This is a genomic window from Pantoea agglomerans, from assembly GCF_021397715.1.
GTDB lineage: Bacteria > Pseudomonadota > Gammaproteobacteria > Enterobacterales > Enterobacteriaceae > Pantoea > Pantoea astica.
In genome coordinates, this window is sequence record NZ_CP090207.1 from 2,750,970 (window position 1) to 2,808,640 (window position 57,671).

Annotated in this window: 42 protein-coding genes (2 of these 42 cut by a window edge); 15 read left to right on the forward strand and 27 right to left on the reverse strand. The window is 55.5% G+C overall.

What is annotated here, in order from left to right:
* Nucleotides 1–591 carry the 5' portion of a glycosyltransferase family 2 protein gene (locus LZU96_RS13080; RefSeq protein WP_233984708.1) on the reverse strand. 390 nt of this gene lie to the left of the window's left edge, so the window shows 591 of its 981 coding nt (coding positions 1–591); its start codon is at nucleotides 589–591; its stop codon lies beyond the left edge, outside the window.
* 748 nt (nucleotides 592–1,339) lie between these two features.
* Between LZU96_RS13080 and ssuE the strand changes: the two genes are divergently transcribed.
* From ssuE to ssuB, 5 genes are read left to right on the forward strand one after another with little or no spacing between them, the layout of a single operon-like run.
* Complete coding sequence (gene ssuE, locus LZU96_RS13085) at nucleotides 1,340–1,891, forward strand: NADPH-dependent FMN reductase (protein WP_233984709.1); 552 nt, start codon at nucleotides 1,340–1,342, stop codon at nucleotides 1,889–1,891.
* Nucleotides 1,892–1,903: 12 nt separating this feature from the next.
* The gene (locus LZU96_RS13090) at nucleotides 1,904–2,857 is read left to right on the forward strand and encodes a sulfonate ABC transporter substrate-binding protein (RefSeq protein ID WP_233984710.1); all 954 of its coding nucleotides are present in this window, start codon (nucleotides 1,904–1,906) and stop codon (nucleotides 2,855–2,857) included.
* A gap of 11 nt (nucleotides 2,858–2,868) precedes the next feature.
* A complete protein-coding gene (ssuD, locus tag LZU96_RS13095) occupies nucleotides 2,869–4,014 on the forward strand; it encodes an FMNH2-dependent alkanesulfonate monooxygenase (protein ID WP_233984711.1) in 1,146 nt (381 codons plus the stop codon).
* Between the two features lie 10 nt (nucleotides 4,015–4,024).
* Entirely contained in the window at nucleotides 4,025–4,816 is a 792-nt protein-coding gene (ssuC, locus tag LZU96_RS13100; RefSeq protein ID WP_094120121.1) for an aliphatic sulfonate ABC transporter permease SsuC, read from the forward strand.
* A complete protein-coding gene (ssuB, locus tag LZU96_RS13105; RefSeq protein WP_233984712.1) occupies nucleotides 4,813–5,601 on the forward strand; it encodes an aliphatic sulfonates ABC transporter ATP-binding protein in 789 nt (262 codons plus the stop codon). Before ssuC ends, ssuB begins: the two co-directional genes overlap by 4 nt.
* A 39-nt stretch (nucleotides 5,602–5,640) precedes the next feature.
* Here the strand turns inward: ssuB and pepN are convergent, their stop codons facing one another.
* Nucleotides 5,641–8,256: an aminopeptidase N gene (gene pepN / locus LZU96_RS13110; RefSeq protein ID WP_233984713.1), complete on the reverse strand. Its 2,616-nt coding sequence runs from the start codon at nucleotides 8,254–8,256 to the stop codon at nucleotides 5,641–5,643.
* Between the two features lie 244 nt (nucleotides 8,257–8,500).
* Here pepN and pncB point away from each other — a divergent pair, with 244 nt between their 5' ends.
* The 4 genes from pncB (at nucleotide 8,501) to LZU96_RS13130 (ending at nucleotide 14,095) form a co-directional block, all read left to right on the forward strand.
* The gene (gene pncB / locus LZU96_RS13115) at nucleotides 8,501–9,706 is read left to right on the forward strand and encodes a nicotinate phosphoribosyltransferase (RefSeq protein WP_233984714.1); all 1,206 of its coding nucleotides are present in this window, start codon (nucleotides 8,501–8,503) and stop codon (nucleotides 9,704–9,706) included.
* Nucleotides 9,707–9,863: 157 nt separating this feature from the next.
* Nucleotides 9,864–11,264, forward strand: a complete 1,401-nt coding sequence (asnS, locus tag LZU96_RS13120) for an asparagine--tRNA ligase (protein WP_233984715.1) — start codon at nucleotides 9,864–9,866, stop codon at nucleotides 11,262–11,264.
* Between the two features lie 301 nt (nucleotides 11,265–11,565).
* Nucleotides 11,566–12,669: a porin OmpF gene (gene ompF / locus LZU96_RS13125; protein WP_293000671.1), complete on the forward strand. Its 1,104-nt coding sequence runs from the start codon at nucleotides 11,566–11,568 to the stop codon at nucleotides 12,667–12,669.
* 235 nt (nucleotides 12,670–12,904) lie between these two features.
* Nucleotides 12,905–14,095: an amino acid aminotransferase gene (locus LZU96_RS13130; RefSeq protein ID WP_233984716.1), complete on the forward strand. Its 1,191-nt coding sequence runs from the start codon at nucleotides 12,905–12,907 to the stop codon at nucleotides 14,093–14,095.
* Nucleotides 14,096–14,703: 608 nt separating this feature from the next.
* Here LZU96_RS13130 and LZU96_RS13135 read toward each other — a convergent pair.
* The 7 genes from LZU96_RS13135 to cmoM all read right to left on the reverse strand — a co-directional run bounded on the left by LZU96_RS13135 (nucleotide 14,704) and on the right by cmoM (nucleotide 25,366).
* Nucleotides 14,704–15,333: an MBL fold metallo-hydrolase gene (locus tag LZU96_RS13135; protein WP_233984717.1), complete on the reverse strand. Its 630-nt coding sequence runs from the start codon at nucleotides 15,331–15,333 to the stop codon at nucleotides 14,704–14,706.
* A 39-nt stretch (nucleotides 15,334–15,372) separates the two neighbouring features.
* Nucleotides 15,373–15,921 carry a YcbK family protein gene (locus LZU96_RS13140; RefSeq protein ID WP_233984718.1) on the reverse strand — a complete coding sequence of 183 codons (549 nt, stop codon included), beginning with the start codon at nucleotides 15,919–15,921 and terminating at the stop codon, nucleotides 15,373–15,375.
* Between the two features lie 185 nt (nucleotides 15,922–16,106).
* Complete coding sequence (gene ldtD, locus LZU96_RS13145) at nucleotides 16,107–17,921, reverse strand: L,D-transpeptidase (RefSeq protein WP_233984719.1); 1,815 nt, start codon at nucleotides 17,919–17,921, stop codon at nucleotides 16,107–16,109.
* Between the two features lie 150 nt (nucleotides 17,922–18,071).
* The gene (gene mukB, locus LZU96_RS13150) at nucleotides 18,072–22,559 is read right to left on the reverse strand and encodes a chromosome partition protein MukB (RefSeq protein ID WP_233984720.1); all 4,488 of its coding nucleotides are present in this window, start codon (nucleotides 22,557–22,559) and stop codon (nucleotides 18,072–18,074) included.
* Nucleotides 22,556–23,281, reverse strand: a complete 726-nt coding sequence (mukE, locus tag LZU96_RS13155; RefSeq protein WP_233984721.1) for a chromosome partition protein MukE — start codon at nucleotides 23,279–23,281, stop codon at nucleotides 22,556–22,558. The genes mukB and mukE overlap by 4 nt, the downstream gene beginning before the upstream one ends.
* Nucleotides 23,262–24,584, reverse strand: a complete 1,323-nt coding sequence (gene mukF, locus LZU96_RS13160) for a chromosome partition protein MukF (protein ID WP_233984722.1) — start codon at nucleotides 24,582–24,584, stop codon at nucleotides 23,262–23,264. Before mukF ends, mukE begins: the two co-directional genes overlap by 20 nt.
* The gene (gene cmoM / locus LZU96_RS13165) at nucleotides 24,581–25,366 is read right to left on the reverse strand and encodes a tRNA uridine 5-oxyacetic acid(34) methyltransferase CmoM (protein ID WP_233984723.1); all 786 of its coding nucleotides are present in this window, start codon (nucleotides 25,364–25,366) and stop codon (nucleotides 24,581–24,583) included. The genes mukF and cmoM overlap by 4 nt, the downstream gene beginning before the upstream one ends.
* A gap of 125 nt (nucleotides 25,367–25,491) precedes the next feature.
* Between cmoM and elyC the strand changes: the two genes are divergently transcribed.
* The gene (elyC, locus tag LZU96_RS13170; RefSeq protein WP_233984724.1) at nucleotides 25,492–26,277 is read left to right on the forward strand and encodes an envelope biogenesis factor ElyC; all 786 of its coding nucleotides are present in this window, start codon (nucleotides 25,492–25,494) and stop codon (nucleotides 26,275–26,277) included.
* On the opposite strand, the gene LZU96_RS13175 is transcribed toward elyC, so the two are convergent.
* From LZU96_RS13175 to serC, 12 genes are all read right to left on the reverse strand, one after another.
* Nucleotides 26,257–27,150 carry a YcbJ family phosphotransferase gene (locus LZU96_RS13175; RefSeq protein ID WP_233984725.1) on the reverse strand — a complete coding sequence of 298 codons (894 nt, stop codon included), beginning with the start codon at nucleotides 27,148–27,150 and terminating at the stop codon, nucleotides 26,257–26,259. The genes elyC and LZU96_RS13175 overlap by 21 nt on opposite strands.
* A 110-nt stretch (nucleotides 27,151–27,260) precedes the next feature.
* Complete coding sequence (gene kdsB / locus LZU96_RS13180; RefSeq protein WP_233984726.1) at nucleotides 27,261–28,010, reverse strand: 3-deoxy-manno-octulosonate cytidylyltransferase; 750 nt, start codon at nucleotides 28,008–28,010, stop codon at nucleotides 27,261–27,263.
* Nucleotides 28,007–28,189 (reverse strand): Trm112 family protein, encoded by a 183-nt coding sequence (locus LZU96_RS13185; RefSeq protein ID WP_031376635.1) that lies wholly within the window; start codon nucleotides 28,187–28,189, stop codon nucleotides 28,007–28,009. Before LZU96_RS13185 ends, kdsB begins: the two co-directional genes overlap by 4 nt.
* Nucleotides 28,190–28,275: 86 nt before the next feature.
* Nucleotides 28,276–29,508 carry a winged helix-turn-helix domain-containing protein gene (locus LZU96_RS13190; RefSeq protein WP_233984727.1) on the reverse strand — a complete coding sequence of 411 codons (1,233 nt, stop codon included), beginning with the start codon at nucleotides 29,506–29,508 and terminating at the stop codon, nucleotides 28,276–28,278.
* A 23-nt stretch (nucleotides 29,509–29,531) separates the two neighbouring features.
* Nucleotides 29,532–30,527 (reverse strand): tetraacyldisaccharide 4'-kinase, encoded by a 996-nt coding sequence (gene lpxK, locus LZU96_RS13195; RefSeq protein WP_233984728.1) that lies wholly within the window; start codon nucleotides 30,525–30,527, stop codon nucleotides 29,532–29,534.
* Nucleotides 30,524–32,272: a lipid A ABC transporter ATP-binding protein/permease MsbA gene (gene msbA / locus LZU96_RS13200; protein ID WP_233984729.1), complete on the reverse strand. Its 1,749-nt coding sequence runs from the start codon at nucleotides 32,270–32,272 to the stop codon at nucleotides 30,524–30,526. Before msbA ends, lpxK begins: the two co-directional genes overlap by 4 nt.
* A gap of 34 nt (nucleotides 32,273–32,306) precedes the next feature.
* The gene (locus tag LZU96_RS13205; RefSeq protein ID WP_233984730.1) at nucleotides 32,307–34,562 is read right to left on the reverse strand and encodes a DNA internalization-related competence protein ComEC/Rec2; all 2,256 of its coding nucleotides are present in this window, start codon (nucleotides 34,560–34,562) and stop codon (nucleotides 32,307–32,309) included.
* Between the two features lie 202 nt (nucleotides 34,563–34,764).
* The gene (ihfB, locus tag LZU96_RS13210) at nucleotides 34,765–35,049 is read right to left on the reverse strand and encodes an integration host factor subunit beta (RefSeq protein ID WP_003849360.1); all 285 of its coding nucleotides are present in this window, start codon (nucleotides 35,047–35,049) and stop codon (nucleotides 34,765–34,767) included.
* Between the two features lie 82 nt (nucleotides 35,050–35,131).
* Nucleotides 35,132–36,805 (reverse strand): 30S ribosomal protein S1, encoded by a 1,674-nt coding sequence (rpsA, locus tag LZU96_RS13215; RefSeq protein ID WP_031376639.1) that lies wholly within the window; start codon nucleotides 36,803–36,805, stop codon nucleotides 35,132–35,134.
* Nucleotides 36,806–36,913: 108 nt separating this feature from the next.
* Nucleotides 36,914–37,600, reverse strand: coding sequence for a (d)CMP kinase (cmk, locus tag LZU96_RS13220; RefSeq protein ID WP_233984731.1), 687 nt, complete (start codon nucleotides 37,598–37,600; stop codon nucleotides 36,914–36,916).
* A 196-nt stretch (nucleotides 37,601–37,796) separates the two neighbouring features.
* Complete coding sequence (gene aroA, locus LZU96_RS13225; protein WP_233984732.1) at nucleotides 37,797–39,083, reverse strand: 3-phosphoshikimate 1-carboxyvinyltransferase; 1,287 nt, start codon at nucleotides 39,081–39,083, stop codon at nucleotides 37,797–37,799.
* Between the two features lie 82 nt (nucleotides 39,084–39,165).
* The gene (gene serC, locus LZU96_RS13230; RefSeq protein WP_233984733.1) at nucleotides 39,166–40,251 is read right to left on the reverse strand and encodes a 3-phosphoserine/phosphohydroxythreonine transaminase; all 1,086 of its coding nucleotides are present in this window, start codon (nucleotides 40,249–40,251) and stop codon (nucleotides 39,166–39,168) included.
* 313 nt (nucleotides 40,252–40,564) lie between these two features.
* On the opposite strand from serC, the gene ycaO reads away from it, so the two are divergent.
* The 4 genes from ycaO (at nucleotide 40,565) to pflA (ending at nucleotide 46,815) form a co-directional block, all read left to right on the forward strand.
* Entirely contained in the window at nucleotides 40,565–42,328 is a 1,764-nt protein-coding gene (gene ycaO / locus LZU96_RS13235) for a 30S ribosomal protein S12 methylthiotransferase accessory factor YcaO (RefSeq protein WP_233984734.1), read from the forward strand.
* Nucleotides 42,329–42,696: 368 nt separating this feature from the next.
* Nucleotides 42,697–43,557 (forward strand): formate transporter FocA, encoded by an 861-nt coding sequence (gene focA, locus LZU96_RS13240; RefSeq protein ID WP_233984735.1) that lies wholly within the window; start codon nucleotides 42,697–42,699, stop codon nucleotides 43,555–43,557.
* A 70-nt stretch (nucleotides 43,558–43,627) separates the two neighbouring features.
* Nucleotides 43,628–45,910, forward strand: coding sequence for a formate C-acetyltransferase (gene pflB, locus LZU96_RS13245; RefSeq protein ID WP_233984736.1), 2,283 nt, complete (start codon nucleotides 43,628–43,630; stop codon nucleotides 45,908–45,910).
* A gap of 164 nt (nucleotides 45,911–46,074) precedes the next feature.
* Nucleotides 46,075–46,815 (forward strand): pyruvate formate lyase 1-activating protein, encoded by a 741-nt coding sequence (gene pflA / locus LZU96_RS13250; protein ID WP_010254935.1) that lies wholly within the window; start codon nucleotides 46,075–46,077, stop codon nucleotides 46,813–46,815.
* 634 nt (nucleotides 46,816–47,449) lie between these two features.
* On the opposite strand, the gene LZU96_RS13255 is transcribed toward pflA, so the two are convergent.
* The 6 genes from LZU96_RS13255 to lrp all read right to left on the reverse strand — a co-directional run bounded on the left by LZU96_RS13255 (nucleotide 47,450) and on the right by lrp (nucleotide 56,646).
* A complete protein-coding gene (locus tag LZU96_RS13255; protein ID WP_233984737.1) occupies nucleotides 47,450–48,601 on the reverse strand; it encodes an MFS transporter in 1,152 nt (383 codons plus the stop codon).
* 317 nt (nucleotides 48,602–48,918) lie between these two features.
* Nucleotides 48,919–50,211: a serine--tRNA ligase gene (gene serS / locus LZU96_RS13260; RefSeq protein ID WP_233984738.1), complete on the reverse strand. Its 1,293-nt coding sequence runs from the start codon at nucleotides 50,209–50,211 to the stop codon at nucleotides 48,919–48,921.
* 93 nt (nucleotides 50,212–50,304) lie between these two features.
* Nucleotides 50,305–51,648, reverse strand: coding sequence for a replication-associated recombination protein A (locus LZU96_RS13265; RefSeq protein ID WP_233984739.1), 1,344 nt, complete (start codon nucleotides 51,646–51,648; stop codon nucleotides 50,305–50,307).
* 7 nt (nucleotides 51,649–51,655) lie between these two features.
* Complete coding sequence (gene lolA / locus LZU96_RS13270; protein WP_031376650.1) at nucleotides 51,656–52,267, reverse strand: outer membrane lipoprotein chaperone LolA; 612 nt, start codon at nucleotides 52,265–52,267, stop codon at nucleotides 51,656–51,658.
* 181 nt (nucleotides 52,268–52,448) lie between these two features.
* Nucleotides 52,449–56,033, reverse strand: a complete 3,585-nt coding sequence (locus LZU96_RS13275; protein WP_233984740.1) for a DNA translocase FtsK 4TM domain-containing protein — start codon at nucleotides 56,031–56,033, stop codon at nucleotides 52,449–52,451.
* Nucleotides 56,034–56,151: 118 nt separating this feature from the next.
* Nucleotides 56,152–56,646 carry a leucine-responsive transcriptional regulator Lrp gene (gene lrp, locus LZU96_RS13280; protein ID WP_006118610.1) on the reverse strand — a complete coding sequence of 165 codons (495 nt, stop codon included), beginning with the start codon at nucleotides 56,644–56,646 and terminating at the stop codon, nucleotides 56,152–56,154.
* A gap of 522 nt (nucleotides 56,647–57,168) precedes the next feature.
* On the opposite strand from lrp, the gene trxB reads away from it, so the two are divergent.
* On the forward strand, nucleotides 57,169–57,671 hold the 5' portion of the coding sequence (trxB, locus tag LZU96_RS13285; RefSeq protein ID WP_233984741.1) for a thioredoxin-disulfide reductase. 466 nt of this gene lie beyond the right edge of the window; the window shows 503 of its 969 coding nt (coding positions 1–503); it begins with the start codon at nucleotides 57,169–57,171; the stop codon falls past the right edge of the window.

A 57,671-nucleotide genomic window follows, 5' to 3' on the forward strand; every position in this document is an offset into this window, starting at 1 on the left:
TTTCATAAATACCGCCAGCGTAAAATTGTGGTCTTCATGAATCCGGCGAACGAAACGTAATTTATGCTGCTCTATAACACTTTTTTTGATCGCATAGTTCCAGACTGCCGAGGTGTAACTGCCGTTACGCAGCAGACGCATAAAGGCTTCCTGCGGGGGCTGCAAACCAAACTGATCGTGTTTTACTTTAGGCGAGGTGATCTCGATATGACCATCTTCGTAAACGCAGGAATTAAAGCAGAACAGGTCGGTCTGAGGATGTTTTTCTGCGACGGTTGCCAGTTCTGCCACCAGCCCGTCAACCACCACATCATCCGGGTCACAGAAGAAAAGGAACTCGCCCTGTGCCAGCGCGATACCGGTATCGCGGGCATTACCCAGACCGCCATTTTCAATGGTGATCACTTTGACCTGTGAAAGGTGCGAATAATTCTGTTCAATCAGGGCCAGCGTGCCATCAGTTGATCCATCATTAACAATGATTATTTCATTGGGCGCTTTTACCTGGCGTAATAAAGAATCAACGCACTCGACAATATATTTTTCAACATTGTAAGTCGGAATAATTACCGATAAAAGGATGTCAGACATAGGCATTTCTCTGCTGTTAGAAAATGACAATACGGTTCACCTGCCTGATGCAGGTCCTGACCAGAGGCGAAACGTCGAAAAGAATAGTGTGTTATTAGGGCTGCTTACATTGAGCCTGATTATCTTAAACCGGTTAAGCCGATAAAGACCAGTCGGGAAAAAACGATCGAAGTGTTCAGATCGCCGCCACTGTTAAATAAGTTGCATCTATAGCGCGGTGCGATGTTAAAACGGTTGAGGTTTGATTTAAATTGCCGGCAAAAAGTCGCGGTAACCAGAATCGGGAAAGTGTAAGCGAATACCTGAAACCGTGAATATCTTCATCATTCCATTCTTTTCGTTTCACTAACGTTTCTGCAATTAATCTGAACATTTTCCCGCGTGACACCGACAGAGGGTTTGATTTTATATCGTTTTTTTCCCTTTCTTCTTTTCCCGCCCCGTTTAATCACTGCTTAACCATAATAAGAATGTTTAAGCAATCAGTCGCTGGATGATTTAACCGCGGCGGTTCGCTAATTTTGCAATCTCGCATCATCGCTTTTAATGAGTGATTGTCCGGATTAGGGGAAATTTAAGAATTATCGGAACCGGTTCAGACGCCGCTTATCACCCTGCCCGCCTATTTGCAGTTTTCACCCTTAGTTTGCCAGATAAATCATTTAAGCCCCTCTCGCGGCTCTGACAGTATGAAGGCATAAGTTCTCAACATTAGATAATCAATAACTTTTAGTTATAAGGAGTGACGATGCGAGTTATTACGCTGGCAGGCAGCCCACGGTTTCCCTCACGCTCTACCTCATTACTGACGCTGTGTCAGCACAAACTGGAAGCACGGGGTATCGAAGTCATTCCGTGGAATATTCATAACTTCCAGCCCGACGACCTGATCAATGCGCGCTTCGATGCCCCAGCGCTGCTGGCCTTACAGGACGATCTGGCCGCCGCCGATGGCCTGATCGTGGCGACGCCAATTTATAAAGCCTCTTTTTCCGGCGCGCTGAAAACCCTGCTCGACCTGCTGCCGGAGCGCGCGCTGGAGCACAAGGTTGTGCTGCCCCTGGCCAGTGGCGGCAGTGCCGGTCATATGCTGGCGCTCGACTACGCCTTAAAGCCGGTACTCAACGCGCTGAAAGCACAGGAAATTCTGCATGGCGTTTATGCCGAAGATAACCAGATCCAGCATTACGACCGTCAGCCGCAACTGCAGGATTCGCTGGCGCAGCGCCTGGATGATGCGGTAGCCGCGTTCTGGCTGGCGCTGACTCGTCACCACCATCCCGTTGCACACGCAGTATAAAGGAGCAGATGAATGAAACTGACATTAGCAAAATGGCTGACGGCGGGATTGTTACTGGCTGGGCTACAGGCGCAGGCCGCACAGCCCGATCCGGCGCAGATTCGCATTGGATATCAAAAGGGTTCAGTCAGTATGGTGCTGGCGAAATCGCATCAGCTGTTAGAGAAGCGTTTTCCACACACCAAAATTCAGTGGATAGAGTTTCCGGCGGGTCCACAGATGCTGGAAGCGCTGAATGTGAACAGTATTGATCTCGGCAGCACCGGCGATCTTCCGCCGCTGTTCGCCCAGGCCGCCGGCGCGGACCTGCTCTATGTCGGTTCGGAACCGCCAAAGCCGCAGGCGGAAGTGATTCTGGTCCCGAAAACCAGCGCGCTGCAGCAGGTCGCGGATCTGAAAGGCAAGAAAGTCGCCTTTCAGAAAGGCTCCAGCTCGCACAATTTACTGCTGCGCGCCCTGCAACAGGCAGGCCTGAGCTTCAAAGACATCACCCCGGTTTATCTGACGCCGGCTGATGCGCGTGCCGCATTCCAGCAGGGAAATGTCGATGCCTGGGCGATCTGGGATCCCTACTACTCGTCAGTGCTGTTACAGGGCAACTCACGCGTGCTGGTGGATGGCAGCAAACTCAATCTGACCGGGTCGTTCTATTTAGCCACCCGCAGCTATGCCGAGGCACACGGTGCCTTCATTCAGCAGGTGCTGGATACCTTTAGCGCCGCCGATGCGCTGACCCGCAGCCAGCGCCCGCAGAGTATTACGCTGTTAGCGCAGGCGATAGGTTTACCCGAACCGGTGATTGCCAGCTATCTCAGCCATCGACCGCCCACCACCATTACGCCGGTTAGCGACAAAACCGCGGAGGCACAACAGCATACCGCTGACCTGTTCTATGCCAATCATCTGCTGCCAGTGAAACTATCGATTCGCGATCGTATCTGGCAATCCCCTACCGTGACGCAATAAGGAGCAAAAAAATGGTATCCATATTCTGGTTTCTGCCGACGCATGGCGACGGCCACTATCTTGGCACCGCAGAAGGTGCGCGCCCGGTGGATCACGCCTATCTGCAACAGGTTGCGCAGGCGGCTGATCGTCTCGGTTTTGGCGGCGTGCTGATCCCGACCGGCCGCTCCTGTGAGGATGCCTGGCTGGTTGCCGCCTCGCTGATTCCGGTCACCCAGCGCCTGCGTTTTCTGGTCGCGCTGCGTCCGGGCGTGATTTCACCGACCCAGGCGGCGCGACAGGCGGCGACGCTGGATCGTTTATCCAACGGTCGCGCACTGTTTAATCTGGTCACCGGCGGCGATCCGGAAGAGCTGGCAGGCGATGGCGTCTTTCTCGACCATCGGGAGCGTTACGCCGAGTCCGCTGAATTTACCCGCGTCTGGCGTCGGGTGCTGGAGGGCGAAACGGTCGATTACGAAGGCAAACACGTTAAGGTGCGCGGTGCCCGCCTGATGTTTAAGCCGGTACAGCAACCGCGTCCGCCATTGTGGTTTGGTGGCTCTTCGGAACCGGCTCAGGATCTGGCGGCTGAACAGGTCGATGTCTATCTCACCTGGGGTGAACCGCCGGCGCAGGTGAAAGAGAAAATTGATCAGGTGCGAGCCAAAGCCGCGGCTCAGGGCCGGTCGGTACGTTTCGGCATTCGTCTGCATGTGATTGTACGTGAGACAAATGAAGAGGCCTGGCAGGCGGCTGATAAACTGATTGCCAATGTCGATGATGCCACCATCGCTAAAGCGCAGGCTGCCTTTCAGCGGGCCGATTCTGTCGGTCAGCGCCGGATGGCCGCGCTGCACGGCGGCCGGCGCGACAAGCTGGAGATCAGCCCGAACCTGTGGGCCGGTGTCGGTCTGGTGCGCAGTGGTGCAGGAACCGCACTGGTCGGTGACGGACCCACGGTAGCGGCGCGCATCAAAGAGTATGAAGCGTTGGGGATTGAAACCTTTATTTTGTCGGGCTATCCGCATCTGGAAGAGGCTTATCGCGTCGGTGAACTGCTGTTCCCGCATCTCGATCTGCAGGTTCCGCTGGTGCCACAGCCGCGCGTCGTTCAGGCGCACGGTGAAGCGGTTGCCAACGATTTTACCCCTGAGAAAAAAGTCGCCCGGGGCTGAGGAGAGCATCATGGCCAGAACAGGTAAACGTCTCGCTGATACGCTGGTGCCGTGGGTGCTGCCCGCTCTGCTGGTGGTGGCATGGCAGATCGCCTCGCAAACCGGCTGGTTATCGACCCGCATTCTGCCGGCGCCGGAAAAAATCGTGACCACGTTCTGGCAGCTGGCCGCCAGCGGCGAACTGTGGCAACACCTGGCGATCAGTAGCTGGCGGGCGCTGATTGGTTTCACTATCGGCGGTTCCATCGGGCTGCTGCTCGGGCTGATTACCGGCACCTCACGTACCGGCGAACGGCTGCTGGATACTTCGGTGCAGATGCTGCGTAACGTGCCCCATCTGGCGCTGATCCCGCTGGTGATTCTGTGGTTCGGTATCGATGAGTCGGCGAAAATCTTCCTGGTGGCGCTCGGTACGCTGTTTCCGATCTATCTCAATACCTATCACGGCATTCGCAATATCGATCGCGGGCTGGTGGAGATGGCGCGCAGTTATGGCCTCTCTGGCTGGAGCCTGTTTATCCAGGTGATCCTGCCTGGCGCGCTGCCGAATATCATGGTCGGCGTCCGTTTTGCGCTCGGCCTGATGTGGCTGACGCTGATCGTGGCGGAAACCATTTCGGCTAACTCCGGCATCGGTTATCTGGCGATGAATGCGCGGGAATTTCTGCAGACCGATGTGGTGGTGGTCGCCATCATTCTGTATGCCCTGCTCGGTAAACTGGCTGATGTCGCCGCGTTGTTGCTGGAACGCGTCTGGCTGCGCTGGCATCCGGCTTATCAACTGAAGGAGGAGAACGCATGAGTCAGACACTTTCCCCGGCGCGCCTCAACACCGGCACCCCGGTCGGCGTTAACAACGTCAGCAAGCAGTATGGCAGCCGCACTATCCTGAACCATATCGATCTGCATATTCCGTCGGGCCAGTTTGTGGCGGTCGTCGGCCGTAGCGGCTGCGGTAAAAGTACCCTGCTGCGTCTGCTGGCCGGGCTGGAGCAGACCTCCAGCGGCCAGCTGCTGGCGGGTAATGCGCCGTTACACTCGGCGCGCGACGATACCCGCCTGATGTTTCAGGACGCGCGTCTGCTGCCGTGGAAAAAGGTGATTGATAATGTCGGCCTCGGCCTGAAAGGCACGGCATGGCGCAGTGCGGCGCAGGATGCGCTGGCAGCGGTCGGGCTGGCCGATCGGGCTAATGAGTGGCCCGCTACCCTCTCCGGCGGACAGAAACAGCGTGTGGCGCTGGCCCGGGCGTTGATTCACCGGCCAGGTTTGCTGCTGCTGGATGAGCCGCTGGGGGCGCTGGATGCCCTGACCCGCATCGAAATGCAGGAGCTGATTGAATCCCTGTGGCAGCAGCATCATTTTACCGTTCTGCTGGTGACCCATGATGTGAGTGAAGCGGTGGCGATGGCGGATCGGGTGCTGCTGATTGAGGAAGGCGAGATTGGTCTGGATCTGCTGGTCGATCTGCCGCGTCCCAGACGGCGTGGCTCGCCACGGCTGGCAGAGCTGGAGGCGGAGGTGCTGGATCGCGTGATGCGCCGTACGGCACCGGCACAACCGGTCCGTCTGGCCCGACAACGCTAAAAAAAATGGCGGAGCCCAGCGGCCTCCGCCATTTTGCTATCAGGCGTTCAGCGCCCGGGTGATCTTCTCATAGAGATCGCCCGACAGCTTTTCCAGCCCTTTCAGCTGTTCCAGCGCATCGCGCATCATCGCCTGACGATCCTCGTCATAGCGTTTCAGCCGAATCAATGGTTCCACCATCCGTGCCGCGACCTGCGGGTTACGGGTGTTGAGATCGATCAGCATCTCCAGCAGGAATTTATAACCGCTGCCATCTTTGGCGTGGAACGCAGACGGGTTGGCGGAGGCAAAGGCCCCGACCAGCGAACGCACGCGGTTCGGGTTACTCATGCTGAAGGAGCGGTGATTCAGTAGCTGACGCACGTTACGCAGCACGTTCGAAGCCGGACTGGTGGCCTGCAACACAAACCACTTATCCATAACCAGACCATCCTGGTGCCAGCGTTCATCGTAGGCCGCCAGCAACGCATCCCGGCACGGCAGCTGCGCCGACACCGCAGCGGAGAGCGCCGCCAGCGCATCGGTCATGTTGGTGGCCTGATGATATTGCGTCTGCACCAGCTTATCTGCCAGTTGCGCATCGCCAAACGCCAGATAGTTCAGGCAGATATTTTTCAGGCTGCGCTGACCAATCGCCGCATGCTCAACCCGGTATTCACTCTGCTGATTGGCGTTATAAATCGCAAAGAACTCGTCAGCCAGTTCACGCGCCAGCGTGCGCTGCAGTGCGTCACGTACCAGGGCAATCGCCTGTGGATCGATAACATCGAACAGTTCGGCGATCTCATTTTCAGTCGGCAAGGTCAGAATCAGCGCGGTCAGCGCCGGATCGCAGTCGGTATCCAGCAGCACCGCCCGGAACGCATCCGCCACATGCAGCGGCAGCGACAGGTGTTGTCCCTGCTGATAGCGTGCCACGTTGAGACGGATATAGGTTGCCAGCAGGCTCTGTGCCGCATCCCAGCGTGAGAAATCGTTGCGCGCATGACGCATCAGGAAGGTGAGCTGCGCATCGCTCCATTTGTAATCGAGCTTCACCGGCGCAGAAAATTCACGTAACAGCGACGGCACCGGCTGGAAGTAAACGTTATCAAAAATAAAGGTCTGAAACTCTTCGGTGACATTCAGTACGTGATGCACCGGATGACCGTTGTGCTGCAACGGGATCACCTTACCTTCATTATCATAAAGTTCGATATCAAGCGGGATGTGCAGCGGCAGCTTCTCTTTCTGATCGGCAGTCGCTGGCGTGTGCTGGGTGACGTGCAGCGTATACTGCTCCAGTTCCGGGTTATAGTCATCGCGCACCGTCAGCACCGGGGTTCCAGACTGGCTGTACCAGCGGCGGAACTGTGACAGATCGACGTTAGAGGCATCTTCCATCGCCTGCACAAAATCGTCACAGGTGGCCGCACTGCCGTCGTGGCGATCAAAGTAGAGCTGCATTCCTTTCTGGAAACTGGCTTCGCCCAGCAGAGTGTGCAGCATACGGATCACTTCCGATCCTTTCTCATACACCGTCAGGGTGTAGAAGTTATTCATTTCAATGACCTGATCCGGGCGGATCGGGTGCGCCATCGGGCTGGCATCCTCAGCAAACTGTGCACCGCGCACGATACGCACATTGTCGATGCGATTTACCGCGCGTGAGCCGAGGTCTGAACTGAACTCCTGATCGCGGAATACCGTCAGTCCCTCTTTCAGGCTGAGCTGGAACCAGTCACGGCAGGTAACGCGGTTGCCGGTCCAGTTATGGAAATATTCGTGGCCGATCACCGCTTCAATGCCGAGGTAATCTTTATCGGTGGCGGTTTCCGCTTTCGCCAGCACATATTTGGCGTTGAAGACGTTGAGGCCTTTATTCTCCATCGCACCCATATTGAAGAAATCGACCGCCACGATCATAAAGATGTCGAGGTCATATTCGAGCCCGAAACGCTCTTCATCCCACTTCATGCTGTTTTTCAGCGAGGTCATCGCCCAGTCGGCGCGATCAAGATTGCCGCGATCGACAAAAATTTCCAGCGCCACGTCGCGTCCCGAACGGGTGGTGAAACTGTCGCGCAGCACGTCGAAATCACCCGCTACCAGCGCAAACAGGTAGCACGGCTTGGGGAACGGGTCCTGCCATTTGACCCAGCTGCGGCCCTGCTCGTCACGTCCGCTGTCGATGCGGTTACCGTTCGAAAGCAGGTACGGATAACGTTCGCCATCGGCAAAAAGGGTGGTGGTGAAACGCGCCAGCACATCGGGGCGATCCAGATACCAGGTAATATGACGGAAGCCTTCAGCCTCACATTGGGTACAAAGCGCCTCGCCTGATTTGTATAACCCTTCCAGCGCCGTGTTCTGATCCGGATGGATATCATTGATGATTTTAAGAGTGAAGCTCTCTGGCAGCTGGCTCAGCACCAGCGCGCCCTCTTCTTCGCGATAGTCAGTCCAGGGCTCTCCGTTTACCTCAATCGCGATCAGGGTTAACTCTTCGCCGTCCAGACGCAATTCAGCCTGGCTGTCACCGAGGCGTTTAATCTGACTGATCGCCGTTACGCGAGTGGTCGACGCATCCAGTTCAAAGGTTAAATCGATGTCGGTGATGGTGTAATCCGGCGCACGATAGTCGTGGCGATACTTAATTTGGGGCTGTTGCGTCATATTCCGTCTCGCGTTGTTATAAGTTTACCTGGCAAAGTCTAAGCTTGTTAATACAAGCTTGCCACGCACAATGCACGTAATGGGTGAAATGGCTACAATCTGTTAACAATGGCACAGATTGGCCTCGACCCACGACAGTGAAATATGCTGTGATTGGCGTTTATGACTGAATTATACTTTCGCGTCTTTTAGACTGTGTACAACACCGGGCTCTGCGCCACCGAACAGGATGCTGAAACGCGCCATGACAGGACATGCTTCCCCGATACTGACCTCGCTGCTCGATACGGACGCTTATAAGCTCCACATGCAGCAAGCCGTGTTCCACCGCTATCACGATGTAACGGTGGCGGCGGAGTTTCGCTGCCGCGGCGACGAACTGCTGGGCCTTTACGCTGATGAGATTCGTGATGCGATTCGCGCAATGCAAACGCTGGCGCTGACCGATGATGAGTATCAGTGGTTATCCCGCCTGCCCTTCTTTCAGCAGGATTATCTGAACTGGCTGCGCGATTTTCGTTATAACCCCGATCAGGTTGAGGTGCGCAATCACCACGGCCAACTGGAACTGCGCATTCAGGGGCCGTGGCGTGAAGTGATTTTGTGGGAAGTGCCGCTGCTGGCGCTGATCAGCGAAGTGGTGCATCGCCATCGCACGCCTCAGGTCACCGCTCAGCAGGCCGTTGACCATCTGCAGCAAAAACTCGCCACCTTTAAGACGCAGGTCGCCGATCTGGATATGTCCCGCTTTCAGCTGATGGATTTTGGAACCCGCCGTCGCTATTCGCAGGAGGTACAGCAGGCGATTGTGGCGACGCTGAAACAGGATTTCCCGTGGCTAATCGGCACCAGTAATTACGATCTGGCGCGCCGTCTGTCCCTGACACCGGTCGGCACCCAGGCGCACGAGTGGTTCCAGGCGTTCCAGCAGATCAGCCCGGTCCTGGCCAACAGCCAGCGCGCCGCGCTGCAGGCGTGGCTGGATGAATATGATGGCCAGCTCGGCATCGCCCTGACCGACTGCATCGCCATGGATGCCTTCCTGCGCGACTTTGGTCCGGTGTTTGCCCGACGCTATCAGGGGCTGCGCCACGACTCGGGTGATCCGGTTGAATGGGGCGAAAAAGCGCTGGCGCACTATCAGAAGCTGGGCATCGACCCGCAAAGCAAGACGCTGGTCTTCTCTGACAATCTTAATCTCGACAAAGCGCTGGCGCTTTACCGTCATTTTGGTCAGCGCACCAGCGTCATTTTTGGTATCGGAACCCGTCTCACCTGTGATATTCCGGGCGTCACGCCGCTGAACATTGTGATTAAACTGGTGCAGTGCAACGGCAAGCCGGTAGCAAAACTCTCTGATAGCCCCGGCAAAACCATCTGCCAGGATAAGGCCTTTGTCAGAGCCCTGCGCAAAGCCTTTGATTTGCCGCTGGTGAAAAAAGCGAGTTAAATCCTTTCTCATCGGGGCGTTGATCCGCCCCGCTTCTGCTGTAATAAATCTTCCGTTCCGCCGCAATTTTGCTTGTTTCCTGAAGACTCGCAAGTAACATAGCAAAACCCCGGTCTGGGGAACTTTTTACTCACTTCTTCTATATAGAGAGATATTTATGAGCGTAGTGCCTGTAGCGGACGTACTGCACGGTCGCGTCGCGGTTGACAGTGAAGTCACCGTACGTGGTTGGGTGCGTACCCGAAGAGATTCAAAAGCCGGTCTTTCCTTCATCGCCGTTTACGACGGCTCCTGCTTTAATCCCGTTCAGGCAGTCGTCAATAATTCTCTGAATAATTATCAGGATGAAGTTCTGCGTCTGACTACCGGCTGTTCGGTGATTATCACCGGCACCGTGGTGGCCTCACCCGGTCAGGGCCAGGCTTTTGAGATTCAGGCGACCCATGTTGAAGTCGTCGGCTGGGTGGAAGATCCTGACAGCTACCCGATGGCGGCGAAGCGTCACAGCATCGAGTATCTGCGTGAGGTGGCTCACCTGCGTCCACGCACCAACCTGATCGGTGCTGTTGCCCGCGTCCGTCATACCCTGGCGCAGGCGCTGCATCGCTTTTTCCATGAAAATGGTTACTTCTGGGTTTCGACGCCGCTGATTACCGCTTCCGATACCGAAGGGGCTGGCGAGATGTTCCGCGTCTCGACGCTGGACCTTGAAAACCTGCCGCGCAACGATCAGGGCAAGGTCGATTTCAGCGAAGATTTCTTTGGTAAAGAAGCCTTCCTGACCGTTTCGGGCCAGCTGAACGGCGAAACCTATGCCAGCGCCCTGTCAAAAATCTACACCTTTGGCCCGACGTTCCGCGCAGAGAACTCCAACACCAGCCGCCATCTGGCGGAATTCTGGATGCTGGAGCCGGAAATTGCCTTTGCATCACTGGATGATGCCGCTGCGCTGGCAGAAGCGATGCTGAAATATGTCTTCAACGCGGTGCTGGAAGAGCGTGCCGATGACATGGCCTTCTTTGCCGAGCGCGTAGATAAAGAAGCGGTTGAGCGCCTGCAGCGTTTCATTACCACCGATTTCGCCCAGGTTGATTACACCGACGCGGTTGAGATTCTGATGAATTGTGGTCAGACCTTCGAAAACCCGGTCTCGTGGGGAATCGATCTCTCCTCTGAACATGAACGTTACCTGGCCGAGAAACATTTTAAAGCGCCGGTAGTGGTGAAGAACTATCCGAAAGACATTAAGGCGTTCTATATGCGCCTGAATGACGACGGCAAAACTGTTGCAGCAATGGATGTCCTGGCACCTGGCATCGGTGAAATTATCGGCGGTTCCCAGCGTGAAGAACGTCTGGATGTGCTCGACGCACGTCTCGAAGAGATGGGCCTGAATAAAGAAGATTACTGGTGGTATCGTGACCTTCGTCGCTATGGCACCGTGCCACATTCTGGCTTCGGATTAGGCTTTGAACGTTTAATCGCCTATGTGACCGGCGTACAGAATGTCAGGGATGTAATTCCGTTCCCACGCACTCCACGCAACGCAAGTTTCTAACTTTCAGCATTAATTATAAGAAATTCATATATATAAAGAGGTCGGCACTGCCGGCCTTTTTTTATTTTTGTAAATTTTGAGTTCTCTCACAAAGTTCCGTGTTTTTTACATTTTGTAATACATATTTTCCTTTTGAAACCAGATTACGAGTTTCGTAGCATTTTCGAGGTAGAATTAAGGCGGGTTGGATGGAAAGATGCGTGCAGACACAGGAAGACACCAAACTTCTCTCAGGGTTCCCGTAAAGGTTTCTTGACGGCAGTGGCAGGTGTACAAATAACTCCAACGAGGGTAATGAATAATGATGAAGCGCAATATTCTTGCAGTGGTTATCCCTGCTCTGTTAGCCGCAGGCGCAGCAAACGCAGCCGAAATTTATAATAAAGACGGCAACAAACTGGACCTGTACGGTAAAGCCGTTGGCCTGCATTACTTCTCTGATAACGACGGCAGCGATGGCGACAATACTTACGTTCGCTTCGGCTTCAAGGGTGAAACTCAGATTAACGACCAGCTGACCGGTTACGGCCAGTGGGAATACAACGTTCAGGCGAACAACTCTGAAGGTTCTGACGCGCAAGACGGTAACAGAACCCGTCTGGGCTTTGCCGGTCTGAAATTCGGTGATGCTGGCTCAATCGACTACGGCCGTAACTACGGTGTGGTTTACGATGCAATCGGCTGGACCGATATGCTGCCAGAGTTCGGTGGCGACTCAGGATACTCAGATAACTTCATGAACGGTCGTAGCACCGGCCTGCTGACTTACCGCAACACTAACTTCTTTGGTCTGGTAGATGGCTGGGATTTCGCCGTTCAGTATCAGGGCAAAAACGAGCGTGATGAAATTCGTCGTTCAAACGGCGACGGCTGGGGTCTGTCAACGTCTTACGTCTCACCAATCGGTGTAGGTGTTGTGGGTGCCTATAGCAGCAGCGACCGTACCGATGCACAGGCCGCTGGCGTTGCAGCTAACGGTACTGTTGTCGGTCAGGGTAAACGCGCTGAAAACTGGGCAACCGGTCTGAAGTATGATGCAAACAATGTCTACCTGGCGGCTTATTACGGTGAAACCCGTAACTCAACGCCGTTCACTCTGACAACTGGACCTGGCACCGATACCACTGCTTTCGCAAACAAAGCGCAGAACATTGAGTTGGTTGCACAGTATCAGTTCGACTTCGGCCTGCGTCCATCTATCGCCTACGTTCAGTCTAAAGGCAAAGATATCGAAGGCGTGGGCGATGCTGACCTGGTTAAATACATCGACGTGGGCGCAACCTACTACTTCAACAAAAACATGTCTACCTATGTGGACTACCAGATCAACCAGCTGGATGACAACAACCGTCTGGGTCTGAATACAGACGACGTAGTTGCACTGGGTCTGGTTTACCAGTTCTAATCTCGCTGTCAGAACTGTTTGAAGACGGGGCCATCGGCCCCGTTTTTTTATGTCTGTTATCCAGCCAGACGCCCTTTTTCTCCCGACGCTTACCCACGCTCCCTTTTTTTATTTCCTCTCGCTGAAGCAAGCCCGCAAAAAGTATCAATAACGCTCGCAAACGGTTGGCATTTGCCTGGCGTGACGCTAACCTGAGAGCTCATTTTGCTAACGTTCCCGCTACTGGACCTGACTCATGTTTGAATCGATCTCTGCTGCACCCGCCGATCCCATTCTTGGGCTGGCCGATCTGTTTCGCGCTGACGACCGCCCTAACAAAATTAACCTCGGTATTGGCGTCTACAAAGATGAAACCGGTAAGACACCGGTGCTGACCAGCGTTAAAAAAGCCGAACAGTATCTGCTGGAAAACGAAACCACCAAAAACTATCTCAGCATTGATGGTCTGGCGGATTTCGCCCGTTGTACCCAGGCGTTACTGTTTGGCAGTCAGAGCCCACTGATTACCGCTGGCCGCGCCCGTACGGCACAGACCCCAGGCGGTACCGGTGCGCTGCGCGTAGCGGCCGATTTCCTTGCCACCCAGACATCCGTAAAGCGGATTTGGGTCAGCAATCCCAGCTGGCCGAACCACAAAAATGTGTTTAATGCTGCTGGTCTTGAGGTGTGTGAATATCAGTATTACGACGCTGAAAATCATACGCTCGATTTTGACGGTCTGGTTGCATCACTGAAACAGGTGCAGCCAGGCGATGTGGTGCTGTTCCACGGCTGCTGTCATAACCCAACCGGCATCGATCCAACGGCTGAACAGTGGCAGCAGCTGGCGCAGCTGTCACAGGCTGGCGGTTGGTTACCCCTGTTTGACTTTGCCTATCAGGGCTTCGCCCGCGGTCTGGATGAGGATGCCGAAGGACTGCGCATTTTCGCCGCGTCCCATCAGGAACTGATTGTCGCCAGCTCCTATTCGAAGAACTTTGGCTTGTACAACGAACGTGTAGGCGCCATTACCCTGGTGGCCGCCGAGGCAAGCGTGGCGGATACCGCCTTCAGCCAGGTGAAATATACCATCCGGGCGAACTACTCCAATCCGCCAGCTCACGGTGCCGCCGTTGTTGCCACCATCCTCGGCAACGACGCTTTGCGTACCATCTGGGAGCAGGAGCTGTCAGACATGCGTCAGCGCATCCAGCGTATGCGTCAGCTGTTCGTGAATACTCTGGCGGAGAAAGGCGCGCAGCGTGACTTCAGCTTCATCATCAAACAGAACGGAATGTTCTCGTTCAGCGGCCTGACCAAAGATCAGGTGATTCGTCTGCGCGAGGAGTTTGCGGTCTATGCGGTCAACTCAGGACGAGTCAACGTTGCGGGCATGACGCCAGATAATATGTCGGCGCTGTGTGAGGCGATTGTCGCGGTACTGTAACCGCGTATCACGACTAAAAAATGGGCCGGCTGGCCCATTGCTCGTCAGTTAAGCGACCGGTGATAACGCAGTCTGGTGCCGCTCAGGGGCTGGCGGTCCTCGCGCCGCTGCGCGGTGCCTTCACTTCATTCCTCTGCCTGACGGACCGCCGGGGATGGCACATCCTGTGCCGCCCCGCCTTTCGCCCGCGTCCTGCGGGCTCTGCTGGCTAATGTTCAGCGCTGCGGATTGCCTGCCCCGGAGCCGCCCCGGCCGGCTCTGAAACTTGAGTGAGTGTTGTTAAAACGGGCACGATGGTGAAGGCCTGAGCGCCTCTGCTGCTGAAAGGGCTATCCGCAGCGCTGAGGCGTGACGTTGGGCCAGAACGCCACGCCGGGAAGCGTGGAGAGTTCGGGGCCGGCCAGGGAGGGCCGATCCCCGAACGGTTCGTCGGCACGACGTCAAAGCCGAAGGTACCGCGCAGCGGCGCGAGGACGGCCCGGCAGCAGCAGCGGTGCGCAGGCCCGCACTCCGGCATGCCTGCTCAGAAAAAAAGCTGCCACGTCTGACCGTGACAGCCTTTGCAAAGTTAACCTTCACTGACGAGCATTAGCCGACTGGCCCATTTTTTATTGCAGGAAAGGATTACTGATTCGTTCACGGCCCAGCGTGGAAATCGGGCCGTGTCCTGGCAGGAAAGTCACATCATCGCCGAGCGGCAATAATTTGCTCCGGATGGCATCGATCAGCTGCTGATGATCGCCCTGCGGGAAATCGGTGCGGCCGACGCCACCGTTGAAAATCACATCACCGGAGATCAGCAAGCGTCCCGGACGATCAAAGAACACCACATGACCCGGCGAATGGCCTGGACAGTGTAAAACTTCCAGCGTCACCAACCCGACCTGCACGCTGTCACCCTCTTCCAGCCAGCGGTCCGGCGTAAAAGGCGAGCACTCTTCCAGTCCAAACATCCGGCTCTGAGTCGGCAGGGCTTCCAGCCAGAAGGCATCGCGTTTCTGCGGTCCGACGATTGGAATCTGGTAAAACGCTGCAAGTTCCACCGCCGCGCCGACATGATCAAGGTGACCATGAGTCAGCAGGATCTGCGCAGGCTTCAGCTTGTGTTGTTCCAGCGTTTGTTTGATACGTTCAGCGTCACCGCCCGGATCGACCAGCGCCGACTCACCGGTGGTTTCACACCAGATCACCGAACAGTTCTGGGCAAAGGCGGTAACAGGAATAATGTGGTAGTTCATAACGCTCCATGACCGGCTCACGCAGCGTTGCCGGCGTCATTACCAGTGCCTGATCGGCCCGGTATCAATATGTACAAAGTTGCTGCGAGGATAATATCCTACACCACCCGCGCGCAGAGATAACGCCGCTTTGCGAACGTTGGCTAAGGTAACGCCCTCAATGTGGAAATCCATCGCCTGACCTTTGGTGTGATAGCTGTGTTTCGCTACCCCAGGCCCGCTTTCGCGCAGCATGTTATTGGTCGCCAGCGAACGGTAACCAGAAACCAGCTGCACCGGTTTACGGGTTTCCAGCAGCGCCTGCAGACGAAAAATCTGGTCAAACAGGTGGGGATCAATGCTTTTCACTTTATTGGCGCGATAGTCACGGAAAAAGTGATTTAATCGTGACAACTCATCCTTGTCGTAACGTTTACCATTAAAAAACTCAGTTTTAAGGGTTTCACCTGTGTGAAGGTTATTCAGCGTTAATACACGCGGGCGAGAAGTTGAAAGCGAGGCCCTTGCAGAAGCGGGCAATAATGCCAGCCCGGCGGCCGCACTTCCGCAAAGCAGTAGCTTGCGACGAAAAGAATCAATAGTAGACATTAACCGTATTACCTGAGAGTGAAGCCATAGAAATGTGCAAAAAGCGCACAGGCCGAACCATAACTTTCTCTCAGAGAGGCGTCAACCCATGTGGGGCGAGAATGTGCGGCGATCCCGAGCGGGATCGCCATTTGAGCGCTATTTTCGTTAACAATAGCCGACGGCTAACGATTGAAAATCAAACACTAGAGCAACAACTGCTCAGCCCTTTGTAACGCCTGGCTGCCGGAGCGTGCAGTGTCATCATAATTGTAAATATCTGTTCGGAACTGCGGTTTGCCATCATCCGCTACCCAGGCGGTTAAGTAATAGAGATTAACCGGAATGCGATGGCGAATCGGTACGTACCGGGTATCGCCCTCTTTCAGGGTGCTGGAGATGCGCGAATCATTCCAGCCGGCATCCTGCAACAGCAGCCCCGCCAGTTCAGAGGCTTTATTCACCCGCACGCAGCCTGAGCTCAGCGCCCGGATATCCCGCTGGAACAGGTTATGATTCGGCGTGTCGTGCAGATAGATGGCATCTGAACTCGGCATGTTGAATTTGTAGCGTCCCAGCGCGTTCATCTGGCCTGGGGCCTGGCGCAGGCGATAGGGGAACGATGAGGCCGACACCATGCTCCAGTCAATCATGCTCGGGTCGATCACCTCGGCATCCTCACTCCAGCCCGACAGCAGGGTATAGCCGTGCTTATAGAGATAGGCAGGGTCCTGCTTCACCTTGGGAATAATGTCTTTACGCACCAGCGTGGTCGGTACGTTCCACGGCGGATTCAGCACCACATTGTTGAGCGCGCTGCGCATCAGTGGCGTTTTGCGATCGGGACGACCAACGATCACCCGCGACGACAAAATTTTATTACCGTTGTTGTAGTAAATCAGTGAGTAGTTAGCGATGTTGACCATGATGCCGTTGTGCATATCATCCGGCAGCAGCCGCAGCCGCTGAATGTTCAGCGCCAGCAAGGAGGCGCGCATCTGGGGTGACACATTCAGCCACTGACGCGTTCTGGCACCGATCGCCCCGTCGCCATCCAGTCCCTGCCACTGTTGAAAACGCTTCACCGCTGCAACCAGCGTCGTGTCGTAAACATTCGCGCTGTTATTGGCATCCAGCGTCAGGCTCTGCACATTACCCGGTGACTGCGGCGTGGCAACAGGCAGATCGGAAACCGGCGTCGCAGACGGGCTGACCACCACCGGCTGGTCGCTGTGGCTGACCGGTACAGAAGTCACCGGCACGGCGTCCTCATCCGGCGCGGGCGCATCAGCCTGTGCGGTGAGCATCCCGCTGCGCTGCAGGATTTCACGTAGCGCCGGCACATCATCACTCACCTGTCCCGGACGCAGGGTTTCGCTATTCTTCAGCTGCGGCCATGGCCGTTTATCGCTGAGCAGATTTTTTAGCGCAGCGTGCATTGGGCGATATTGCGGATGCTGCGGTTCCAGTGAAGTGATAAAAATGCTGTCAGAACCAGCATTGACCGCATTCTGCCACTGATTAACCACCGCCACTGACGGCTGGGCCAGTTTGTAGGGCACGTTACTGTAAAGCCAGGTTTCACCCTGCGTCGGCACGCTGGAGACAAACTGCAGATAGCCGAGCATCGCGTCAGAGAGCGCCACATCGCGGGCAAAGCCGGTAATGGCCGGGTCAGTCAGACGTTCGACCCAGCGGGTAAACTGGGGTTGCACGCCGGATAGCGCGACCTCAGCCAGCTGTTGCTGAAATTTTTGCACCGCCTGGCGATCCTGCCACAGCGGCTGCATATGACGGGACGCATACAGCGTCGCCAGTGGCCCCAGATAAAAAGGCTGATCGGCACTGGAAAACGCCTGCCGGATACGTTGCTGACTTTCGGTGACTGACATCGCACTTTGTGTGGTGCCCGGCATAGCGGCGATCACAGCGGCCTGCGGCAGCGTAAATGGAACCATGGTTAGCGCCAGCGCTAACCATGAAACAACACGATGATGTTTAAACCTATTTGCCAGCAACATCCCTGCCCCCTTCTCTGTTCAACTGCGCAGCGTTCCCTGAAACTACTGCGACCGGGCTGCTTACTCATAATGTTGAGTATACAAACAAAAACGGCATTTGCCTCACGCGACAAATGCCGTTACCAGATTAACCAATGGATCAGTTTTTGACTATGTTTCCGCCTGCGATTTTTCACCGGCTAAATCGGGCAGAGAATCGTTCTCATCCTGCCGTCGGGTCGGTGAAGGATCGGCCGCAAAACCACGCAGGCCAACCACATGCACATGCTCGGTATTGTTGAATACTTTACGCACCAGCTTATAGGTTGTGCCTTTCTCCGGACTGATATTTTCCGGGGCGGCGATCACCAGCTGCATTTCCAGCCGTTCACACAGTTCAAATAGCGTGGCGATCGAACGCGCATCAAGACGGGCGGCTTCATCAAGGAACAGCAACCGGCATGGCGAGATGTCTTTACCGCGCAGACGGCGAGACTCCTCTTCCCAGCTCTGCACCACCATCACCAGAATCGACATCCCGGTACCGATCGCTTCACCGGTCGACAGCGCCCCACTTTCCGCACGCAGCCAGCCGTCAGAACCCCGGTTAACTTCAACTTCCATCTCAAGATAGTTGCGGTAGTCCAGCAGCTCTTCACCGATGGTCTGCGGCGTCCGCTGCCCCATGTCGATATGCGGATTAAGACGCTGATAAAGTTTCGCCAGCGCCTCTGAGAAGGTCAGACGGTTGCTGTTAAACAGATCCTGATGCTGTTCATGCTCTTCCGACAGCGTATCCAGCAGCATTGCATGGGTTTCACGCACGTTAACGTTGAGCCGGACACTGCGCACCTGACCAAAGCTCACGGTCTGCAGACCCTGGTTCAGCTGGCGGATACGGTTCTGCTCACGCTGAATGGTTTTGCGGATGATGTTGGCGGCGCTGCGTGAGCTGATAGCCAGCGTCTGTTCACGCGCCGTCAGCTCTTCCGTCAGGCGATTCAGCTCAATTTCCATCTGCTCAATCGCTTCAACCGGATCGTCAGTGCGAATAATATCCTGACGAATACGCTCGCGCAGATGCTGGTAAACCGCGATAAAGAACTGGATCTTGCGTTCCGGCCGTTTCGGATCTTCCGACAGACGCAGCACGTCACGCAGGTGTTCGTTATCCGCCACCGCCAGACGCAGCGCACCCAGCGCTTTATCCGACATAGAACGCAGCTCGTCACCGCTCAGATAGGCCAGTTCGCGACGATGCAGGCGACGTTCGACACCATTCTCTTTCACCAGCCGCAGCACCGTACACCAGCCCGCTTTGGCGCTGACCACCTGTTCACGCACCTGATGATAGTTGCGTTCCAGCTGGCGCAGTCGCTTCTGCAGGTTATCCATCTCCGCTTCACAGAAGGTCAGCTGTTTTTCCAGCTGATTACGCCGTGCACGGTTATGGCTCAGCGCCGTATAGAGCTCATCACGACGGACGCGCGCCCGCGCTTCGGCGCTGGCATCGGCGTGAACGCCGATATCCTGCATCTCCTGCTGCAACTCTTTCAGCATGTCGCGCTTGGCGTCATAGGCACTTTTCAGCGAGGCCAGCACCTGAGCATACTGCGTCAGCTGCGCCTGATGCTCGCGCAGACGCTCACGGCTGCGGCTACGTTCCGCCTCAGCCTGCTCCAGACGCTGACGCAGCTTGTCACTGAGATCGCTGTTGCCGTTAAGCATGCTGGACGAATCATCATAGCCAAAGTGCGCACGACGCTGCACTACTTCCGTCAGGGCAAAAGCCTGCTGGCGGGCGTTGCGCTGTTGCTGCTGCGCCTGCTGGTAATCGGCCTGCAGCTGCTCATGCTGTTCAGGATCGCTTTGTAATACGGCAATAATCGGTTCGAGTTTCGCCAGTTTCGCGCCGTGTTGATGCAGGAAGCGCGCCGCCTCCTGCGCCTCCTCAACCTGTTCACGGATCTCTTCACAGCGATCGGCCAGCGTCTCATCCAGCAGCAGGTTAACGCGCGGCAGCAGGCGGTTTAGCTGCGCTACGCCCTCTTTTGCCAGCTCAAACTGCTGACGCTGCTGCTGATTGTTGCTTTCGTGCTGGTTAAGTGCCCGCTCCAGCTCACCGCGACGTGCGCCCAGCTGGCGAATCTGTGCTTCCGGATCGGCATCAAACGCCACGGCGAGGTGACTGCCGATAAAGCGGCTGAATGACTGATGCAGACGCTGGGTTTTCTGAACGTCGAACGACAGCGTGGCATAGCGCTCGGCCAGACGATCGCGTTCGCTGTGCAGCAGCTCAAGCTGATTTTCTCGCGCAGCACGGCCAAACAGCGGGATTTTCGGGAAGCGGGAATAGCGCCACTGCCGCTCTGCAACCTTCACCACCACCGCATTCTGCAGTTCATCAACGCTGAATACGCTGTCATCAAACGACTGGGGATCGCCCTCGATCAGATAGAGATCTTCCGGACACTCTTCTAGCCCGTCGAGCTGCTCACGTACCAGCGACAGATCCGGCACCACAATCGCGTGACGTGACGGACCGTACAACGCCGAGAAGTAAGGTGCATCATCCAGCGTGACGTCATCATAAATTTCTGACAGCAGTACGCCGCCAAAACGTTCCGCCAGCTGGTTAAGGCGCGCATCTTCGGCACCGCCAGGCTGACTGAGACGTTCAATCTGCTGCTCGATATCACGTTTACGCGCCGCCACTTCGTCACGTTCAACGGTGGTTTCACGTTCCCGCTCCAGCAGCTGCTGCATATATTCGGTCACGTCCTGACTGCTGGCGAGCGCCTGGCCGGTCTGCTCACTCAGCTGCGTCAGAATTTCCTGCGCAGCCAGCCAGTGCGGCGCGCGGGCGGTCAGCGTGGCGATACGCTCGCGCAGCTGTTCCAGCTCCTGACGCATCATCATGCGCTGCTCACCGGCATCCGCCACGCTGCTGTTCAGCTGCTCAATCTGCGCTTCCAGCTCACGCTGCAAACCGTCCAGCGCATCAGCTTCATAATGCTGCCCCTGGCGTTTACAGAACTCCGCCAGCAAACGCTCAGCCTCATGCTGCTCGCGTAAACGCTGCTCCAGCTCACTGAGGCGCAGACGCAGCGAAGAGAGCTGTTCAGCGTGATGGCGCTGATTGCTGGCGTCGCGCAGCAGCGTCCGGCCGGTCTGCCATGCGTCCTGACGGGTCACGTCGCCGGCAATGCTGGTCACCAGCGCCAGCGCCTGTTCAAACTGACTGTGCGCCGCTTCCGCCACGCTCAGCTTCTGCTCAAGATTGAGTAACCGTTCGGTCGCCTCTTCCTCTTTGGCCTGGAAACTGGCCTGCCATTCCGCCGCGTTGTCGATGGTTAAGTCGGGCAACTGACAGAGTGAACGGGCGCGTTCCAGCGCCTGCAAGGCCTGCTGATACTGAATGGCGCGGGTTTGCTGCACGTCAAGCGCCTGCTGGAAGTCCGCCAGCTGGCTTTTCAGCTCATCGACTTCCAGTTCAGCCGCTTCGGCGCGCGCTTCATTCTCTTCCTGAATCTCACGCGCTTCCGCCACCACTTCGCTCTGCTCTTCCAGCCGCAGCGTCAGGTCTTCAATATCGGCGTCATAGCGCTCAATCTTTTCCTGCTGGCGCATCGCGGTCTGTACCAGATTCAGGTGATCGCTGGCCGCCTGATAATCCACTTCCAGGTCGTTTTCCGCTCCGCTGTGCTCAGCCAGTTCGCGCGCCATTTCAACGTGGCGATACTGTTCAGACGCCAGCTGTTTGCGGCTGCTGAACAGCTCATTACGCAGCTGTAAGGCGTTGTCGAGATGGACCCGTCGCTCGTTAGCGTGCCGCATGTAGTCGGCGGAGACGTAGCTTGTCGCTTCCGAAATCAGATGCTTAAACAGATCGCGATCTGACTGGGTGACGCGAATCGCTTCCAGCGTCATGCGGTTTTCGCGCAGCGCGGCTTCCATATCCTGGAAGGCTTTACGCACGCCGCTGTTTTCCGGCAGCAGATAGTCACGCAGCGAGCGGGTAATGGCGCTGGAGATACCGCCATACAGCGAGGCTTCAATCAGACGATAAAACTTGCTGCGATCGCTGGCGGAGCGCAGACGACGCGGCACCACACCGAGATCAAACAGCATGGCGTGATAATCGGTGACCGAGCTGTAGGCGCGGAACTGCACCCCTTCCTGTGCTTCAACCCGCTCTTTGACCTCGTTCAGCGGCAGCACGCGCGCCTGCCGGCTGTTGAGGACTTCGGTCAGCATGTCGGTGGGATTGGTGTCGGTCGGCAGGCCATGAATACTGAACGGCTTGATGTCGACTTTTTTATCCCGTCCGGCCACCTGTTGCAGCCGCACGCCAACCACCACACGCTGATGGCGCGAGTTAACCACGTCGAGCATGGAATAGCAGACGCCAGCCCGCAGCTTACCGTGCAGGCCTTTATCGCGTGAGCCCGAGGTCGCGCCGGCTTCGGTGGTGTTACGGAAGTGCAGCAGCGTCAAATCGGGGATCAGCGCGGTGACAAACGCTGCCATGGTGGTAGATTTACCCGCACCGTTGCCGCCTGACAGAGTGGTGACCAGTTCATCAAGATCAAAGGTGCGGGCAAAGAAGCCGTTCCAGTTGATCAGCGTAAGCGAACGAAATTTTCCGCGTTCAATCATGCCTGTTGTTCCTCTGCGTTCTCACTCGCATCGCTTTCCTGTTCGTCGCCTTCATCGGCGTCTGCCGTTGCGGTGGCGTTCTCCAGCAGCATCGCTTCGCCATCGCGGATCAGGCGCAGCTGCGCTTCACGGGCATCGTCACCGCTACGCACGTCAGCGCCGAAGCGGAATACCGATTCGGTGATACGGAATTTGCTGCTGTCGTTACCGAAGAACCACACCATCCCCAGGCGGCGCAGACGGCTCAGCGAGGCGCGCACTTTCTCCTGCAGTTTGGTGCGATCCAGATCTGAGCCGGTCGAACGCTGGTTAACCAGCTTCAGCAGCTTGCTTTCATCAGCCAGTGACAGCAGTTCGTCATACAACTCCTGCTGAGTGAAGATCCCTTCATTGGCCAGGCGTTCCGGGCTGAGGTAGAGATAGCAGAGGATTTTTCCCACCATCATGTCTAACTCAGAGAGCACCGAACGCGGGATCAGCGTGGTAGAGCGCGGACGCAGATAGAAAAAGCCCTCCGGCGCACGAATCAGCTCAACGTTATAGCGGCTGTAAAACTCTTCGAGAAACGCCTGGTAATCCATCAGAAAAGCGTGATTATCCAGCTCTTCAATACCGATGTGTCGTCCGGCGCGCAACTGGCTGTCGAGCGCGGGAAAGATCGGGTTTGCCAGTGCCTGTGCCAGCTTAACCGGCATCACTTGTTCAATATTTGTCGATGACATGTGCCTGCACCTTGGCTCCGTAATCATTGATGGCTTGCCATTCCACAGGCAAGCCGGCTAAATCAGCTTCCGCAACGCCAAGACGCACCGCCTGGTCGACCACAATCCGCGCCAGATCGAAATGACGGGCGCGAGGATACTGGGCCAGGTAGTCACGCATCACTGACGCGAGGTTGAGCGGTTTTTGTTGCGTTTTGTAGATCTGCAGCGCCTCTTCGATCATCGCTGCCAGCTGCTCGCGAATTTCGTTGAACTCTTCGTACTCCATCTCGGCCGGCAGTTCACCCATCACCTCGTCATTACGCAGCGTCAGCTCTTCATCGCGCATGTCATACAGGCGATCGGCGTTGGCGTAGGTCAGCGCCCAGGGCGCATCGAAGTAATTTTGCACCGAGACCCGCAGACGCTGAGCGAAAACGCGGTTTTTATCCATGTCGATGGCGGTACGGATAAACTTATGGACGTGGCGGTCGTAACCGATCCACAGGTCGATCGCCTGCTGGCCCCAGCTGGTGATACGGTCGAGTTTACTTTGCAGATCAAACACCAGCTTATCGACGAAGCCCAGATCCGGACTGTCGAGCGTCGCATCCTGAATCCGCAGCAGGTTCTCCTGCAGCTTGTCGCCCGCCGCCTCCAGCGTATCCTGCAGTTCACGCAGCGTACCGGAGGTTTCCGACAGCAGCATTTCACAGCTGGAGATCGCCGCGCGCCAGTCTTTATTCAGCAGCTCGGCGATATCATTTTTCACCGCCTGCTGCTGTTCATCCATCAGACGCTGCGTCATGTCGATGCTGTCGAATATCTCAGCCACCGAATATTTCAGCGGCGCAAAGACGTTGCGGTGCCAGTGAAATTCATCGCCGTTTTCCTGAGCCGCATCGGCAGCGCGCTTGAGCTCATTGGCAACGATAGAGAGCTGCATCGACAGGCGTAAGGTCGAAAATTCGCGCTGGCGGATGTAGTAGTCGGTAATGCCGATCGCCAGCGGGGTCAGACGATAGATGGCATTGCCTTCGGTCAGCTCGCTGGTAAAGCGGTTGAGCAGGCGCTGTCGCACCATATCGTTGATGGCGTTGTTGGCGCGAACCAACACGGTTTCGTGGGTTTGTTCGAAAGCCTTACTGACGTGACGGAAAGCATCAATCAGATCGCCTTCACTCATTTCGCCATCCATCCGCTCACCGTTAAGGGTGGCGATAGCCAGCAAAAAGGCCAGACGTTCTACTGGCAGCGCAAGAGAGAAGTCATTCTTGCGCGCCCAGGATACCAGTTCAGGTACCGTCTGGGAAAATTCACTCATAATTCGTCCTTCTGCCCGGGTTTGCGCGCAGTCACATGGATGTAGCGCCCTAAGCTCAAAAAGGGTTCCTGACGGCAGTAACGCCGCTCCATCTCAATAATTTCGTCGTCGCTTTTGGGCTCGCCTTTCGGCGGCTTCATGTAGTCGCTGAATACCCGGATGCCGGCGCGTTGTTCAATGACGAAGCCGCACGCTTCCAGCCAGCGGTAGACCTGATCGGGATCGCGCGGATAGTCAGGTGATAGCGTGCGCTTTTTACGCTTGGTCAGATTGGTGCGCAGATAGCCAAAATTGCCCAGCGTTAAGGTGCGTAGCGTCAGGCCGTGCAGGTTATAAAACATCAGCGACATGACGCCGCCCGGACGCAACAGATCAAATAGCGCCTGCAGCACCTTTTCCGGTTCAGCAACCCACTCAAGCACAGCGTGAAACAATACCAGATCCACCGGCTTATCCAAATGTTCACCCACCTGCTGGGCGCTAATTTGTTTGAATTGCATGTTGTGGCTCACACCCTGCGCTGCCGCATTTTCCTCTGCCCGGCGCAGCATTTCGCCTGAAAGATCACACAGCAGAACCTGATGGCCGCGCGCGGCCAGCCCGCTGGAGACCTGCCCCACGCCGCCGCCCGCATCCAGCACCGACAGCGGATGCGGTGACAGTCCGGGCAGGATAGTTTCCAGCTCATCCCACAGGATCGCCTGGCGCACTCGCCCTTTGGTGGTGCCGTATATATTTTGCGAAAATTTATCCGCGAGATCGTCAAAGTTACGATCCTGCATGGCATGTGCTCCGGTATGCTGCGGTGAGACTTGTGCTATTTTGTCACAGGCACCAGAAGAATGAACCTTTCATCCCCATCTTCCCTTCCGGCTGCTGTTTTTTCGGACAACAGGAGTCTTTTTAGATGCTTTTTACCCTGAAAAAAGTGATCGGCGGGCTGTTGCTGCCCCTGCCGTTTCTGCTTTTGCTGATGGCGCTCGGCATTTTATTGCTTTGGTTCACTGACTGGCAGAAAAGCGGCAAAATTTTGATCTCCGCCAGCTGGTTATTTCTGCTGCTGCTAAGCCTGCAGCCGCTGGCCGATCGGCTGCTGCTGCCGCTCGATAGCCGTTATCCGACCTGGAACGGCACGCAGCCGGTCGATAACATCGTGGTACTCGGCGGCGGCTACACCTTTAATCCGGACTGGGCGCCCAGCTCAAACCTGCTCAACAACAGCCTGCCACGCGTGGCGGAAGGGGTACGTCAGTGGCATCGCTATCCGCAGGCTACCCTGATTTTTACCGGCGCCGCGGGTGGCACCAATCCAAAGAGCAGCGCCTGGGTCGCCGCGCAGGTTGCCGAAAGTCTCGGCGTGCCGGCCGATCGCATTCAGATTCTCGATCAGCCGCGGGATACCGCTGACGAAGCACAGGCGGTGAAGAAGAAGATTGGTCAGCGCCCCTTTCTGCTGATCAGCTCAGCCAATCATCTGCCCCGCGCAATGCGTTTCTTCCAGGCGGCAGGATTGAATCCGATTGCTGCGCCGGCCAACCAGCTGGCGATCACCTCGCCGCTGAATGGCTGGGAGCGCGCCATTCCGTCCTCTATCTGGCTGAGTCACAGCGAGCGGGCAGTGTATGAAACACTGGGTACGGTATTGCAGCGACTGAAGGGAGACACAACGCGGTCATCCGAGCCAGGGGAGTAGCTGGGTGCGGGCATGATCAAAACGGGACCGGTCAAATTCGCCGGTCTGCACCAGCTGATCGATGCAGTCCCACAGCTGATAGAGCCACCGTCGCCAGACAAAGCCTTCTGCCACCGGGGCCCGCTGCAGGTAAGCGTGCAGCAGCGCGGTTTCGGCTGGCGAATCATCGAGATGAATCAGGTCATATTCCCGCGGTGCCCATAGAATCGGTCCAGGCTGGGTCATCGCCAGCAGCTGATCGCTGCGCGGATTTTTCAGCGTACTTTGCAGCCTGACATTACCGTGCACCATGACACAGGGATCGTTAAAGTCGCGGAACAGATGCGCTAACCGCGCCCGGCTGCGAAACAGAATCTGACGGTCGTCCAGCGTAAAGCCGGGCGGACGCAGATAGCTCAGGGTCGCCCATAGCACCTCAACCCGCTGCGCATACCAGGCGGGCCAGCGGTTTTCCTGCGTGCTGTCCACCGTACCGACCAGTCCATGACTGTCGAGCCGGTGCCAGGCCAGCAGCCCCTCCACCACCTGTTCGCAAAACTGTTGCCAGCGTTGTGCATCACGCGCCGGTGCTTCTGCCGGTACGCCATTGAGTCGCGCCAGCAGCAGCATTTCATGCACCGGCGGCTGCTGGCTCATCACCAGGCCAAATACCACCGGCACCGCAATCAGCCCGGCGTGGCCGAGTAACGCCAGTTTTTTGGCTTCCAGCGCGGCACGTCCCTGATGACGGAAATATTTCGCCATCACCGGCATCGGCTGTCCTTTATCGTCGTACAGCGCATAAATTCGGGCAGGCGGATGTTCGCTGATGATTTCGAGACGGCTGATGGGCTCGCCCAGCACCAGCGCCAGTTCGGTTTTGAGCTGTTCCATGGGGCATCCTCCTCAGATGAATAGCAGACTATCCTGAAGGGACTACAGATAAGAAGTTTAGCGACGGATCAACAAAACTGCGCAGTAACGGGGAGTCTCTCCCCGTTTTATCAGGCCTGCATTGCTGCGCGAACGCGCTGCAGGTCGTCCGGCGTATCAACGCCAACGCTGGGAATCGTTTTCGCCACCGCAACATGAATTTTCTCGCCGTACCACAGCACCCGCAACTGCTCAAGCAGCTCGATCTGCTCCAGCGGGCAAGGCGCCCAGGCGACATAGCGGCGAATAAAGCCCGCGCGATAAGCATAAATGCCGATGTGACGCAGCAGCGTGTCGCCAATCTGCTCGCGCGAGCTGGCATAACGTTCACGATCCCAGGGGATAGTGGCACGCGAAAAATAGAGCGCATGGCCATGCACGTCCATAACCACTTTCACCGCATTCGGATTAAACGCCTCTTCCGCATCGGTGATTGGCACCGCCAGCGTCGCCATTCCTGCCGTGGAACCGGCCAGATTGGTGGCGACCTGGCGCACGATCTCCGCCGGGATCATGGGCTCATCGCCCTGCACGTTGACGATGATCTCATCATCAGCAAACTGATATTTTTCAATCACCTCTGCCAGACGCTCGGTGCCGGACTGATGATCGGCGCGCGTCATGCAGACTTCACCGCCAGCGGCTTGCACCGCCTGTGCCACATCCGGATGATCGGTAGCGACGATGACCCGACTGGCGCCCGATTCACGGGCGCGCTCCATTACATGCACCACCATCGGCTTGCCGTGAATATCCACTAACGGCTTGCCTGGCAGGCGGGTTGACGCATAACGCGCAGGAATGATGGCGATGAAACTCATGGATGAATCTCTTCAACCGACAGCGTGCGCGCTTCATTCTCCAGTAATACCGGAATACCGTCACGCACCGGGAACGCCAGGCCATCCGGTTTGCAGATCAACTCCTGCTGCGCATTGTTGTAGTAAAGTTTGCCATTGCACACCGGGCAGGCAACGATTTCGAGTAAACGATGATCCATATGTCCTCCATCAGGGACCGAATGCGTAAGGGATAAAGCATACCATAGCCCAGCCCGGGCGGCAGGGCGTAAAACGTATCAGTGCATCACCGGTTGCCAGGCTGGGATTGCAGTGACCAGCTGGCCGGCCAGTGCTGCCGCAGAGCGGCGGGAACCTGCAGCAGAGAAACGGTTTCCGCGCCCTGCCAGGCTGCAAAACGCGTTATCGCCCGCCGGATATCTCCGGCAAATTGCAACGTGACCCGCGTCCGATCCTCCAGCCAGACATTTTTAATCTCCAGCTGTTTTGACTGGCGCACCATCCGGGCATCCAGTCGACCTTTTATCTCGCCACGATGCAGGATCGGCAATACGAAATAGCCAAATTTCCGTTTTGCCTCGGGCGTATAACACTCAATGCGGTAATCAAAGCTGAACAGCTCCAGCGCGCGTTTGCGATCCCAGACCACCGGATCGAACGGCGACAGCAGCGCGCTGTGGGTTGCCTGTAACGGGGATTCAAGCAACGGCAGCGAATCACGGTGCAGCCACATTTCGCCCAGCTCTTCGGTGGTCACCGCGATGACTTCTCCCGCGTCCTGCGCATCCGCCAGGAAGGCGCTCAGCGGCACCCGTTTCAGCCGGTAGTAGTCGGCCAGCCAGCTGGCGCGAAAGATGCCGAGACTGCGGGCACTGTTGAGTAACATTAAGCGGGTCGCTTCGGCTTCGCTGATGCTGTGCAGCGCATCCTGCCAGTCAGGCATTACCCGGCTGCGCAGATCGTATACCCGCTGAAAATTGCGGCGTTCGGCCACCATCAACTCACCGGCGCTGAACAGATTCTCCAGATGCCGCTTGTGCGGTTTCCATGCCCACCATCCCGGTTTATGGTTTTCGGCAGGCGCAAAATCGGCAGCCCGCACCGGACCGTTTTCGCGGATCTGCTGCAGCAATTCGGCGATCTCCTGCTGATGATCAGCTACCCACTGCGCGTTATATTTCCAGCCCAGCCGTTCCGGCGACAGCATGCGGTGCCGCAGCAGCCTGTAGTCGGCGCGTGGAATAAAGCAGGCTTCGTGTGCCCAGTATTCAAACACCTTACCCTCAGCCAGTGCCTGTTCCAGCCACGCCTGCGGATAGTCACCAAGGCGACTGAACAGCACCAGATAGGGGCTGCGGGCAACGACGTTAATGGTATCGATTTGCAGCAGCGACATGCGTGAGATGCAGTCAATCAGATCCTGATAGCGGGCGCGTTTTGCTGGCGGGCGCAGCAGGCCCTGCGCGGCGAGATGAAGGTGGCGTGCTTGTCGTAACGAAAGTGAATGCTGCGGGTTCATTCTCTTCCTTATTGATCGGGAAATTAATGTCCTGGCTGGCCGCTGCGGCACAGCTGTTCAATATCGGCCAGCAGCGGTGCTACGGCCTCTCCCTTCAGACTGGCATCGACCGGCAGATACCACCAGTTGGGCTGGGCAAAGTGGCGGCATTTTACCGCATCTTTTTCGGTCATCAGCAGTTGCTGTCCGGCCTGAGTCAGCCGCGCCAGCTCATCCTGACTGTAAGCGTGATGATCGGCAAACGCGATCTCGGCGACCGGCGTCAGCCCCTGCTGTTTCAGGGTGGTAAAGAAGCGCGGCGGGTGACCAATACCGGCCATGGCGACCACCGAATGAAGCTGGTCAGCCGGGCGGGTTTCGCCGGTCAGCAGATGGGTTGCCAGGCCTGGCTGAAGCTGCATCGCAATTTCACCGGGCTCCGCTTCTCCGCCGTTGACCACAATCGCATCAACCTGGCGCAGACGATCGGCGCGTTCACGCATCGGTCCGGCGGGTAGCCACCAGCCATTGCCAAAGCGACGGACACCATCCACCACCACAATTTCGCGATCGCGCTGCAATGCGTAATGTTGCAGGCCGTCATCAGTGATAATCACATCTAACGGCCCCTGATTCAGCAGCGCTTCAATTGCCCGCCGCCGTTCTGGTGCCACGGCCACGGGCGCACCGGTGCGCTGGGCAATCAGCACCGGCTCATCGCCGGCCTGTTCGGTAGCGGTCCGGGCGGTAACCAGCAGCGGATAATGTTCTGCTTTACCGCCGTAGCCACGCGACACCACACCCGCGCGCAGACCGCGCTGTTGCAATGCCTCGACCAGCCAGATCACCACCGGCGTTTTTCCATTACCGCCAGCCGTAAGATTGCCCACCACCACCACCGGCAGCGGCGCGCGCCAGCTTTTACGCCAGCCGCGCTGATAACTGTAACGAATCAGAGTGGCGATCGCCCCATACAGCAGGCTCAGTGGCCATAACAGCAGCCATAAGGGTGAGCGTCCACTCCAGATGCGCTCAATCATTGGCCGAATTGCATCTTATGCAGCTGGGCATAGGCCCCACGCTCCGCTAACAGCACCTGGTGCGTGCCGCGCTCAACAATCTGACCATCTTCAATCACCACGATTTCATCCGCTTTTTCGATGGTAGAGAGTCGGTGCGCAATCACCAGAGAGGTACGGTTCTTCTGCAGTTCGTCCAGCGCCGACTGAATGGCCCGCTCAGATTCGGTATCCAGCGCCGAGGTGGCTTCATCAAGGATCAGAATCGGGCAATCACGTAACAGAGCACGCGCAATCGCAATACGCTGACGCTGGCCGCCTGACAGCAGCACGCCGTTTTCGCCGATCACTGTATCCAGGCCCTTATCCATCTTATTGATGAAATCCATCGCATGCGCCATAGTCGCGGCCTTTTCGATCTCCGCGCGGCTGTACTGCTCGCTGCGGGCATAGGCGATATTATTAGCAATGGTGTCATTGAACAGATGAACATTCTGCGACACCAGGGCGACCTGGTTACGCAGCGAACGTAAGGTGTACTCACGCAAATCGAAACCATCCAGCAGAATTTCGCCCTGCTGAATATCGTAGAAGCGGGTCAGCAAACTAGCCATGGTCGACTTACCGGAGCCGGAACGCCCCACCAGTGCCACCGTTTTGCCTGCCGGCAGCGAGAGATTGATATTACGCAGCGCCGGAATATCACGACCCGGATAGGTAAAGGTGACGTTACGAAACTCAATATCGCCCTTCGCACGGGTGATTTCACGAGTACCGTTATCCACTTCCTGCTTGCTGTCCAGAATAGAGAACAGCGTCTGACAGGCTGCCATACCGCGCTGGAACTGGGCATTAACGTTAGTCAGTGACTTCAGTGGACGCATCAGCGCGATCATTGATGAGAAGACCACGGTAATAGTACCGGCGGTTAAGGTATCCATCACGCTCGGGAAGCTGGCAGCATAGAGTACAAAAGCCAGTGCCAGAGAGGCGATCAGCTGAATCACCGGATCGGAGATGGACGAGGCTGAAACCAGCTTCATACCCTGCTGACGCATGCGATTACTGACGCGGGCAAAGCGCTCAGACTCGATCTCCTGGCCGCCGAAAATCAGCACTTCTTTATGACCCTTCAGCATCTGTTCCGCGCTGGTCGTCACCTGGCCCATGGTGTTTTGCATGGTTTTACTGATGTTACGGAAACGCTTGGAGACGGTGCGGATCGCAAAGGAAACGATCGGTGCCAGTACAATCAGAATCAACGACAGCTGCCAGCTGTAGTAAAACATCATGATGAACAGGCCAATAATGGAGGCACCTTCACGTACCACCGTAACCAGCGCACCCGAAGAGGAAGACGCAACCTGCTCTGAATCGTAGGTGATACGTGACAACAGGGTGCCGGTCGACTGCTGGTCGAAGAATGAGACCGGCATGCCCATCATGTGGCTGAACAGCCGACGGCGGATAGTCATTACCACATTGCCAGAAACCCAGGAGATGCAGTAGCTGGAGATATAGCTGGTCACGCCGCGGATCAGCATCAGGCCGATAACCACTAGCGGCATCCACAGCATCACCGATTTATCGGCTTTACCAAAACCATCATCCAGTAACGGTTTCAACAGGGAGAGCATTAAGGCGTCGCCCGCAGCGTTAATAACCAGGGCAACGGACGCCACAATTAATCCCGCCTTGTTAGGCGCGATCATTGGCCAGAGTCGGCGGAATGTCTGCCACGTAGAGAGATCTTTATCTAGATGCATTATTTATTCACGCTGTTGGAAATAGCCGGCCATTCTACCTGGATTCGCGTTTGACGCCAAACCACTGATGGTACCAACGGGGCATTAATTGATCGCGCAGGCTGTAAACCGCAATTTTACCCTGTTGGATAGTGATGCTGATCTGGCCCGACTGACCGGTGTCGAGCCAGTTAAAACCGGCTCGCTGGTAATTTTCCAGCACGCTTTTTGCCGGCATATGCCAGGCGTTGTAGCGCGCCAGAGAGGCAAGTGCTGTTTTGCCGGCCGCGCTGCGCAACAACAGCGGGGTTGAGGACGTGCGGCTGCCGTGATGCGGCACCTGCAGGATATCGACCCTGAGACGCTGCTTCTCCAGCGCCACCAGCTGACGCTCCGCTATCGCCTCGATATCGCCGGTTAACAGCAATCTCACCTGACCATCATCGACGATGATGACACAGGAATCGTTGTTGTCGCCGCGGGTCGGCAGGGACAATGGCCAGAGAACGTCAAACTGGAGCCGGCCCCAGCGCCATTGCGTACCGCGTACACAAGGCAGATGGGCGTCGTTTGCCAGCGCGCTACGCACGTTAACCGTCGGCCAGCGCGCAGTTATCGCCGCAAGTCCACCGCTGTGGTCGAGATGTTTATGACTGAGGATGATCTGCTTCAGTCGCAGCTGCTTGCGCTCCAGCCAGGGGATAATCACCCGGCTGCCAGCGTTGTCGCTCTGCCAGCGCGGACCGGTATCATACAGTACCGCTTCATCGCCCTGACTGATCACCATACTTAAACCGTGACCGACATCCAGCATATCGATGCGCCATCCCGGCTCCTGTTTCGGCTGGCGACTCATGATTATCGCGAGCGCAATTGCACTGCTGCTCAGAGGCAGAGCGAAGAACAGCTGGGTTCGCCATAGAATCAGACCGCCCCATATCAGCACCGCGAAAAAAACGGTGCCGTGCAGCGGCCACCAGCCTGGCGGCAAGGCTGCCAGAGACTGTAATAGTGCCCGTAACGACAGATCCGCAGCCTGCCAGAAGAGTATCGATAACGCAGGTAGAGGCAGCAGCATTGCGATAAGAATCAGCGGCACGGTAACGAATGACACCACCGGAACGGCCAACACGTTAGCCACCAGTGCAGTCAGGCTGATACCATTAAAGATAGCCACCTGCAGCGGTGCCATCAGCAACAGCATTCCCAGCTGAAGATGCAGCAGCTGCAGCGGTAACCAGCGCCGTTGATGGCGGAATCGGCGGGAGAGCGGGAACCAGTGATACCAGATCAGCAGCATGGCGACAGCCAGCGTCGAGAGCCAGAAGCTTTCTGACAGCACAGTCAGGGGATCGAGGATCAACAGCAGCGCTACGCAATATGTCCAGACCTGCCAGCTATTGAGCTGAATGCTGGCAATGCGGGTGAGCGTCCAGAGCGTCAGCGCCAGCAGTGCGCGCTGTGCTGGCGGATGCGCCCCCGACAGCCAGGTGTATAGCGCAGCAAACAGCCAGCTGAGTAACAGTGGAAAACCGTAACTGATATAGCGGGCCGGCAGCGCAAATTGCAGTCCGCGAGCCAGCAGCCAGCCGCTGCCTGCCGCCAGCGCAATGTGCATACCTGAAATCGCCATCAGATGAGCGGTACCGGTATCACGCAACAATTGACGCGTTTCGCGGCTCAAATCATCGCGGATGCCGAAGGCCAGAGCCTCTAATGTGGCATGTGACGGTAAGGCGGCTGTCTGTCTGCGGTGCCGCAGGATGAATCGCCAGCGCCAGTTACACTGACTCTTATCCGCAACCTGCTGAAGAATGTGCCCCTGTAACGGCGTATTATTCGCCAGCGCAAAACGCTGAGCATCAAAATCGCCCTCATTCAGCCGGGCATGAACCGCCCGCAGTCGTAATCGCATTGTCCAGCGCTGGCCGGGACAATACTGTTCAGGATCGGCATCGAAATAGAGCCAGGCAAAACGAGGTGGAAACAGCCAGCGCTCGCCCTCTTTCAGCAGGTGAACCCTGATTTGCCTGCTCTCCTTTTTCAGTTCGACAATGCGGATGCTGTAGGTGGCTGGTCGTGCGGCATGATGCTCAATATCCCTGACCATTAACCTTGCATCGTTACAAGCCCATGCCAGTAGCAGCAGTGCGAGCCCGCTTATGCGCAGGGTTGGCAGACGACATTGCAGTAATGCGATCCCTGTCAGCAGCAAGCCCAGAATGCTTTCCCCGGCAGGAAGCCGGGCGATAAACAGTAAAGGCAGCGTAGCCATAATGCCCAGCCGGGCTACAACCATCCATGTCAGCATAATCACATCCATCCTGATGAAGAGACTTATTCTGAACGGCTGGAGGAGGCGTTAAAGCAGGTAATCAGACAGTCGCGAGCGGTATCGCATTAATTCGCTGGTGTTGCAGAACAGGTTGCACCCATCCGGATGTCAGCGCGGAAAAATAGCGGGTAAAAAAAAACGACACCCGGAGGTGTCGTTTGTCTGGTTCGGTATCGGCTTAGCCGTAGATATTTGCGCGATCGCGCAGCTCTTTGCCTGGCTTGAAGTGGGGAACGTATTTACCTTCCAGATCCACTTTGTCACCCGTTTTCGGGTTACGACCGGTGCGCGGAGCGCGATAGTGCAAAGAAAAGCTGCCGAATCCCCGGATTTCGATGCGTTCGCCTTGTGCCAGCGTTGTGGCCATGTGCTCAAGCATCTCTTTTACTGCATCCTCAACGACTTTCGCCGGTATATGAGTATGCTGTCCCGCCAGTCTTTCGATCAGTTCTGACTTGGTCATGTAACCTCCGGTTTATCCCTCTGGGAAAGTATGACAGCTTTTACCGAAACCGGGTGGTTGCCCACCCGGTGCTTCAGGTCGATTACTCGCCTTTAGCCGCTTTGAACGCTTCAGCCATAGCGTTAGAGAAATTGCCTTCTTCCTGTTTGGTGTTAACAGTATTGATGGCTTCTTTCTCGTCAGCCTGGTCTTTCGCACGGACAGACAGGCTAACCACACGGTTTTTACGATCAACACCGGTGAATTTGGCTTCAACGTCGTCACCAACGCTCAGAACCAGAGTGGCATCTTCAATGCGATCCAGTGAAGCTTCAGAAGCGCGCAGGTAACCCTCAACGCCGTCTGCTAATTCAACTGTAGCACCTTTAGCATCAACAGCAGTTACTTTGCCGTTAACGATAGCGCCTTTCTTGTTCAGCGTGATGTAGTTGTTGAACGGATCTTCTGCCAGTTGCTTAACGCCCAGCGAGATACGCTCACGCTCTGCATCGACCTGCAGTACAACGGCAGCGATTTCGTCGCCTTTTTTGTACTCACGAACGGCTTCTTCGCCGGTCGCGTTCCAGGAGATGTCAGACAGGTGAACCAGACCGTCGATGCCGCCGTCCAGGCCGATGAAGATACCGAAGTCAGTGATTGACTTGATTTTACCTTCAACACGATCGCCTTTGTTGTGCGTCTCAGCGAACTGCTGCCATGGGTTAGATTTACACTGCTTCAGACCCAGGGAGATACGACGACGCTCTTCGTCGATGTCCAGAACCATAACTTCAACCACGTCGCCTACGTTAACAACTTTAGACGGATGGATGTTTTTGTTGGTCCAGTCCATTTCAGACACGTGTACCAGACCTTCAACGCCTTCTTCGATTTCCACGAAGCAGCCGTAATCAGTCAGGTTGGTTACACGACCGGTCAGGCGGGTGCCTTCCGGATAGCGCTTAGCGATAGCAACCCATGGATCTTCGCCCAGCTGTTTCAGGCCGAGGGATACGCGGGTACGCTCGCGGTCGAACTTCAGCACTTTAACAGTGATTTCGTCGCCCACATTGACGATTTCGCTTGGATGCTTAACGCGCTTCCAGGCCATGTCAGTGATGTGCAGCAGGCCGTCAACGCCACCCAGATCAACGAATGCACCGTAGTCAGTGAGGTTCTTAACGATACCTTTGACTTCCATGCCTTCCTGCAGGTTTTCCAGCAGCTGATCGCGCTCTGCGCTGTTTTCGGATTCGATAACCGCACGACGTGAAACCACGACGTTGTTGCGTTTCTGATCCAGCTTGATCACTTTGAATTCAAGCTCTTTGCCTTCCAGGTGCAGCGTATCGCGCACCGGACGAACGTCAACCAGTGAACCAGGCAGGAACGCACGGATACCGTTCAGCTCAACTGTGAAGCCGCCTTTAACTTTGCCGTTGATAACACCGGTAACAGTTTCAGCGTCTTCGTAAGCTTTCTCCAGCGTGATCCAGGCTTCATGGCGCTTAGCTTTCTCACGGGACAGCAGGGTTTCACCGAAGCCGTCTTCCACTGCATCCAGAGCAACATCAACTTCGTCGCCAACCTGGATTTCCAGTTCGCCGGCTGCGTTCTTGAACTGCTCTGCAGGAATTGCAGATTCAGATTTCAGACCCGCATCAACCAGAACGACATCTTTGTCGATAGAAACGACGATGCCACGAACGATAGAACCCGGGCGGGTTTCGATTGTTTTTAAGGATTCTTCAAATAGTTGAGCAAAAGATTCAGTCATATTGATAATCTTCAGGATTCTTCAATTTAACGTCCATCTGACTTCATGTCGGATGGGGTTGTTTCACATGCCCGGCACCGGATCCCTGGTACAGGGTGATAAATTCAGTTAAGCCGTAATGCCCAGCTTTTCCCGGGCATAGTGTAGCGCTTTTTCAATGACTTGATCGATAGACATTTCAGTAGAGTCCAGAACCAATGCATCGCCAGCGGCTACTAAAGGCGCAATTGCGCGGTTACGATCGCGGTCATCACGCTCTTTTATCTCGGCTAAAAGGCGATCAAAGTTAACATTAAAGCCATTATCCTGCAACTGTAGCATGCGGCGCTGGGCACGCTCTTCAGCGCTGGCATCCAGGAAAATTTTGACCGGCGCATCCGGGAAAACCACGGTGCCCATATCGCGACCATCGGCGATCAGACCCGGCGCCTCGCGAAAGCCGCGCTGACGGCGCAGTAACGCTTCACGTACTCGTGGAAAAGCCGCCACGCGGGAAGCCGTGTTGCTGACCTCCTGGGTACGAATTTCGCTGGTGACATCTTCACCTTCCAGAATCACCTGCATCTCGCCATTTTGTGACACAAAGCGCACATCCAGATGTGCGGCAATCGGCACCAGCGCTTCTTCAGATTCGATATCGACCTGATGATGTAACGCGGCTAACGCCAGCACGCGATAAATTGCGCCGGAATCCAGCAGATGCCACTGCAAGGCTTCCGCCATTGCTTTGCACAGGGTCCCTTTTCCCGCACCACTTGGCCCATCGATAGTTATGACCGGGGCAGTTACTGTCATTATTCCCTCCTGTTGCTGCGCGCTTGTCGGCCTGTTGGCCATCGGTAATGACTAGCATTATACGCTGCCCAACCATCCTTGGTTACCCTTTCGCACTGACGGTGTTAATAATTCCAGGTAAATCAGAGGATCTCTGCCGCAATACGGCCAGATAATATGAGGATTTCCGGTGCAGTAACGCACCGGAGATGAGGCATCAGGCTGGCTGGCTGATTTTTGCCAGCTGAGCGAAGTAGTCGGGAAACGTTTTCGCCGTACAGCCCGGATCAAGAATGGTAACCGGCGTATCAGAGAGCGCCACCAGCGAGAAACACATCGCCATACGGTGATCGTTATAGGTACCAATATCCGCATGAACCAGCGTCGCCGGCGGGGTAATGCGGATAAAGTCGTGGCCTTCTTCCACTTCTGCGCCCACTTTGCGCAGTTCAGTGGCCATCGCGCTCAGTCGATCGGTCTCTTTCACCCGCCAGTTATAGATATTACGCAACTGGGTGGTTCCCTCGGCGAACAGCGCCGTGGTGGCAATGGTCATCGCCGCATCCGGGATGTGGTTCATGTCCATATCAATCGCCTGTAACTTTCCGGCCGTACAGGCAATGTAGTCGTCGCCCCACTCAATCTGCGCGCCCATTTTTTCCAGTACATCGGCAAAACGGATATCGCCCTGCACGCTGTGGCGGCCAATCCCGGTCACCCGTACCGTTCCACCTTTGATAGCGGCAGCGGCGAGGAAATAGGAAGCCGAAGAGGCATCACCTTCAACCAGATAGTCGCCCGGTGACTGATAGTGTTGCTGTCCTTTGATCAGGAAATGCTGATAGTTCTGGTTTTCAACCTCAACGCCAAAGCAGCGCATCAGGTGCAGCGTAATATCGATGTAAGGCTTCGAAACCAGTTCGCCTTTGATGCTGATACGGGTGTCCTGCTCAGCCAGCGGTGCAGTCATCAGTAGCGCCGTCAGGAACTGACTGGAGACGCTGCCATCCACGCTGACGTCACCCCCGGTAAAGCCTCCACGCAAACGCAGCGGCGGATAATCCTGATTCTCCAGATACTCAATAGTGGCACCGCCCTGGCGTAATGCATCGACCAGATGCCCGATTGGCCGCTCTTTCATACGCGGTTCGCCAGTGAGTTCAATATCCTGCTGACCCAGGCATAACGCGGCGGCCAGCGGACGCATCGCGGTACCCGCATTCCCCAGGAATAGCGAGAGAGGCTGATCGGATTGCAACGGACCGCCCTTTCCCGTGACTTCACACACCCGGCGATCGCTGGAAAGCGTGTAGTTTACGCCCAATGCGCTAAGGGCATTCAGCATGTGCTTAACATCATCGCTGTCGAGCAGGTTGGTCAGACGGGTGGTGCCTTTAGCCAGTGCCGCCAGCAGCAATGCACGATTCGATACGCTCTTAGATCCCGGCAGATTTACCGTGCCGTTGACGCGCGCGATGGGTTGGAGAGTCAGGGAGTCCTGCATGTGAAACGAAATCCTCAAAAAATACGAAGACCTCGCCAACTGACGAGGTCTGGCATCAGCATTGATGCTGATATGTTATTAATCAGCCGTGACGGCGTTCAAAATCAACCATAAAATCGGTCAGCGCCTTAACGCCTTCCAGCGGCATGGCATTATAGATCGAGGCACGCATTCCACCGACGACCCGATGTCCTTTCAGCGCATGCAGTCCGGCCCTGAAAGACTCTTCAAGGAACAGCGCATCCAGTGTTGCATCAGCCAGCTGGAAAGGGATATTCATGCGTGAGCGGTTTTCTGTCGCCACGTCATTGCGGTAGAAACCGCTGTGATCGATCACGCCATACAGCAGGTCAGCTTTGGCCTGATTGATCCGGTCAATCTCAGCCACGCCACCCTTCTCTTTCAGCCATTTGAACACCAGGCCAGAAAGATACCAGGCAAAAGTGGGCGGAGTATTGAACATCGAGTCATTGTCCGCCAGCACCTTATAATCAAGGATGGAAGGTACCGAGGCCTGCGCCTGGCCTAACAGATCTTCACGCACAATCACCAGCGTTAATCCGGCGGGTCCGACGTTTTTCTGCGCACCGGCATAGATGACGCCATAACGGCTGACATCAATCGGACGCGAAAGAATGGTAGAGGAGAAATCTGCGACCACCGTTTTGCTGCCAAAATCAGGCTGTTCGTCGATCGCAATACCGTCGATAGTTTCGTTCGGACAGAAGTGCAGATAAGCAGAGTCGTCGCTAAAGTCCCATTCCCGCATCGGCAGAATCGCACGTTTACCGTCACGTGTGGTTTTGACATCCAGGGTGCGTGGGGAGCAATACTTCTGCGCTTCTTTTATTGCGCTGTGCGCCCAGTAGCCGCCATCGGCGTAGTCAGCCGATGACGCATTGCCCAGCAGGTTGCCCGGCACAGCAGCAAACTGCGCACGCGCGCCGCCGTGGCAGAATAATACTTTGTAATTGGCCGGTATTTTTAGCAGATCACGGAAGTCCTGCTCCGCTTCTTCGGCCACCTGAATAAATTCTTTGCTGCGGTGACTGATCTCCATTACGGAGGTTCCCAGGCCACGCCAGTTTGTCAGCTCTTGTTCTGCACGACGGAGCACTTCAACCGGCAGCATCGCTGGGCCGGAGCTAAAATTATAAACTTGCGTCATTTCCCCTCACCACTGTCATATCGAACGGTTATGAATAACTTACCGGTTTTATCACTGCATCCTGATGGCTGCAATCATAAATCCGGTGACGGTCACATTTTCTGAATCCGTCGTGCCGGAGGTTATGTTACCAATGCAAACCAACACAAAATTTTGTGAGGCTTCGTCCAGCCTGCCGAATTGCCGTTTGGTCTGACAGCCCTGGTGATGAACACTAAGCCGGTAAATTTATCCCGCCTTGATAGCGGATCGTCGGCAAAATCCGTATCATTGCGCGCTTTACGCACCCTATGACAACTGAGAGAGCGGCACTATGACGCAAACATTTATCCCGGGCAAAGATGCCGCGCTGGAAGACTCCATCACCCGTTTCCAGAACAAGCTTCAGGACCTTGGTTTTAATATTGAAGAGGCCTCCTGGCTGAATCCTGTTCCCCATGTCTGGTCTGTGCATATTCGTGACCGCGATTGCCCGTTGTGCTTCACGAACGGTAAGGGGGCCAGCAAGAAAGCGGCACTCGCCTCTGCACTGGGTGAATATTTTGAGCGTCTCTCAACCAACTATTTCTTCGCTGATTTCTGGTTAGGAAAAACTATCGCCAACGGCGATTTCGTTCACTATCCCAATGAAAAATGGTTTGCGCTGCCGGCTGATGAATCTCTGCCAGAAGGCATTCTTGACCCGCGCCTGCGCGCTTTTTACGATCCGGATAATGCGCTGACCGCCGCAGAGTTGATTGATCTGCAGTCCGGCAATGTTGAGCGTGGCATCTGCGCCCTGCCCTTTACCCGTCAGTCCGATCAGCAAACCGTCTACATTCCGATGAACATCATCGGTAACCTCTACGTCTCTAACGGGATGTCAGCGGGCAACACCGCTAATGAGGCACGGGTTCAGGGGCTGTCAGAAGTTTTCGAGCGCTACATTAAAAACCGCATCATCGCTGAAGCCATCAGCCTGCCGGCCATTCCGGATGCCGTGATGCAGCGTTATCCTGACGTGGTCGAGGCGATTGCGCGCCTGGAAGCGGAAGGTTTCCCCATCTTTGCTTACGATGCCTCGCTGGGCGGAAAATATCCGGTCATCTGTGTGGTCCTGTTTAATCCGGCCAACGGCACCTGTTTCGCTTCGTTCGGTGCTCATCCTGATTTTGGCGTGGCGCTTGAACGTACCGTTACCGAGTTATTGCAGGGTCGCAGCCTCAAAGATCTGGATGTGTTCACGCCGCCCACCTTCGATGATGAAGAAGTCGCGGAACACGCGAATCTCGAAACGCACTTCATCGATTCAAGCGGCCTGATCTCCTGGGACCTGTTTAAAGAGACGGCAGATTACCCGTTTGTTGACTGGACCTTTGCTGGCACCACGGAACAGGAATTTGCCACGCTGATGGCGATCTTCGCGGCTGAAGATCAGGAAGTCTATATCGCTGATTATGAGCATCTGGGCGTCTATGCCTGCCGTATTATCGTACCTGGCATGTCGGACATCTATCCGGCGGAAGACCTGCTGCTGGCGAATAACAGCATGGGCGCGGGTATGCGTGAAACCTTACTGGCTCTGCCTGACAGCAACTGGAATCCGGAAGAGTATCTGGATCTGATTGGCCAGCTCGATGACGAAGGCTTTGATGACTTTACCCGCGTCCGCGAACTGCTGGGCCTGGCGACCGGTAAAGATAACGGCTGGTATACCCTGCGCATTGGCGAGCTGAAAGCGATGCTGGCAATGGCGGGAGGCGACCTGGATCAGGCCTTGATCTGGACGGAATGGACAATGGAATTCAACAGTTCCATCTTTACGCCTGAACGCGCTAACTACTATCGCTGCCTGCAGACACTGCTTTTGCTGGCGATGGAAGATGAGCGTGACCCGCTGCAATATCATCATGCGTTTGTGCGCATGTACGGCACAGAGGCAATGGAAGCCGCTTCCGCAGCGATCAGTGGTGAAAGCCCATTCTATGGCCTTCAGGCGGTGGATGAGGAACTGAAAGCGTTCCCGGCGCACCAGTCTTTGCTGGCGGCCTATGAAAAACTGCAGGCTGCGAAGCGTCGTTACTGGCAAAGCGCATAATTCATCTGCGCTAAGCAGTAAAACAGGCTGACGCCCCGGCTACCGGATCATCCGGAAGATGGGGCGTTATTTCTAAAAAACATTAGCGCCATTAAAATTTTTTTACGTCACAACACTTCATATTAATTAACATATCCGTTAACAATGAATGATAATCGCCGCTTGAAAAAGTGTAGCTGAACATTATCATTAAAATATATTTGTATTTTTAAAATTTATTTATTTATTATATTTCAAAGAATTATCTGTTTTTAACGCCTCGGATATTACTCATCGCCGCTGCCGCTCCGGCAAACATGATCCAAATCAATTACTGACCTATACTCCTTTGTTAGTATTTTTTCAGACAACTTCTGGAGTAAGTTAGTGTGAAAGCTGACAACCCTTTTAATCTTTTATTACCGGCTGCGATGGCGAAAGTTGCTGAAGATGCGGGTATATATAAAGCGACCAAACATCCTTTTACCACCTTCTTTCTGGCGATAAACGCCGGCATCTTTATCTCCATCGCATTTGTTTTTTATATCACAGCCACCACCGGTACCGCCGTAATGCCCTATGGCATTGCTAAATTGATCGGCGGGATCTGTTTTTCACTGGGTTTAATGCTGGTCGTGGTTTGTGGTGCCGACCTCTTCACCTCTACCGTGCTAATCGTTGTGGCCAAAGCCAGCGGACGCATCAGCTGGGGTCAGCTGGCCCGCAACTGGATCAACGTCTATATCGGCAACCTGGTGGGCGCACTCTTTTTTGTCGCATTGATGTGGTTTGCTGGTCAGTACATGGTGGCCAACGGCGCCTGGGGCTTAAACGTCCTGCAAACCGCTGACCATAAAATGCATCACACCTTTGTTGAAGCCGTCTGTCTGGGGATCCTGGCGAATCTGCTGGTTTGCCTGGCTGTCTGGATGAGTTATTCAGGCCGTACGCTCACTGACAAGCTGGTGGTGATGATACTACCGGTCGCGATGTTTGTTGCCAGCGGCTTCGAGCACAGCATCGCCAATATGTTCATGATTCCGTTTGCAATTGTGATTCGCGACTTCGCCGCTCCTGAGTTCTGGCAGGCGACCGGCACCACTGCCGCACAGTTCCAATCGCTCTCGGTGAGTAACTTTATTTTTGACAACCTGATTCCTGTTACCCTCGGCAATATTATCGGCGGCGGTGTACTGGTCGGGTTGACCTACTGGATCATCTATCTTCGCGATGGTGACCAGTCACATTAAATGCATTTTTGACGGCGCAGGCATCATCGGCGCCCGACCGTAAAGTCTCCTCATATAAGGCAGGTATATTATGACCGAACTTAATGCAAAACTGGCTTCAGCCTGGGAAGGATTTGCTGAAGGCGAATGGCAGAATAGCGTCAACGTACGCGACTTCATCCAGAAAAATTACACACCGTATGAAGGTGATGAGTCTTTCCTGGCGGGCCCAACCGAAGCGACCACCAAATTATGGGAAAGCGTACTCGAAGGCATCAAAATTGAGAACCGCACCCACGCACCGGTAGATTTCGATACCGACCTGGCGTCAACCATTACCTCCCATGACGCGGGTTACATTATTAAGCCACTGGAAAAAATCGTTGGCCTGCAGACCGAAGCACCGCTGAAACGCGCCATCATTCCTTATGGCGGCATCAAAATGGTCGAAGGCTCATGCAAAGTGTATGGCCGTGAACTCGATCCTTCGCTGAAAAAAATCTTCACTGAATACCGCAAAACCCATAATCAGGGTGTCTTCGATGTTTATACACCGGATATTCTGCGCTGCCGTAAATCCGGTATTCTGACCGGCCTGCCGGATGCGTATGGTCGCGGCCGTATCATTGGTGACTATCGTCGTGTGGCGTTGTACGGCATCGATTTCCTGATGGCGGATAAATTCTCTCAGTTCGCCTCACTGCAGGAAGATTTAGAGAATGGCGTTAATCTGGAAGCGACCATTCGTCTGCGTGAAGAGATTGCTGATCAGCATCGTGCGCTGGCACAGATTAAAGAGATGGCAGCAAAATATGGCCATGACATCTCCGGCCCGGCGACCAATGCGATGGAAGCCGTGCAGTGGACTTACTATGGCTACCTGGCTGCAGTTAAATCTCAAAATGGTGCTGCCATGTCATTTGGCCGCGTCTCAACCTTCCTTGATGTTTACATCGAACGTGACCTTAAAGCCGGTAAACTGACTGAAGAACAGGCACAGGAACTGATTGACCATCTGGTGATGAAACTGCGTATGGTCCGTTTCCTGCGTACGCCGGAATATGATGAGCTGTTCTCAGGTGACCCTATCTGGGCCACTGAATCACTGGCAGGTATGGGCGTTGATGGCCGTACCCTGGTATCAAAAAGTACGTTCCGCTTCCTGAATACCCTCTACACCATGGGTCCTTCACCAGAGCCGAACATGACCATTCTGTGGTCTGAAAAACTGCCGATTAACTTCAAAAAATATGCCGCTAAAGTTTCTATCGATACCTCATCTTTGCAGTATGAGAACGATGACCTGATGCGTCCTGACTTTGACAATGATGACTACGCCATCGCCTGCTGCGTCAGCCCGATGATTGTCGGTAAACAAATGCAGTTCTTTGGCGCGCGTGCCAACCTGGCGAAAACCCTGCTCTACGCAATCAACGGCGGCGTGGATGAAAAGCTGAAAATGCAGGTTGGACCGAAAGGCGACAAAATCAGCGACGACGTGCTGGATTTCGACACCGTCATGGAGCGTATGGATCACTTCATGGACTGGCTGGCAAAACAGTACGTGACTTCGCTGAACATCATTCACTACATGCATGATAAGTACAGCTACGAAGCGGCACTGATGGCGCTGCATGATCGTGACGTTTACCGTACCATGGCCTGTGGTATCGCGGGTCTCTCCGTTGCTGCGGATTCACTTTCTGCGATTAAATACGCCAAAGTGAAACCGATCCGCGACGAAGATGGTCTGGCTATCGACTTCGATATCGAAGGCGAATATCCACAGTTCGGTAACAACGACCCACGGGTTGATGACCTGGCCTGTGATTTGGTTGAGCGCTTCATGAAGAAAATTCAGCAGCTCACCACTTACCGTCATGCCGTACCGACGCAGTCTGTCCTGACCATTACTTCTAACGTGGTTTACGGCAAAAAAACCGGTAATACGCCTGATGGACGTCGTGCTGGCGCGCCATTCGGACCAGGTGCCAACCCGATGCACGGTCGCGATCAGAAAGGGGCTGTTGCCTCTCTGACCTCAGTAGCGAAACTGCCGTTTGCCTATGCGAAAGATGGTATCTCTTACACCTTCTCGATTGTGCCGAACGCGCTGGGTAAAGATGATAACGTGCGTAAAGCCAACCTTGCCGGTCTGATGGATGGTTACTTCCATCATGAAGCCAGCATCGAAGGCGGTCAGCATCTGAACGTCAACGTAATGAACCGTGAAATGCTGCTGGACGCGATGGAGCATCCAGAGAAGTATCCTCAGCTGACTATCCGTGTTTCTGGTTACGCTGTACGCTTCAACTCGCTGACTAAAGAACAGCAGCAGGATGTGATTACCCGTACCTTTACACAGTCACTGTAATCACCGCTCCGTTCGATAAAAAAAGGCTCCGCAGGGAGCCTTTTATTCAAAGTCTGCTCTGTTGGTGATCTCCGTTGAGGTCACAACCAGAATCGATTTCCTGCCCTGAGCGCAACAGAGATTGCGCCGTCTGTCCCGGCAGACTCACTGGAGAAAACATCGCAATGTCAGTCAACGGTCGTATCCACTCGTTCGAATCCTGCGGTACCGTCGATGGTCCCGGCATCCGCTTTATCACCTTCTTTCAGGGCTGCCTGATGCGCTGCCTCTACTGTCACAACCGCGACACCTGGGATACCCACGGGGGTAAAGAGATCAGCGTCGAGGCGTTGATGGCGGATGTGCTCTCTTATCGTCATTTTATGAATGCCTCTGGCGGCGGCGTGACGGCATCGGGCGGTGAGGCCATTTTGCAGGCGGAGTTTGTACGCGACTGGTTTCGCGCCTGTAAAGCCGAAGGCATTCATACCTGTCTTGATACCAACGGTTTTGTCCGTCGCTACGATCCGGTGATTGACGAGTTGCTCGACGTAACCGATTTAGTAATGCTCGATCTCAAACAGATGAATGATGACGTTCACCAGATCCTGGTCGGCGTCTCGAATCATCGCACGCTGGACTTTGCTCGCTATCTGCAGAAAAAAGGTAAGCGCACCTGGATTCGTTTTGTCGTGGTGCCTGGCTATTCTGACGACGACGATACCGCGCATCGGCTGGGTGAATTTACCCGCGATATGGAAAACGTGGAGAAGATTGAGCTGTTGCCCTATCACGAACTGGGCAAACACAAATGGATTGCGATGGGTGAAGAGTACAAGCTGGATGGCGTTAAGCCGCCCAGCAAAGAGACAATGGAACGGGTTAAAAACATCCTCGCCAGTTACGGCCATGAAGTCATGTACTGATTAAGCGAAAAATATCTGAAATAACCCGTGGCTTAATGCTCGTCAGTTAAGGTTAAATTTGCAAAGGCTGTCACGTTCAGACGTGGCAGCTTTTTTTCTGCGCCAGCGTGCCGGAGTGCGGGCCTGAGCATCTCTGTTGCTGCCGGGCCGTCCTCGCGCCGCTCACGCGGTACCTTCGGCTTTGACGGCGTGCCGACGAACCGTTCGGGGATCGGCCCTCCCTGGCCGGCCCCGAACTCACCACGCTTCCCGGCGTGGCGTTCTGGCCCAACGTCACGCCTCAGCGCTGCGGATAACCCTTTCAGCAGCAGAGGCGCTCAGGCCTTCACGCTCGTGCCCTTTTTAACAACACGCACTGAAGTTTCAGAGCAGGCTGGGGCCGATCAGGGGCAGGCAATCCGCAGCGCTGAACAGAATGAGTCTGCCAGGAGAGCCCGCAGGACGCGGGCGAAAGGCGGGGCGGCACAGGATGTGCCATCCCCGACGGTCCGTCAGGCAGAGGAATGAAGTGAAGGTACCGCGCAGCGGCGCGAGGACCGCCAGTCCCTGAGCTGCACCAGACTGCGTTATCACTCGGCGCTTAAAGGACGAGCACTAAGCTCTACTGTCTGGCAATCAGTTTACGCTCCGGCAATCAGGCATGCGCCACCGGCGTGGCGTGATGATCAGCCTTACGCAGCAGCATTACCAGATAGATCAGCGCCACCGCAGCAATCATCACAAACAGCAGTCGGTCAGAATAATTCTGCATCAGCATTGAGGTCATCGCTGGCCCTACCAGACTGCCAACGGTATAACTCATCAACAACGCCTGATTCATCGCTACCAGTTCATGATGTGCGACGGTTTCACAGGCCCACGACATAGCAACCGGATAGAGCGTAAAGCCCGCCAGCCCCAGCACAAACAGTGCCGGTGCCATCGCGGCGCTGGTCAGCATCGCCATCGCGCCCAGAATTACCACAAACACCTGTACCCGTAATACCAGCATCCGGCCAAAGCGATCTGCCAGTCGGCCAATTGGCCACTGCCCGACAATACCTGCGCTGACCAGTAGCGCCATCCAGTAGCCAACATTGGCATCGCTCATTCCCTGGTGCGACAGGTAGAGCGGCATCAGACCATAAAGCGAGCCCAGAACGATTCCTGAAATAATGCAGCCATTGATGCCTAAGCGCGAACTGCGACGACGCAGCATCGGCCAGATGCGACCTGGCGCGGCTTCTGCTGTATCGCCACTGGCAGACACGCGGGTAAACACCAGCGGTAACACCGCACAAAATACCAGACTGGTTACCCAGGGGATCACACTTAACAGTTCAGTCGACAGCTTGCTGACCAGCAACTGACCTGCCACGGTACCGAGATAATAGACAATCATATACGCCGCCAGCAGCTGGCCACGGTTGCGTACCGTCCCGCTGCACAGCAATGCGCTTTCCACCACCACCCACATCAGCGCACAGCCCACACCGGCGACAAAACGCAGCGAGCTCCACGCCCAGAACCCATCCATCATTGCCAGGCAGATAGTGGCTATGGCAAACAGAGCGGTCGCAAAGTAATAGCTCCGGTTGAAGCCATACTGGCGGATTAACCAGCCGGCCAGCAGCGTCCCGGCCAGATTACCGGTGTAATAGGAGGAGCTGACAATACCTACCTGCCAGGTTGTCAGTAAGTCATGGGTCAGCCACAGCGGGACCAGAGTGTTAAGCACGGCAATAGAGACGGTCATTAACAGCAGGCCGCAAAGCAGCAATAACACGGGGCGTGACCAGGTTGACATATGGGGAAAAAACCAAAGCGAATGAAGGAAATTGCGCGCAGTTTGCCATTGGTTTTTTTAAAGTCAATGGCCGGAAATTTCGCGCAGCACATTTTGCTGCGTGACAATTTAATTTACTAATCTTCAGTGGGTTACAGCAGGACGAAGCGGCAGGACAATAAACGCTATCTCTATGAAAAATCGCATTTTTAAGCCATTCGACCGAATGACCATCGATAACGTTTATTTGTGATAAGTTCTGAAACGAATTAATCCTATTCTGGAATGGCGGAGATAAAAAAACCCGGCCATAGCCGGGTCAGTTAAAACGAGATGGCTTAGCCGATAATTTCAACGCCGTTCATGTACGGACGTAAAACCTCAGGCACCTCGATTCGGCCATCCTGCTGCTGATAGTTTTCCAGCACCGCCACCAGCGTACGGCCGACAGCCAGGCCTGAGCCATTCAGGGTATGAACCAGACGAGGTTTCTTCTCCTGTTTGCTGCGGCAGCGTGCCTGCATACGACGCGCCTGGAAGTCGCCCATGTTGGAACATGAGGAGATTTCGCGATAGGTGTTCTGCGCCGGTAACCAGACTTCGAGATCGTAGGTTTTGGTCGATCCAAAGCCCATATCGCCGGTACAGAGTAAAACCTTACGATAAGGCAGGTTCAGCAGTTGCAGCACTTTCTCAGCGTGACCGACCAGCTCTTCCAGCGCATCCATCGACTGTTCCGGCGTGACAATTTGCACCATTTCGACTTTATCGAACTGATGCATACGGATCAGACCCCGCGTGTCACGACCGTAGGAACCGGCTTCAGAACGGAAGCAAGGAGTATGCGCCGTCAGCTTAACCGGCAGGCTCTCTTCTTCAAGAATCTCATCGCGCACCAGATTGGTCAGCGGCACTTCAGCGGTCGGGATCAGGGCATAGTGACTGCTGTCTGATTCCTCTTCCAGCGGACGGGTATGAAACAGATCCTCGCCAAACTTCGGCAACTGACCAGTTCCATACAGCGTTTCATGGTTTACCAGGTACGGCACGTAGGTTTCAAGGTAGCCATGCTGCTCAGTGTGAAGGTCAATCATGAACTGACTCAGCGCGCGGTGCAGACGCGCAATCTGACCCTGCATCACCACAAAGCGGGAACCGGTCAGCTTCACGGCGGCTGCAAAATCGAGCCCTTTAGCCGCTTCGCCCAGCTCTACATGATCTTTTACCTCGAAGTCGAACTGGCGCGGTTCGCCCCAGCGGCTGACTTCCTGGTTTTCGCTGTCATCTTTGCCCAGAGGCACTTCATCTGCCGGAATATTGGGCAGCGCCAGCGCAAAGTCACGAATTTGATTCTGCAGTTCATCCAGTTCTGCTTTAGCGGCATCCAGGCGTTCGCCCAGCGCATTCACTTCCTGACGCAGTGGCTCGATGTCTTCCCCACGTGCTTTGGCCTGGCCGATGGATTTGGATCGGGCATTACGCTCCGCCTGCAGGTTTTCTGTTTCTACCTGCAAGACTTTACGACGCTCTTCAAGCGAACGCAGCGTTTCCACATCCAGTTTAAATCCCCGGCGTGCCAGTTTTTCTGCGACTGCGTCTGGCTCGTTACGCAGCAGATTGGGATCGAGCATGCTTATCCTGTGTATTTAAAAGTTGGTTGAAAGAAGGGACGCACTCCAGCGGAATGCGTTGAAAACCTTGACCACATTACCGTAACGTCTGTTTCAGCGGTAGCGTTTTGTCGGGCTATTTTGATCCTGCTCAGCCAGCCAGCTTAGCTTTTCGCCAATCTTACCTTCGAGCCCACGCTGCGTCGGAACGTAATAGCGCGCACTGGCCATTTCGGGCGGAAAGTAGACCTCTCCGGCCGCGTAAGCGTTAGCCTCATCGTGCGCATAACGATACTCTTTGCCCAGCCCCATCTCTTTCATCAGTTTCGTTGGAGCGTTACGCAGATGTTCCGGGACATCATAATCGGGATGGTCGCGCGCATCACGCATCGCCGCTTTGAAGGCGGTATAGACTGCGTTGCTTTTGGGCGCGCAGGCCAGATAGACGATTGCCTGAGCAATGGCACGCTCCCCTTCGGCGGGCCCGACGCGGGTGAAACAGTCCCAGGCCGCAATCGCCACCTGCATTCCACGCGGATCGGCATTACCCACATCTTCTGAAGCGATCGCCAGCAATCGACGCGCCACATAGAGCGGATCGCCGCCGGCAGTGATTATCCGCGCATACCAGTAAAGGGCCGCATCCGGCGCGGAACCCCGCACCGATTTGTGCAGCGCCGAGATCAGATCGTAAAAGCGGTCGCCTTTATTATCAAAGCGCGCTGATCGTTCACCTGAGACTTCATTCAGCAACTGCGGCGTCAGTTCACGCTGGCCCGATGCGTTGGTTTCGGCCATGTCGGCCATCATCTCCAGCGTATTGAGCGCCCTTCGCGCATCGCCATTCACCAGCTCAGCGATCATGCGACGAGTATTATCGGGCAGCACAATGTCGCTGTCGCCGTAGCCACGCGCTTTATCCTGCATCGCCTGATCCAGCACCTGCTCAATATCGTCGTGGGTCAGCGATTTCAACAGATAGACGCGAGCGCGCGACAGCAGTGCCGAGTTAAGTTCAAACGAAGGATTTTCGGTGGTTGCACCGATAAAAGTGATGGTGCCGTCTTCAATGTGCGGTAAAAATGCATCCTGCTGGCTTTTATTGAAGCGGTGAACCTCATCCACGAACAGAATGGTACGTCGCCCGACCTGCTTGCTCTGACGGGCACGCTCAATAGCCTCACGAATCTCTTTAACGCCCGAGGTCACCGCAGAGATTCGCTCTACGTCGGCGTTGCCATAATGAGCAATAATCTCAGCCAGCGTAGTCTTACCGGTCCCGGGCGGTCCCCACAGAATCATTGAGTGCAGATGGCCTGCTTCAATGGCACGCGGCAACGGCTTTCCGGCACCCAGCAGATGTTGCTGACCAATGTACTGTTTCAACGTTTCTGGCCGCATACGCGCGGCCAGAGGTTTGAAATTTTCAGTGGAAAAATCCAGGGACAGGTTACTCACTGCGACCTCACTGACGTTGATCGTCCACCGTGACGCCTTTTGGCGGAGTGAACGTAAATTTATCCGGGCTGATCGCCCCATTCTGCTGACTTTTCAGCTGGTAATCGCTGCGCTGACCATCCTGCTCAATAGCACTGAAGCGGTTGATGGTGCCGCCTGGCGTCACCTGGATGGTGAACTGTTTCAGGTTGCCATCGCTGTTTTTAGGGGTCAGTTCAAAATTGTCGCCCTGCTGTTTAATGTTGTACTGCTTCCAGTCATTGGACTGGTTACGGGCAATCAACATGAAAGGGGTGTTGCTGGTGGCATTCTGCAGCAGGCTGACCGTCGCCTGTTCAACAAACGGGTTGTAGAACCACAGTGATTTGCCATCAGAGATGATGATGCTTTCGTCCGGGGCGGTCATATGCCAGTTAAACAGGCTGGGACGTTTCACCCACAGCTCACCTTCACCATCCTGCACGTTAGCCCCGCTGCTGTCGGTCACTTTTTGCGTGAAGCTGGCATGGAAGCTGCTGACCTTGTTCAGGCGCTGTTGCAGATCACTGGACGCATCAGCCAGTACGCTGGCTGATGAAAAGGTGGCCAACAGGCCAAGAGCGATTACGCGTAATTTCATCTGCTTCAATTCCTTATTTAAACGTTCCCATGACTCACTCTCTTCAGCCTGGTCGCTATTCCGTGATCAGAACAGGAGAATAAACCGAAAGCATAGTCAGATATGGGGTTTAAGCGCCTGAAAACAATGAGCCAGTCGAAACTGGCTCATTGATTAATGTTGCAAAACGTATCGTCAGCCGTCACATATCGTGTGGCGGTGGTGACAGGACTTCACGGTTACCATTGTGCCCTGGTGCAGAAACAATGCCCTGCGCTTCCATCTGCTCAATGATACGTGCAGCCCGATTATAGCCAATGCGGAACTGACGCTGAACGCCTGAAATTGAGGCGCGACGTTTATCAACAACAAAGCCCACCGCCTGATCAAACAACGGGTCCAGCTCTTCATCGCTATCGATACCACCGCCGCCTTCGCTCTCTTCGCCCGCCGTAATGCTTTCGATATATTGCGGTCGACCGCGCGCTTTCCAGTCCTGAACCACCGCATGCACTTCCTGATCACGGACAAAGGCACCGTGAACACGCACCGGCATCGACGAGTTCGGCGGCATATACAGCATGTCACCCATGCCAAGCAGCGATTCTGCACCCCCCTGGTCAAGGATAGTACGGGAGTCGATTTTGCTGGATACGGTAAAGGCAATACGCGTCGGGATGTTGGCTTTAATCAGGCCGGTAATGACATCCACTGACGGACGCTGGGTTGCCAGCACCAGGTGAATACCGGCGGCACGGGCTTTCTGAGCCAGTCGGGCAATCAGTTCTTCAACTTTTTTACCTACTGCCATCATCAGGTCGGCGAACTCATCCACCATCACTACGATATAAGGCAGTTTTTCCAGCACGGGTGGCGTCATGTCCATGCTGTCACCCGGCTTCCAGAACGGATCGGGAATCGGACGGCCCATCGCTTCAGCCTGTTCAACCTTTTCGTTGTAACCGGCCAGGTTACGCACGCCCAGCGCCGACATCAGCTTATAGCGCCGCTCCATTTCACCCACACTCCAGCGCAGCGCATTCGCGGCATCTTTCATGTCAGTGACCACTTCGGTCAGCAGATGCGGAATCCCTTCATACACCGATAATTCCAGCATTTTCGGGTCGATCATGATAAAGCGGACTTCTTCCGGCGTCGCTTTGTATAGCATGCTGATGATCATGGCGTTAACGCCCACCGACTTACCGGAACCGGTGGTACCGGCTACCAGAAGGTGTGGCATTTTCGCCAGGTCGGCCACGACCGGCTGACCCGCGATGTCTTTGCCCAGCACCACCGCCAGCGGTGACGGATTGTCGCGGAACTTAGGACAATCCAGCACTTCACGCAGATAGACCGTCTGACGATGCTTATTCGGCAGTTCCAGACCCACATAGGGTTTGCCTGGGATCACCTCGACCACACGCACTGCGACGGTAGAGAGCGAACGTGCTAAGTCGCGCGACAGGTTGGAGATGCGTGCGGCTTTAACACCCGGTGCCAGATCCAGTTCGAATCGGGTAATGACCGGACCAGGCGAGATGCCCACCACTTCGGCTTTCACCCGGTAATCACCCAGCCGCGATTCAACCAGTCGGGCAGTCTGCTCCAGCGAGAACATATCAACCGGCTCTTCCTCTTCTGGCGGTGCGGTCAGCAGATCCAGCGAAGGTAGCGGGGTTGAAGGTTTTTCCAGCGGCTGTTCGTGACGCATCAGGAACGGATGAATCAGGCTCTCATGCAGTGACGGCTTCGCCTCTTCGACCGGCGCGGCTGCAGGCGCCGTATAGGCAGATGCCTGTGAAGCCGCAGATGATGCAGAGTGCGGCGGCTGCGTAGCGGCAGGTGCCGTATAAGCGGCTGGCGCTGGCGTCTGTGCAGTGGCAGAGGAAGCAGAGTATGACGACGGCGTGGTGGCCGGCGCCGTATAGGCGGGCTGCTCAGGAGCTGACGCCGCAGCGGGTGCAAAGGCGGAAGGTGCCGGAACCTGTGCAGAAGCCTGTGGCGATGAAACCTCACGCGTCTGCTGCCAGGGCTCATGTGAGGTGGCAGGCGCTTCAGGTTCAGGCGTGGCCGCAATGGTAAACAGCGGCTCGACCGGACCGTCATCGACCAGGTCCTTCATCGGTGAGAAGTCAAACGCAGACGCCGTATCCAGATTAAAGATCGGACCCTCTTTTTTTACTTCCGGCTCATAGCGCTGCTGTTGCTGCTCGGCGAACTGACGGGCCAGAGCCGCCTGCTGTTGCGCCTCCTGCTCTTCTTCGTCCTCCTGCTGCCAGCTGCTGCCATACCGCTGCTGCTGCTCAGACTGGAACGCCTGACGTAGTTCATCCTGCTGCAATGCCGCTTCCGCTTCGGCTTCGACCGCGGTGGTCGGAACATTCTCTTCGGTTTTCGCTTTCTCTTCCGCCATGCGCTGAGACGGCAGCTTAATGCCATACGAGGCCAGCTCACGACGGGTCGGCAATTTGACCGGATTTGGCCGCGGCAGTGCCGGACCGATGCCCTGCTTAACCTGCGGATTGAGGTTGGTCTCCGGCGCCAGATCGAACACCGGCGCGGTGCGCGTCGTTGCCTGAGCCGCTGCGGCTGCCGCAGCTACCGCTGCAGTCGGCGCGGCCGGCATCGATGGCGTGTCACGCCAGTTACCCATCTTAGGCTCGTCATCGTCATAGGCGCTGAACGACGGTGTAGCAGGCGCTTCATCCGGCATTTCAAAGCGGTATAACGTAGGCGTCTCCGCTGGGGCGCTATGCGCTGGCGAACTGGCTGCGGCAAACGCGGATTCAGTAACGTGGCTGGCGGCTGGCGCAGGGGTCTGCGGTGCCGTAAAGGCCGGGGATGAAGCAGGCTGCGACACAGGTACGGCGGTTGCCGGGGTAGGCACCGCAACGGCTGGTGTTGCTGGTGCGACAGGCGCAGAAACGGCTGCCGGGGCGATCGCCACCTCTGCCGCTTCCGTGGTGGCCGCGACGGCGGCACTGGTCGCAGCAGCAGCTTTCGCCAGCAGTGGATCATCCTGAGAGAGTTCCGCCCCGGCAGCCGCACTGCGCGGTGCAGAAAGCAGAACATCGTCGTCGTCCGGATTTGCCGCATGCAGCAGCGGCGCGTCAGCATGCTCACGCGCATCCGGCTCATCCTCGTCTTCCTGCCAGGGTTCATCGTGACGGGACCGGTTGCTGGCAAACGTCAGCACGCCCATCACCACCCCACCAATTTTTTCGGCAATAGTGAGCCACGACCAGCCGGTATAGAGCGTGATGCCCGCCGCCCAGACGCAGAGCAGGGTCAGCGTGCCGCCCGCCGGGCTAAACCACGGCGCAATCGCATTACTGACCAGGCTACCAATGACGCCGCCTGAGGCGAAGTACCAGATATCATCCGCGTTCAGCGCTGCCATACCACAGGTGGTCACTACCAGCGCCAGTACGCCGATCAGGCGTAAGCCGACGGCGAAATAGTCAAAATAGTCCTGATTATCGCGCTGGCGGAAAGCAATCCAGCACAGACCGAGGATCACCGGCGGTATGGCGTAGGCCATCACACCAAAGATGAACAGTAAGGTGTCAGCCAGCCAGGCGCCGACGCTGCCGCCAATGTTATGAATGGGTTCGTGCCAGGCCGTTTGCGACCAGCTCGGGTCGGAAGGGTTAAAACTGACCAGAGAAACCATCAGGTAGATGGCAAAAAGTGCCACCAGGATGAGCAACGCTTCCAGCAGACGACGTCCACTGCTCAGCGATTGTAACGAAACGTCTTTATCTTCTGTGTATTCCTGGCTCAAGAGAACTCTCCAGGTGCCTGTAAAGTAAGAAGCAACAGCGTCGGGCTGGCCCGACGCTGGTCCTGTATGAATTCACAGGAGTGTACCGAAATCTCACAGGTTTTGCACCTGCCCCGCATCAGCGAGTTTTGATCACCAGTCGATTGCTCTGTTTAACCTCTTCCATCACCACGTAAGTCCGCGTGTCGTTTACGCCCGGCAGGCGCAGCAGGGTTTCACCCAGCAGTTTACGGTAGGCAGACATGTCAGGTACGCGCGTTTTCAGCAGGTAGTCGAAATCGCCAGAAACGAGGTGACACTCTTGAGTTTCCTCAAGTTTTTGTACGGCGGCGTTAAATTGCTCAAACACATCCGGCGCACCACGATTCAGAGTAATCTCAACGAACACCAGCAGTGATGCATCCAGATAGTGCGGGTTTAACTGCGCGGTATAGCCAAGGATGAAACCCTGACGCTCGAGACGACGCACACGCTCAAGACATGGCGTAGGCGATAACCCTACGCGTTTGGAAAGTTCCACGTTTGAAATGCGACCATCTTTCTGAAGTTCATTCAGAATATTTCTGTCAATTCTGTCGAGATCTTTCCCGGGGCGTTTCTTATTGTCTACCATTATTATTGTCTCTCTTAATTCCTTCCCTTTACCTGCCACGCCCTGAAAACGCTCATTGTTCGGGGCATTTCTGAAGTGAACTAACCGAGCCTGCGCGCTTTCACACTTATCCGTATGACGCATGTTGTCTGTCCACATCATGCGTCATTACCAATATCAGGCTGCATTTATTCGGTGTTGCGTGCAAAACAAGAGAGGAAACCCTGTTTTGTTCCGATTAATGTTATTCGCTTCTGATAATGTTTTCGCAAAAGCGCAGGCGATTGTCAAAGTAAAATGTCCAAATTCAGTACAAGATGCCAGACAGACCGCTGGGTATCTGTTTTTAAATGAGTATTTTTGAACTGCTGCACCCACTAAAACCGATTTTTGCCCCCTTTTGGCGCAGACGGCAGGTGAAAAAGGGACTCATCGACTACGCCGTTTGCAGCTATCGTTAACAAAATTGCCGAAGCCTTGTCTTTGCCGCCGGATATTCCCTACAATCGCAGGCTATGTCAGCCGAATGAAACTGAGGAACGCATGAGTACGGCCAAACACAGTAAGTTACTCATTCTGGGCTCCGGTCCAGCGGGTTATACCGCAGCCGTTTATGCTGCACGCGCCAACCTGAATCCGGTATTGATCACCGGGCTGGAAAAAGGCGGACAGCTGACCACCACCACTGAGGTGGAGAACTGGCCGGGCGACCCGCACGATCTGACAGGTCCATCGCTGATGGAGCGCATGCATGAGCACGCCGAAAAATTTAATACCGAAATTATTTTCGACCACATTCACACCGTCGACCTGCAGAATCGCCCGTTCCGTCTCACTGGCGACAGCGGCGAATACACTGCCGATGCGCTGATCATCGCAACCGGTGCCTCTGCCCGCTACCTGGGCCTGCCGTCAGAAGAGGCGTTTAAAGGTAAAGGCGTTTCCGCCTGTGCCACCTGTGACGGTTTCTTCTACCGCAATCAGAAAGTGGCGGTCATTGGTGGCGGTAACACTGCGGTTGAAGAGGCCCTTTATCTCGCAAACAT

Excerpts from the sequence above, each read along its gene's own strand:
- ssuE (WP_233984709.1), top strand. The coding sequence starts at position 1,340 with ATGCGAGTTATTACGCTGGCAGGCAGCCCACGGTTTCCCTCACGCTCT.
- LZU96_RS13090 (WP_233984710.1), top strand. The coding sequence starts at position 1,904 with ATGAAACTGACATTAGCAAAATGGCTGACGGCGGGATTGTTACTGGCT.
- ssuD (WP_233984711.1), top strand. The coding sequence starts at position 2,869 with ATGGTATCCATATTCTGGTTTCTGCCGACGCATGGCGACGGCCACTAT.
- ssuC (WP_094120121.1), top strand. The coding sequence starts at position 4,025 with ATGGCCAGAACAGGTAAACGTCTCGCTGATACGCTGGTGCCGTGGGTG.
- ssuB (WP_233984712.1), top strand. The coding sequence starts at position 4,813 with ATGAGTCAGACACTTTCCCCGGCGCGCCTCAACACCGGCACCCCGGTC.
- pepN (WP_233984713.1), bottom strand. The coding sequence starts at position 8,256 with ATGACGCAACAGCCCCAAATTAAGTATCGCCACGACTATCGTGCGCCG.
- pncB (WP_233984714.1), top strand. The coding sequence starts at position 8,501 with ATGACAGGACATGCTTCCCCGATACTGACCTCGCTGCTCGATACGGAC.
- asnS (WP_233984715.1), top strand. The coding sequence starts at position 9,864 with ATGAGCGTAGTGCCTGTAGCGGACGTACTGCACGGTCGCGTCGCGGTT.
- ompF (WP_293000671.1), top strand. The coding sequence starts at position 11,566 with ATGATGAAGCGCAATATTCTTGCAGTGGTTATCCCTGCTCTGTTAGCC.
- LZU96_RS13130 (WP_233984716.1), top strand. The coding sequence starts at position 12,905 with ATGTTTGAATCGATCTCTGCTGCACCCGCCGATCCCATTCTTGGGCTG.
- LZU96_RS13135 (WP_233984717.1), bottom strand. The coding sequence starts at position 15,333 with ATGAACTACCACATTATTCCTGTTACCGCCTTTGCCCAGAACTGTTCG.
- LZU96_RS13140 (WP_233984718.1), bottom strand. The coding sequence starts at position 15,921 with ATGTCTACTATTGATTCTTTTCGTCGCAAGCTACTGCTTTGCGGAAGT.
- ldtD (WP_233984719.1), bottom strand. The coding sequence starts at position 17,921 with ATGTTGCTGGCAAATAGGTTTAAACATCATCGTGTTGTTTCATGGTTA.
- mukB (WP_233984720.1), bottom strand. The coding sequence starts at position 22,559 with ATGATTGAACGCGGAAAATTTCGTTCGCTTACGCTGATCAACTGGAAC.
- mukE (WP_233984721.1), bottom strand. The coding sequence starts at position 23,281 with ATGTCATCGACAAATATTGAACAAGTGATGCCGGTTAAGCTGGCACAG.
- mukF (WP_233984722.1), bottom strand. The coding sequence starts at position 24,584 with ATGAGTGAATTTTCCCAGACGGTACCTGAACTGGTATCCTGGGCGCGC.
- cmoM (WP_233984723.1), bottom strand. The coding sequence starts at position 25,366 with ATGCAGGATCGTAACTTTGACGATCTCGCGGATAAATTTTCGCAAAAT.
- elyC (WP_233984724.1), top strand. The coding sequence starts at position 25,492 with ATGCTTTTTACCCTGAAAAAAGTGATCGGCGGGCTGTTGCTGCCCCTG.
- LZU96_RS13175 (WP_233984725.1), bottom strand. The coding sequence starts at position 27,150 with ATGGAACAGCTCAAAACCGAACTGGCGCTGGTGCTGGGCGAGCCCATC.
- kdsB (WP_233984726.1), bottom strand. The coding sequence starts at position 28,010 with ATGAGTTTCATCGCCATCATTCCTGCGCGTTATGCGTCAACCCGCCTG.
- LZU96_RS13185 (WP_031376635.1), bottom strand. The coding sequence starts at position 28,189 with ATGGATCATCGTTTACTCGAAATCGTTGCCTGCCCGGTGTGCAATGGC.
- LZU96_RS13190 (WP_233984727.1), bottom strand. The coding sequence starts at position 29,508 with ATGAACCCGCAGCATTCACTTTCGTTACGACAAGCACGCCACCTTCAT.
- lpxK (WP_233984728.1), bottom strand. The coding sequence starts at position 30,527 with ATGATTGAGCGCATCTGGAGTGGACGCTCACCCTTATGGCTGCTGTTA.
- msbA (WP_233984729.1), bottom strand. The coding sequence starts at position 32,272 with ATGCATCTAGATAAAGATCTCTCTACGTGGCAGACATTCCGCCGACTC.
- LZU96_RS13205 (WP_233984730.1), bottom strand. The coding sequence starts at position 34,562 with ATGCTGACATGGATGGTTGTAGCCCGGCTGGGCATTATGGCTACGCTG.
- ihfB (WP_003849360.1), bottom strand. The coding sequence starts at position 35,049 with ATGACCAAGTCAGAACTGATCGAAAGACTGGCGGGACAGCATACTCAT.
- rpsA (WP_031376639.1), bottom strand. The coding sequence starts at position 36,805 with ATGACTGAATCTTTTGCTCAACTATTTGAAGAATCCTTAAAAACAATC.
- cmk (WP_233984731.1), bottom strand. The coding sequence starts at position 37,600 with ATGACAGTAACTGCCCCGGTCATAACTATCGATGGGCCAAGTGGTGCG.
- aroA (WP_233984732.1), bottom strand. The coding sequence starts at position 39,083 with ATGCAGGACTCCCTGACTCTCCAACCCATCGCGCGCGTCAACGGCACG.
- serC (WP_233984733.1), bottom strand. The coding sequence starts at position 40,251 with ATGACGCAAGTTTATAATTTTAGCTCCGGCCCAGCGATGCTGCCGGTT.
- ycaO (WP_233984734.1), top strand. The coding sequence starts at position 40,565 with ATGACGCAAACATTTATCCCGGGCAAAGATGCCGCGCTGGAAGACTCC.
- pflB (WP_233984736.1), top strand. The coding sequence starts at position 43,628 with ATGACCGAACTTAATGCAAAACTGGCTTCAGCCTGGGAAGGATTTGCT.
- pflA (WP_010254935.1), top strand. The coding sequence starts at position 46,075 with ATGTCAGTCAACGGTCGTATCCACTCGTTCGAATCCTGCGGTACCGTC.
- LZU96_RS13255 (WP_233984737.1), bottom strand. The coding sequence starts at position 48,601 with ATGTCAACCTGGTCACGCCCCGTGTTATTGCTGCTTTGCGGCCTGCTG.
- serS (WP_233984738.1), bottom strand. The coding sequence starts at position 50,211 with ATGCTCGATCCCAATCTGCTGCGTAACGAGCCAGACGCAGTCGCAGAA.
- lolA (WP_031376650.1), bottom strand. The coding sequence starts at position 52,267 with ATGAAATTACGCGTAATCGCTCTTGGCCTGTTGGCCACCTTTTCATCA.
- lrp (WP_006118610.1), bottom strand. The coding sequence starts at position 56,646 with ATGGTAGACAATAAGAAACGCCCCGGGAAAGATCTCGACAGAATTGAC.